The 57,671-nt window shown below is 68.9% G+C and carries 49 protein-coding genes (1 of these 49 running past the window's edge); 30 read left to right on the top strand and 19 right to left on the bottom strand.

Features of this window, described 5'->3' with window-relative positions; translation table 11 throughout:
- Both AB0J58_RS22640 and AB0J58_RS22635 read left to right on the top strand, forming a co-directional pair.
- A protein-coding gene (locus tag AB0J58_RS22640) for an amino acid adenylation domain-containing protein (RefSeq protein ID WP_364218447.1) crosses the window boundary here: on the top strand, positions 1-294 show its 3' portion. It extends 2,196 nt beyond the left edge of the window; the window shows 294 of its 2,490 coding nt (coding positions 2,197-2,490); its start codon lies beyond the left edge, outside the window; the stop codon is at positions 292-294.
- Positions 258-3,701 carry a condensation domain-containing protein gene (locus AB0J58_RS22635; protein WP_364218445.1) on the top strand — a complete coding sequence of 1,148 codons (3,444 nt, stop codon included), beginning with the start codon at positions 258-260 and terminating at the stop codon, positions 3,699-3,701. Before AB0J58_RS22640 ends, AB0J58_RS22635 begins: the two co-directional genes overlap by 37 nt.
- Positions 3,702-3,723: 22 nt before the next feature.
- On the opposite strand, the gene AB0J58_RS22630 is transcribed toward AB0J58_RS22635, so the two are convergent.
- On the bottom strand, positions 3,724-4,506 hold the full coding sequence (locus AB0J58_RS22630; protein ID WP_364218443.1) for an IclR family transcriptional regulator: 783 nt from the start codon (positions 4,504-4,506) through the stop codon (positions 3,724-3,726).
- Between the two features lie 100 nt (positions 4,507-4,606).
- Here AB0J58_RS22630 and AB0J58_RS22625 point away from each other — a divergent pair, with 100 nt between their 5' ends.
- The 5 genes from AB0J58_RS22625 to AB0J58_RS22605 all read left to right on the top strand — a co-directional run bounded on the left by AB0J58_RS22625 (position 4,607) and on the right by AB0J58_RS22605 (position 9,978).
- Positions 4,607-5,755, top strand: coding sequence for a cupin domain-containing protein (locus AB0J58_RS22625; protein WP_364218441.1), 1,149 nt, complete (start codon positions 4,607-4,609; stop codon positions 5,753-5,755).
- Positions 5,752-6,588 carry a fumarylacetoacetate hydrolase family protein gene (locus AB0J58_RS22620; protein WP_364218440.1) on the top strand — a complete coding sequence of 279 codons (837 nt, stop codon included), beginning with the start codon at positions 5,752-5,754 and terminating at the stop codon, positions 6,586-6,588. The genes AB0J58_RS22625 and AB0J58_RS22620 overlap by 4 nt, the downstream gene beginning before the upstream one ends.
- On the top strand, positions 6,588-7,310 hold the full coding sequence (locus AB0J58_RS22615) for a maleylpyruvate isomerase family mycothiol-dependent enzyme (RefSeq protein WP_364218438.1): 723 nt from the start codon (positions 6,588-6,590) through the stop codon (positions 7,308-7,310). Before AB0J58_RS22620 ends, AB0J58_RS22615 begins: the two co-directional genes overlap by 1 nt.
- A gap of 32 nt (positions 7,311-7,342) precedes the next feature.
- Positions 7,343-8,626: an FAD-dependent monooxygenase gene (locus tag AB0J58_RS22610; protein WP_364218436.1), complete on the top strand. Its 1,284-nt coding sequence runs from the start codon at positions 7,343-7,345 to the stop codon at positions 8,624-8,626.
- 233 nt (positions 8,627-8,859) lie between these two features.
- Positions 8,860-9,978, top strand: a complete 1,119-nt coding sequence (locus AB0J58_RS22605; protein WP_364218435.1) for a maleylacetate reductase — start codon at positions 8,860-8,862, stop codon at positions 9,976-9,978.
- Between the two features lie 102 nt (positions 9,979-10,080).
- Here the strand turns inward: AB0J58_RS22605 and AB0J58_RS22600 are convergent, their stop codons facing one another.
- Positions 10,081-10,392, bottom strand: a complete 312-nt coding sequence (locus tag AB0J58_RS22600; protein ID WP_364218434.1) for a hypothetical protein — start codon at positions 10,390-10,392, stop codon at positions 10,081-10,083.
- Between the two features lie 536 nt (positions 10,393-10,928).
- On the opposite strand from AB0J58_RS22600, the gene bla reads away from it, so the two are divergent.
- From bla to AB0J58_RS22525, 15 genes are all read left to right on the top strand, one after another.
- On the top strand, positions 10,929-11,864 hold the full coding sequence (gene bla, locus AB0J58_RS22595; protein WP_364218432.1) for a class A beta-lactamase: 936 nt from the start codon (positions 10,929-10,931) through the stop codon (positions 11,862-11,864).
- Positions 11,865-12,079: 215 nt separating this feature from the next.
- A complete protein-coding gene (argG, locus tag AB0J58_RS22590) occupies positions 12,080-13,528 on the top strand; it encodes an argininosuccinate synthase (protein ID WP_364218430.1) in 1,449 nt (482 codons plus the stop codon).
- Between the two features lie 241 nt (positions 13,529-13,769).
- Positions 13,770-14,735 carry an adenosine deaminase gene (gene add / locus AB0J58_RS22585; protein WP_364218428.1) on the top strand — a complete coding sequence of 322 codons (966 nt, stop codon included), beginning with the start codon at positions 13,770-13,772 and terminating at the stop codon, positions 14,733-14,735.
- A gap of 229 nt (positions 14,736-14,964) precedes the next feature.
- Complete coding sequence (locus AB0J58_RS22580; protein ID WP_364218426.1) at positions 14,965-15,450, top strand: hypothetical protein; 486 nt, start codon at positions 14,965-14,967, stop codon at positions 15,448-15,450.
- Entirely contained in the window at positions 15,447-15,755 is a 309-nt protein-coding gene (locus AB0J58_RS22575; protein WP_364218424.1) for a transcriptional regulator, read from the top strand. The genes AB0J58_RS22580 and AB0J58_RS22575 overlap by 4 nt, the downstream gene beginning before the upstream one ends.
- Positions 15,756-16,349: 594 nt before the next feature.
- Complete coding sequence (locus AB0J58_RS22570) at positions 16,350-17,324, top strand: glycoside hydrolase family 11 protein (protein WP_364218422.1); 975 nt, start codon at positions 16,350-16,352, stop codon at positions 17,322-17,324.
- A 949-nt stretch (positions 17,325-18,273) separates the two neighbouring features.
- Entirely contained in the window at positions 18,274-19,725 is a 1,452-nt protein-coding gene (locus tag AB0J58_RS22565; RefSeq protein WP_364218421.1) for a pyridoxal-dependent decarboxylase, read from the top strand.
- Positions 19,722-21,263 carry a hypothetical protein gene (locus tag AB0J58_RS22560; RefSeq protein WP_364218419.1) on the top strand — a complete coding sequence of 514 codons (1,542 nt, stop codon included), beginning with the start codon at positions 19,722-19,724 and terminating at the stop codon, positions 21,261-21,263. Before AB0J58_RS22565 ends, AB0J58_RS22560 begins: the two co-directional genes overlap by 4 nt.
- A 48-nt stretch (positions 21,264-21,311) precedes the next feature.
- Positions 21,312-21,812 carry a hypothetical protein gene (locus AB0J58_RS22555; protein ID WP_364218417.1) on the top strand — a complete coding sequence of 167 codons (501 nt, stop codon included), beginning with the start codon at positions 21,312-21,314 and terminating at the stop codon, positions 21,810-21,812.
- Positions 21,813-21,837: 25 nt separating this feature from the next.
- Positions 21,838-22,620 (top strand): hypothetical protein, encoded by a 783-nt coding sequence (locus AB0J58_RS22550; protein ID WP_364218415.1) that lies wholly within the window; start codon positions 21,838-21,840, stop codon positions 22,618-22,620.
- Between the two features lie 39 nt (positions 22,621-22,659).
- A complete protein-coding gene (locus tag AB0J58_RS22545; RefSeq protein ID WP_364218413.1) occupies positions 22,660-23,127 on the top strand; it encodes a hypothetical protein in 468 nt (155 codons plus the stop codon).
- Positions 23,124-23,672: a hypothetical protein gene (locus AB0J58_RS22540; protein ID WP_364218412.1), complete on the top strand. Its 549-nt coding sequence runs from the start codon at positions 23,124-23,126 to the stop codon at positions 23,670-23,672. The genes AB0J58_RS22545 and AB0J58_RS22540 overlap by 4 nt, the downstream gene beginning before the upstream one ends.
- Positions 23,673-23,874: 202 nt before the next feature.
- Positions 23,875-24,642, top strand: a complete 768-nt coding sequence (locus AB0J58_RS22535) for an MBL fold metallo-hydrolase (RefSeq protein WP_364218410.1) — start codon at positions 23,875-23,877, stop codon at positions 24,640-24,642.
- A gap of 142 nt (positions 24,643-24,784) precedes the next feature.
- Entirely contained in the window at positions 24,785-25,798 is a 1,014-nt protein-coding gene (locus AB0J58_RS22530) for a nitronate monooxygenase (protein WP_364218408.1), read from the top strand.
- A gap of 191 nt (positions 25,799-25,989) precedes the next feature.
- On the top strand, positions 25,990-26,142 hold the full coding sequence (locus AB0J58_RS22525; protein WP_364218406.1) for a hypothetical protein: 153 nt from the start codon (positions 25,990-25,992) through the stop codon (positions 26,140-26,142).
- Between the two features lie 35 nt (positions 26,143-26,177).
- Here the strand turns inward: AB0J58_RS22525 and AB0J58_RS22520 are convergent, their stop codons facing one another.
- A complete protein-coding gene (locus AB0J58_RS22520) occupies positions 26,178-26,735 on the bottom strand; it encodes a hypothetical protein (RefSeq protein ID WP_364218404.1) in 558 nt (185 codons plus the stop codon).
- A gap of 582 nt (positions 26,736-27,317) precedes the next feature.
- On the opposite strand from AB0J58_RS22520, the gene AB0J58_RS22515 reads away from it, so the two are divergent.
- Positions 27,318-27,539 (top strand): hypothetical protein, encoded by a 222-nt coding sequence (locus AB0J58_RS22515; RefSeq protein WP_364218402.1) that lies wholly within the window; start codon positions 27,318-27,320, stop codon positions 27,537-27,539.
- Positions 27,536-27,931 carry a hypothetical protein gene (locus AB0J58_RS22510; RefSeq protein ID WP_364218400.1) on the top strand — a complete coding sequence of 132 codons (396 nt, stop codon included), beginning with the start codon at positions 27,536-27,538 and terminating at the stop codon, positions 27,929-27,931. The genes AB0J58_RS22515 and AB0J58_RS22510 overlap by 4 nt, the downstream gene beginning before the upstream one ends.
- Positions 27,932-28,075: 144 nt before the next feature.
- Here the strand turns inward: AB0J58_RS22510 and AB0J58_RS22505 are convergent, their stop codons facing one another.
- From AB0J58_RS22505 to AB0J58_RS22485, 5 genes are all read right to left on the bottom strand, one after another.
- A complete protein-coding gene (locus AB0J58_RS22505; RefSeq protein ID WP_364218399.1) occupies positions 28,076-28,717 on the bottom strand; it encodes an ATP-binding protein in 642 nt (213 codons plus the stop codon).
- 423 nt (positions 28,718-29,140) lie between these two features.
- Positions 29,141-29,884: a hypothetical protein gene (locus AB0J58_RS22500; RefSeq protein ID WP_364218397.1), complete on the bottom strand. Its 744-nt coding sequence runs from the start codon at positions 29,882-29,884 to the stop codon at positions 29,141-29,143.
- Positions 29,885-31,198: 1,314 nt separating this feature from the next.
- A complete protein-coding gene (locus AB0J58_RS22495) occupies positions 31,199-32,344 on the bottom strand; it encodes a DUF6596 domain-containing protein (protein ID WP_364218395.1) in 1,146 nt (381 codons plus the stop codon).
- Between the two features lie 7 nt (positions 32,345-32,351).
- On the bottom strand, positions 32,352-32,759 hold the full coding sequence (locus AB0J58_RS22490; protein ID WP_364218393.1) for a YciI family protein: 408 nt from the start codon (positions 32,757-32,759) through the stop codon (positions 32,352-32,354).
- Between the two features lie 334 nt (positions 32,760-33,093).
- Positions 33,094-39,588 (bottom strand): PKD domain-containing protein, encoded by a 6,495-nt coding sequence (locus AB0J58_RS22485; protein ID WP_364218391.1) that lies wholly within the window; start codon positions 39,586-39,588, stop codon positions 33,094-33,096.
- Between the two features lie 816 nt (positions 39,589-40,404).
- Between AB0J58_RS22485 and AB0J58_RS22480 the strand changes: the two genes are divergently transcribed.
- A complete protein-coding gene (locus tag AB0J58_RS22480) occupies positions 40,405-40,584 on the top strand; it encodes a hypothetical protein (RefSeq protein WP_364218389.1) in 180 nt (59 codons plus the stop codon).
- A gap of 287 nt (positions 40,585-40,871) precedes the next feature.
- On the opposite strand, the gene AB0J58_RS22475 is transcribed toward AB0J58_RS22480, so the two are convergent.
- From AB0J58_RS22475 to AB0J58_RS22465, 3 genes are read right to left on the bottom strand one after another with little or no spacing between them, the layout of a single operon-like run.
- Positions 40,872-40,964: a hypothetical protein gene (locus AB0J58_RS22475; protein ID WP_364218473.1), complete on the bottom strand. Its 93-nt coding sequence runs from the start codon at positions 40,962-40,964 to the stop codon at positions 40,872-40,874.
- Positions 40,924-41,202 carry a type II toxin-antitoxin system PemK/MazF family toxin gene (locus tag AB0J58_RS22470; RefSeq protein ID WP_364218387.1) on the bottom strand — a complete coding sequence of 93 codons (279 nt, stop codon included), beginning with the start codon at positions 41,200-41,202 and terminating at the stop codon, positions 40,924-40,926. Before AB0J58_RS22470 ends, AB0J58_RS22475 begins: the two co-directional genes overlap by 41 nt.
- Positions 41,183-41,407 carry a hypothetical protein gene (locus tag AB0J58_RS22465; RefSeq protein ID WP_364218385.1) on the bottom strand — a complete coding sequence of 75 codons (225 nt, stop codon included), beginning with the start codon at positions 41,405-41,407 and terminating at the stop codon, positions 41,183-41,185. Before AB0J58_RS22465 ends, AB0J58_RS22470 begins: the two co-directional genes overlap by 20 nt.
- A gap of 293 nt (positions 41,408-41,700) precedes the next feature.
- Here AB0J58_RS22465 and AB0J58_RS22460 point away from each other — a divergent pair, with 293 nt between their 5' ends.
- Positions 41,701-42,678 carry a pyridoxal-phosphate dependent enzyme gene (locus AB0J58_RS22460; protein ID WP_364218383.1) on the top strand — a complete coding sequence of 326 codons (978 nt, stop codon included), beginning with the start codon at positions 41,701-41,703 and terminating at the stop codon, positions 42,676-42,678.
- A gap of 52 nt (positions 42,679-42,730) precedes the next feature.
- On the opposite strand, the gene AB0J58_RS22455 is transcribed toward AB0J58_RS22460, so the two are convergent.
- From AB0J58_RS22455 to AB0J58_RS22445, 3 genes are all read right to left on the bottom strand, one after another.
- The gene (locus AB0J58_RS22455) at positions 42,731-44,089 is read right to left on the bottom strand and encodes a tetratricopeptide repeat protein (RefSeq protein WP_364218381.1); all 1,359 of its coding nucleotides are present in this window, start codon (positions 44,087-44,089) and stop codon (positions 42,731-42,733) included.
- Between the two features lie 461 nt (positions 44,090-44,550).
- The gene (locus AB0J58_RS22450; RefSeq protein WP_364218379.1) at positions 44,551-45,111 is read right to left on the bottom strand and encodes a hypothetical protein; all 561 of its coding nucleotides are present in this window, start codon (positions 45,109-45,111) and stop codon (positions 44,551-44,553) included.
- The gene (locus tag AB0J58_RS22445; RefSeq protein WP_364218377.1) at positions 45,068-45,979 is read right to left on the bottom strand and encodes a hypothetical protein; all 912 of its coding nucleotides are present in this window, start codon (positions 45,977-45,979) and stop codon (positions 45,068-45,070) included. The genes AB0J58_RS22450 and AB0J58_RS22445 overlap by 44 nt, the downstream gene beginning before the upstream one ends.
- Before the next feature lie 387 nt (positions 45,980-46,366).
- Here AB0J58_RS22445 and AB0J58_RS22440 point away from each other — a divergent pair, with 387 nt between their 5' ends.
- A complete protein-coding gene (locus tag AB0J58_RS22440) occupies positions 46,367-47,896 on the top strand; it encodes a carboxylesterase family protein (RefSeq protein WP_364218375.1) in 1,530 nt (509 codons plus the stop codon).
- A gap of 129 nt (positions 47,897-48,025) precedes the next feature.
- On the opposite strand, the gene AB0J58_RS22435 is transcribed toward AB0J58_RS22440, so the two are convergent.
- Positions 48,026-49,180 carry a transposase gene (locus tag AB0J58_RS22435; protein ID WP_364218374.1) on the bottom strand — a complete coding sequence of 385 codons (1,155 nt, stop codon included), beginning with the start codon at positions 49,178-49,180 and terminating at the stop codon, positions 48,026-48,028.
- On the opposite strand from AB0J58_RS22435, the gene tnpA reads away from it, so the two are divergent.
- The 3 genes from tnpA to AB0J58_RS22420 all read left to right on the top strand — a co-directional run bounded on the left by tnpA (position 49,089) and on the right by AB0J58_RS22420 (position 54,085).
- Positions 49,089-49,754: an IS200/IS605 family transposase gene (tnpA, locus tag AB0J58_RS22430; RefSeq protein ID WP_364218372.1), complete on the top strand. Its 666-nt coding sequence runs from the start codon at positions 49,089-49,091 to the stop codon at positions 49,752-49,754. The two genes, AB0J58_RS22435 and tnpA, sit on opposite strands and share 92 nt — an antisense overlap.
- Positions 49,745-50,707 (top strand): LysR family transcriptional regulator, encoded by a 963-nt coding sequence (locus tag AB0J58_RS22425; RefSeq protein ID WP_364218370.1) that lies wholly within the window; start codon positions 49,745-49,747, stop codon positions 50,705-50,707. The genes tnpA and AB0J58_RS22425 overlap by 10 nt, the downstream gene beginning before the upstream one ends.
- A gap of 138 nt (positions 50,708-50,845) precedes the next feature.
- The gene (locus AB0J58_RS22420) at positions 50,846-54,085 is read left to right on the top strand and encodes a M28 family peptidase (protein WP_364218368.1); all 3,240 of its coding nucleotides are present in this window, start codon (positions 50,846-50,848) and stop codon (positions 54,083-54,085) included.
- A 114-nt stretch (positions 54,086-54,199) separates the two neighbouring features.
- On the opposite strand, the gene AB0J58_RS22415 is transcribed toward AB0J58_RS22420, so the two are convergent.
- The 4 genes from AB0J58_RS22415 to AB0J58_RS22400 all read right to left on the bottom strand — a co-directional run bounded on the left by AB0J58_RS22415 (position 54,200) and on the right by AB0J58_RS22400 (position 57,410).
- Positions 54,200-54,520, bottom strand: coding sequence for a helix-turn-helix domain-containing protein (locus AB0J58_RS22415; protein WP_364218366.1), 321 nt, complete (start codon positions 54,518-54,520; stop codon positions 54,200-54,202).
- A 187-nt stretch (positions 54,521-54,707) separates the two neighbouring features.
- Positions 54,708-55,658, bottom strand: a complete 951-nt coding sequence (locus tag AB0J58_RS22410) for a serine hydrolase (RefSeq protein ID WP_364218364.1) — start codon at positions 55,656-55,658, stop codon at positions 54,708-54,710.
- A gap of 225 nt (positions 55,659-55,883) precedes the next feature.
- Positions 55,884-56,639 (bottom strand): VOC family protein, encoded by a 756-nt coding sequence (locus tag AB0J58_RS22405; RefSeq protein WP_364218362.1) that lies wholly within the window; start codon positions 56,637-56,639, stop codon positions 55,884-55,886.
- A 204-nt stretch (positions 56,640-56,843) separates the two neighbouring features.
- Complete coding sequence (locus AB0J58_RS22400; protein ID WP_364218361.1) at positions 56,844-57,410, bottom strand: PadR family transcriptional regulator; 567 nt, start codon at positions 57,408-57,410, stop codon at positions 56,844-56,846.
- Positions 57,411-57,671 lie beyond the last annotated feature (261 nt).

Below are 57,671 nucleotides of genomic sequence, written 5' to 3'. Positions count from 1 at the left end.
CTCACCCACCTGCCGCGCGAGGAACTGCCCGGCCTGCTGGGCGGCATCGCCCGCTGGCTGAAGCCGGGCGGTCTGCTGCTCGCCACCCTGATGACCGAGGACATCCCCGGCGCGATCGAGGAGTGGTTCGGCTCGACCATGTTCTTCTCCGGCTTCCCCACCGAGGAGAACCTTCGGCTGCTGCGCGCGGCGGGCCTGGTACCCGAGCGCGAGGAGGTCGTGGCGCAGCGGACACCGCTCGGGGAGTCGCGCTTCCTGTGGGTGATCGCCAGGAGGACGGAGACAGCGCCGTGACCGGCCTGCCCGACCGCACCGCCCCGCTCTCCTACCTGCAGGAGCAGCTCTGGTTCGTCGAGCAGGACGATCCCGGCAACGGCTCCTACAACGAGCTGAAGGTACTCGTCTTGGACGGCACACTGGACGCCGCCCGGCTGGGCCGGGCGCTGGACGAGGTGGTGGCCCGGCACGACGTGCTGCGCACCACCTTCGTCTACCAGGGAAGCGAACCGGTCCAGGCGATCTGGGCACGGGGTCCCGTACTGCGCGAGGCGTCCGTCGGCGGCGAGCAGGCGCTCATGGAGTACGCCCGGGAGGTCGCCGAGGCCCCCTACGACCTGGCCGCCGGGCCGCTGCTGCGCGCCTCGCTCGTCACGCTCGGCTCGGAGCGGCAGGCGCTCGTGCTCGGGGTGCACCACATCATCAGCGACGGATTCTCGATGAACCTGCTGCTCGACGAGCTGGACGCGGCCTACCGGGGCGAGCCGGCCAACGGTGCGCCCGCCCAGTACGGCGACTTCGCCCGCTGGCAGCGCGAGCGGCTCGCCGGCGGCCGCCTGGCCGCCGACGTCGACCATTGGCGGCGGACGCTCGACGGCGCGCCCACCGTGCTGGAGCTGCCCGCGGACCGGCCCCGGCCGCGCCGGCGGGCCGGCACCGGCAGGCGCGAGCGATTCCCGCTCGACCCCGGCCTGACCGGCCCGCTCGGCGAGGTCGCCGAGCGGGTCGGCGGCACCCTCTTCACCGTGCTGCTCTCCGCCTTCGCCACCACCCTCTACCGCTACACCGGACGCGGCGACATGGTGCTGGGCACCGGCGCCCCCGGCCGCCCCGGGCGCGAGTTCGACGGCACGCTCGGTTTCTTCGCCAACATCGTGCCGGTACGGCTGCGCCCCGCGGGCGAGATCCCTTTCACCGAGCTGGCCGACGCGGTCAGCGAGGCCGCCTTCGACGCCTTCGACCACCAGTACGTACCGTTCGAGAAGCTCGTGGAGTTCCTGCAGCCCGAGCGCGACGCCGGGCACACCCCGCTGGTGCAGGTCGTCTTCACCATGTGGGACGCGGGCGCGGCCGAGCGCTCCATCGGCGGTGTGCCCGCCGCAGAGGTCGAGGTGACGCGCGGTAGGTCCCGCTTCGACGTGGCGGTCGAGGCGGTACGGCGGGGCGAGCGGGTCGACTTCTTCGTCGAGTACGACGACGCCCTCTTCGACGAGGTCACGATCGCCCGCCTGATGCGTCATCACGAGCGGGTGCTGCGGGCGGTCGCAGCAGACCCCGCTCAGCCCCTGTCGGAGATCCCGATGATCTCCCCGCAGGAGTGGGCCACCCTCACCCAGGGCGACGTGACCGTGCTCGACCCGGACGGCAACGTGCTGCCCGCCGGGGCCGTCGGCCAGCTGGTCCGCCACTCCGGCGGGCACGGACCCACCGGCCGTCTGGCCGTCCGCAGGCCCGACGGGCGGGTGGTCGAGCGCGGGCGCGAGGACCGGCTGGTCGGTTTCGGCCCCTTCCAGGTGCAGCTGGAGGACGTCGAGGAGGTCCTGCGCGCCCACCCCGCCGTACGCGACGCCGCGGTCATCGCGGTCGAGGGCGGCGCGGGACGCGAGCTGGTCGGCTACGCCGTCGCCGGGCAACCGCCCGACGCGTTGCGCGCCACGCTCGTCGAGCGGCTGCCGAACTACATGGTGCCCGCCGTCATCGTGGCGGTGGAGGAGATCCCGCGCGACGAGGAGGGCCGGGTCAGGACCGCCCTGCTGCCCGAGGCGGCCGAACTCGGCGAGCGGAGCGAGCTGCCCGCTCTGGAGGCCGCGCTCTGCGCCATCTGGGCGCGCGTCATGAACCTCGACGTGGTGGAACCCGACGACGACTTCTTCGCGCTGGGCGGCCACTCGATGCTGGCGGCCCGGCTGGTACGCGAGATCGCCTCGGTGCTCGCCGTGCGTGTTCCGCTGACGGCCCTCTTCGAGCACTGCGTCCCCGCCGACCTGGCCGACTACCTGGCCGCCAGGCACCCCGCGCTGGAGCACACGCTCGCCGGCGCGAGCCGCGCCGATCGCGCGGGGCGGCCCGAGCCGGAGCCCGAACGGGCGCCCGCCGGGCAGGCCGTACCGGACGGCACGGAGCCGGACGGCTGCGCGCTGTCCACCGCGCAGCTGCAGATCTGGATCAACGAGCAGCTCGCGGGCGGCGACGCCCGGGACTTCATCGCCGCCGTAACCTACCGGATACGCGGCCCGATCGACGTGGACGCCCTGCGCGGCGCGTTCGACGCGCTCGTCGCCCGGCACGAGAACCTGCGCGCCCGGGTGGCGCTGGTGGGCGACGTGCCGGTGCTGCGTTTCGACGCCGACGCCCGCGTCGAGCTGCCCGTCGAGGACCTCACCGGCCTGCCCGAGGCGGGGCGGGCGGCGGAGGCGGCCCGCCGTACGGCCCGCGACGCCGAGCGCGGCTTCGACCTGTCCGTCGCCCCCCTGGTGCGGGCCGGCCTCTACCGCCTCGGCGACGGTGACCACGTCCTCGCGCTGGTCCAGCACCACCTGGTCACCGACGGCGTCTCGATGGGCCTGCTGATCGGCGAGCTCGGCCGCCTGTACTCCGACCGCGACACCGCGCCCGCCGCACCGCACCTGCGCTTCTCCGACTACGTGGCCTGGGAGCGGGCCTGGCTCGGCGGCCCCGAGGCCGCCGCCTCGGAGCGTTTCTGGCGGGAACGACTGCGCGGGGCCCCCGAACTGGTCCTGCCCAGGACGCGCGACGGGCGGCGGCAGAGTCGCGACACCGAGATGATCGCCCATCATCTGCCGCCCGCGGACTCGCGCCGGCTGCTCGCGCTGGCCAGGCGGAGCAGGACCACGCCCTACATGCTGGTGACCGCCGCCTTCGCGGCGATGCTGGCCCAGTGGAGCGGCCAGGACGACGTGGTGATCGGCACCACCGCGGACAACCGCCCGCTGCCCGGTCTGGAGGGCGTGGTCGGCTGCTTCGTCAACATGGTGGCGCTCCGCCTCGACTGCGGCGGCGACCCCACCTTCACCGAGCTGGCCGGGCGGGTACGCCGGACCGTCCTGGAGGCGTACGCGCACCAGAGCACCCCGTTCAACGAGGTGGTACGGGCACTGAGGATCCACCCCGACCCGCGCAGGATGCCGCTCTTCCAGGTCACCTCCGACTGGGCGGGCGACGGCCCCGCGGTGCCGGAACTGGCCGGATGCGAGGTCGGCTTCGACTACGTGCACACCAGGGCCAACCGCTACGAGCTGGAGATGTACGCCGGGATGGCGGGGGAGCGGGTGGTGCTCGACCTGGAGTACGCCGTCGAACTCTGGGACCGGGAGGAGGCCGAGGACCGCCTGGCCCGAGTGGCCGCGCTGCTCACCCGTGTCGTGCTGGCCCCGGACACGAAGCTCTCGGCACTGCTCAGCTGACCGGCGGTCCGCGGCGCGGAACTCACGAGCGGGTGCTGGGGAGATCGGCACCTCGCATCTCCTCTTCGATGTCGCGGGTGGTCAGGGCCAGGGCGCTGACCAGGTCCGAGAGGCGATCCCGGGAGAAGCGGCTGGTGGGCATCGACACCGAGACGGCTGCCTGAGCGCGGCCGTCCTCGCCGCGCACGGCCCGGCCGATGGCGGTGACGCCCCTTTCGGTCCTGCCGGCGTTGATGGCGAAACCCCGCTCGCGGACGGTCCGCAGCTCGCGACGGAGTGTCGCGAGGTTGGGGCGCTGGTCCAGGCGACCAGCCCATTTCGCCTCGCTGTACAGTGCGTCGAGCCGTTCGGGCGGCAGGTCGGCGAGCATGACCTTGCCACCGGAGGCCAGATGCGCGGGGAAGACCATGCCCTCGCGGTTGCCGACCCGCAGCGCCTGGGTGCATTCCACCGATCCGATGAACCGTACGTGGTCACCGGCCAGGATCTGCAGGTTGGCGCTCTCCCGGATCCGCTCGACCAGGCCGGCCAGGTGCGGCATGGCGACCGAGCGCAGCAGCGCGGTACGTGACTGGGAGCTCCCGCCCAGCGAGAGGACCGGTCCGGCCGCGTACCGGTGGTCTTCGCGCCGGATCGCGAAGTCCCGGTAGACGAGCATGGCCAGCAGCCGGTGGGCGGTGGAGGGCGCCACCCCGAGACGCTCGGCGGCCTCGCCCACGCCGAATGGACCCTCGACCTGGAGCATGACCGCGAGCTGGAGCGCGTGGTCGACGCTTCGCACGGAGTAGTTCGGCGGATTCTTCATAGCAGAATCTCCTGTTCTTCTCTGGTGCTCAGGATACAAGCTGGCAACACGGCGAGGCCGGCGATCACCGCTGTGTCACGCCACGTCGAAGGAGCCAGAGATGACCGAGACCGCGAACTCCCCGGTTCGCCTCGCCGTGGTCGACTCGCCGGACCAGCCGACGCCGTCGGTGGCGTTGGAGGAGTTGTACCGCGGCTTCGAGAAGGAGCTGCTGGTCCCGCTGTGGACCGAGATCGGCGACCTGATGCCGCTACACCCGCGATCCAAGGCGACACCGCACCTGTGGCGGTGGGAGAGCCTGCTGGCCCTGGCGGACCGGGCCGGGCATCTGGTGCCGGTCGGGCGGGGCGGGGAGCGGCGGGCGATCGCGCTGGCGAACCCGGCGCTGGGCGGCCGGCCGTTCGCGACGCCGACGCTGTGGGCGGCGATCCAGTACCTCATGCCGGGTGAGGACGCCCCGGAGCACCGGCACACCCAGCACGCGTTCCGCTTCGTCGTCGAGGGCGAGGGGGTGTGGACCGTGGTCGGCCGTGATCCGGTGCCGATGCGTCGCGGGGACTTCCTGCCCCAGGCGGGCTGGAACTGGCACGCCCACCACAACGCGGCCGACAGGCCGATGGCCTGGATCGACGGCCTGGACATCCCGTTCCAGTACGTCACCGAGTCGCAGTTCTTCGAGTTCGGCCGTGACGAGATCAGCGCGGCCGAACGCACCACCCCCGAACGTTCCCGCTCGGAGCGGCTGTGGGGGCACCCCGGCCTGCGCCCGGTTTCGGCCCCCGGCTCTCAGCCCGGCACCCCGTTGCTGGCCTACCGGTGGGTCGACACCGACCGCGCGCTGGCGGACCAGCTCGATCTCGAGGCCGAGGGCCATGCCGGGACGGTCGAGCCCGGCCACGCGGCGGTGCGTTACACCAACCCCACCACCGGAGGCGATGTGCTGCCGACCATCCGGGCGGAGATGCACCGGATCCGCAGCGGCGCCGAGACCTCGCCCCGCCGGGAGGCCGGCTCCTCGGTGTACCAGGTCTTCGACGGTGGCGGCCGGGTCACGGTCGGCGACGCCTCCTGGTCGGTCACCCGCGGTGACCTGTTCGTCGTCCCGTCCTGGGTGCCGTTCTCGGCGAGGTCGGAGGCCTCGGCGTCCGACTCCGACTCGGCCGCCCTTGATCTCTTCAAATTCGGTGACGGACCGATTTTCGAGGCGCTGCACCTGGACCGCGCCCACGTGGAAGGACGAAACGCATGAAGCTCGCCACCATCCGCACCGCCGACGGTGCCACCCGGGCCGTACGTGTGGAGGGGGAGACCCTGGTCGACCTCGGTCTCGCCGACGTCGGTGAGCTGCTGGCCCAGCCGGACTGGGCCGAGTACGCGGCCCGGACCCAGGGAGGTGCGGTGGCGGGCGTCGGCTACGCGCCGGTCGTCCCCCGCCCCGGCAAGATCATCTGTGTGGGCCTGAACTACCGCAACCACATCCTTGAAATGGGGCGGGAGCTGCCGCGGTACCCGACGTTGTTCGCCAAGTACCCCGAGGCGCTCGTCGGGGCCTATGACGAGATCCAGCTCCCGCCGGAGTCCGAGCAGGTGGACTGGGAGGCCGAGCTCGCGATCGTCATCGGCAGGACCGTGCGGCGGGCCACCGAGGCCGACGCCGCCGAGGCCATCGCCGGGTTCGCCGTCCTCAACGACGTTACCGCGCGCGACTGGCAGTACCGCTCCCCGATGTGGCTGCAGGGCAAGACCTGGGAGGGCAGCACGCCGTTCGGCCCCTACCTGGTCACCCCGGACGAGCTGCCCGGCGGCACCCGGCCCTCGCTCACCCTGACCGGATCCGTCGACGGCGAGGTGGTGCAGCGGGCCGACACCTCGGATCTCGTGTTCGACCCGGTCGCCCTGGTGCGGTACATCTCCACGATCCTCACGCTCAGCCCGGGCGACGTCATCGCCTCCGGTACCCCCGGCGGGGTGGGTCACGCCCGCAAGCCCGCCCGGTACCTCGCCGACGGCGGCGTCCTGACCACCGAGATCACCGGCCTGGGCCGGTCCGAGGCCAAGGCCGTCGCCGAGTCGGTCGCCTGATGGCGGCCGACAGGAGCCGCGCCGACACCCTGCGCTGGATGGCCCAGGGCACCAGGACCTTCTTCGACGCCCTGATCACGCTGCCGGACGACCGGCTGGCCCGGCCCACGGCGCTCGACGGCTGGACCGGCAGGCACCTGCTGGCCCACGTCGCCGCCAACGCCGACGCGCTGGTCAACCTGGCACATTGGGCGCGCACCGGCGAGGAGACACCGATGTACTCCTCGCCGGCGCGGCGCGACGCCGACATCGAGGCCGGTGCCGCGCGGCCGGCGGCCGAGCTGCGCGCCTGGGCCGCGCGGGCCGCCGAGACCCTGGAGGCACGGCTCGCCGAGCTGGACGAGCGGCAGTGGGCCCGCCAGGTCCGCACCGCCCAGGGCCGCCAGGTCCCCGCCGAGGAGATCCCCTGGATGCGCGCCCGCGAGGTCATGGTGCACGCCGTCGACCTCGGCGCCGGAGTGGGCTTCGACGATCTCCCGGCCGACTTCCTCGTCGCCCTGATCGACGACATCACCGCCAAACGGTCCGGCAGCGGCGCCGGGCCCGCGCTCACCCTCACGGCCACCGGCCACAACGGCACATGGACCGTCTCCGGCACCGGAGACCCCGCTCCGGTGACCGGCACCCTGGCCGGCCTCACGGCCTACCTCTCCGGCCGCCGGACGGACGACGTCACCGGCGCGGAAGGCCGGCCTGCACCCGAACTCCCGCACTGGCTCTAGGCAGGCGCGGGGTGACGAAAGGAACGACAGACATGGCTGAAGACGGCGACGGTGTCGACGTCGTGGTGGTGGGCGGAGGCATCGGCGGTCTGGCCAACGCCCTCGCGCTCACCCGGAAGGGCCTGCGGGTGCGGGTGCTGGAGCAGGCCTCCCGGTTCGGCGAGGTCGGCGCCGGTCTGCAGATCGCGCCCAACTGCACCCGCATCCTGAGCCACTGGGGTCTGCTCGACGAGATCAAGTCGCTCGGTGTGCTCCCCGAGAGCATCGTCATGAAGGACGCCGTCGACGCCGAGGTCATCACCAGGCTCGACCTGCACGACGTGGAGCGGCGCTACGGCTTTCCGTACATGGTGATCCATCGCAGCGATCTGCACGGCACGCTGCTGCGCGCCTGCCGGCGGGCGGGGGTGGATCTCGTCAACGACGTCGCGGTGACCGGGTACGAGCAGGCCGAGGGGGGCGCTGTCGCCGTTCACGAGGGAGGGCGCGAGTTCGGCGAGGTCGTGCTCGCCGCCGACGGTCTGCACTCCGTGGCCCGCGGGATCCTGAGCGATGACCGGCCGGTCAGCTCCGCGTACGTCGCCTACCGGGGCGCCATGCCGATCGACAGGGTCGCCGACCTCGACGTGCACCTCAAGGACGTGGTCGTCTACGTCGGCCCCAGGTGCCATTTCGTCCAGTACTCGCTGCGCCACGGCGAGATGTTCAACCAGGTCGCGGTGTTCGAGTCGCCGAAGGCGCTGGCCGGAGAGGAGGACTGGGGCACGCCCGACGAGCTGGACGGAGCCTTCGAGGCCACCTGCGCCCAGGTGCGGGCCGGTCTGCCGCTGATGTGGCGCGATCGCTGGTGGCGGATGTTCGACCGCGAGCCGATCATGGACTGGGTGCGGGGCCGGATCGCCCTCTCCGGGGACGCCGCCCACCCGCCGCTGCAGTACCTCGCGCAGGGCGCGGTGATGGCCATCGAGGACGCGTGGGTGCTGGCCGAGCACGTGGGCGCGCAGGGCGTGACGGGCTCCGCGGCCGCGGGGACCACGACGGGCGTCGACTGGGACGCCGCCCTGGCGGCCTACAACGCCGTCCGCCCGGAGCACTGCCGTCGCGTGCTGACCACGGCGCGGGCCTGGGGAAACCTGTGGCACCACGACGGGGAGAAGCGGAGGTGGCGCAACGAGGTGCTCCGTGACCGCGACGTCTACGACTACGACTACGTGGACTGGCTCTTCGGGCCGACCGCTCTCACGCCCGGGCAGCTGCCGCCGATGTTCCCGGCGCACGACGCCGGCGGCACGGCCCGGGACCGGCCGCGGGGGTGACACCGCCGGGGCCATGTCCGGCGCCACCCGGCACGGCTCCTCGGCCGGTAGGACTTCCCGGCTCGGAGTGTGCTCGCCTCGCGCTTGCTCGGAGCGGCTACGAGACGTCACCCACCCAGGTGATCGAACTCGCCGGGGGCTCTCCGGTACGTTCCCCGGGAACCCTCGGTGGGGGTTCTTCGAGCTCGTCCAACCCGGCTCCGCCGCCGGAGACGATACGAGGGGGCAGACCGATGTCCGGTCACAAATTGGCGTTCACCCACGAGACGCTCGGCCAGCGCGTCATTCTGGACGCCGGCGGCGCGCGTCGGCACCTGGCCGAGGAGGTCGAGCGGCTCGGCGCCTCGCGGGTGATGCTGATCGCGGGCGACGGCGAGGCGCGGATCGCGGACGAGGTGTCGGCCGGACTGCCGGTCGCGCTGCGCTGGCGCGAGGTCGTCCAGCACGTGCCGGTCGAGGTCGCCGAGCGGGCCAGGTCGGCCGCCGCGGAGGCCGGGGCCGACCTCCTCGTGTCGGTCGGCGGCGGTTCGACGACGGGCTTGGCGAAGGCCGTCGCCATGACCACGCACCTGCCCATCGTGGCCGTGCCGACCACGTACGCCGGGTCGGAGGCCACGAGGATGTGGGGCCTGACCGGGAACCGGGAGAAGACGACGGGGCTGGACCCGGCGGTCCTGCCCGTCACGGTGATCTACGACTCGGTGCTGACCCTGTCCCTGCCCGTCGCGCTTTCGGTCGCGTCCGGTTTCAACGGGCTCGCCCACTGCGTGGACTCGATGTGGGCTCCGGGCACGGACCCGATCAACCAGGCGCTCGCGCTCGAAGGCATCCGGGCCCTGACCGCGGGGCTGCCGAAAGTGGTCGCCGAGCCGGAGGGCATCGACGGACGTGACCGGTGCCTGTACGGCGCGTACCTGTCCGCGGTGTCCTTCGCGTCGGCGGGCTCGGGCCTGCACCACAAGATCTGCCATGTGCTCGGCGGCGCCTACGACCTGCCGCACGCGCAGACCCATGCGATCGTCCTGCCGCACGTGCTCGCCTACAACGCGCCCGCCGTCCCGGACGCCGCCCGCCGGATCGCGCGGGCGTTCGGCGCCCGGCCCGGCCAGAAGGACGATCCGGCCGAGGCGGCCGTGACCGCGTTGGAGCGCCTCCGCGGCGAGGTCGGCGCACCGCGCGCGTTGAAGGACGTCGGCATGGCGGAGTTCGACATCCCCGGCGCGGCGGCCCGGGTCATGAAGGTCGTGCCGCCGTCCAATCCCGCACCCGTTTCCCGGGAGTCCGTCGAGATCCTGCTTCGCGCGGCGTGGGCGGGCCGCACACCGGGCCGCACATCGGGGAGTCGGTCATGAGCGACCATTCGCCGACCACGACCGAGATGCGGCGATCGTGGGGCTGTACCGAAGGAATGCCTCGTCAAGGCCGGAACAAGCCCTGCCGGCGCGAAGCGCCCCTTATCCGCGAAGGCCTCTGATTATGCGCGCGAGCCAGCCCCCGGTCGCCACCCAGCCGATTCCGGCCAGCACGAGAAAGGTCGGAGGGGTGATCCAAAGATGGTTCGGGCCGGATGTCTCAAATGGCAGGCCGCTAACCAGAACAGTCCAGCCGGAAACCACGAGACCGAACGCGGCGTCAACCATCCAGCGACCTGACTTGGATTTTCTGCGAAGTCCATACAGCCACAGCAGCGCGTAGGGCAGCACGAACATAAATCCAGCTATCAGGCTTACCGGCATCCCATCGTCGATCGCGACGATTATTCCCACGGGAATGCCCCAGATGGTGGCCAGGCGGGGAGCGCCAAGGCTCAGCCTCTCGGCCAGGGTATTCCCGGAAGGGGGCAGAGCATGACCAATGCGCAGAGGTGCAGACTCGCGACGAGGGCCGTCATGGGGCCGTGAGGATCGTTCTTCCACCCACACCCAGATCGAGAATCCAAGAGCCGCGACCCCGGCGATCCCTCCCACTGCTCCGGACAGTCTATTCGCGCTCTCCGCGCTGGTCGCGGCGAGGGCTACACCGAGTGCCGCTACTACCAGACCGGTGATCACAAGTATCCATCGAGAGCCATTCATGTCGGGATTATCCGATGAGAGCATCCGCTGAATCAAAGGTTCGGGAGAACCTCTCATCACAATTCGAAAAGCTGATCCAGGGCTCACCCGGTCGCATTTATGCGATCTTGATTGACGTGGCCGGGACCGGCCTCTGACGCAGGAGGTTGCCGGCCGTCAGGCCCCGTACCCGCTCGGCCACGCCAGGGTTGATCGAAGACGTAGTCCGCAAACCGAAAGGCATCACCATGCGTCTGCGACACGCCGCACTCTCGGTGCTGGCATCACTCACGCTCGTCCCGCTGACGGGCGTCACCGCGGCAGGCCACGCGTCCACCGCGTCCGCCGCTTCACCGGCGGCCCAGGTGGTGTCGGACGAGGCCCGGGTCAGGAAGGAGCTGCGCACGCTGGAGGCGTCCTTCAAGGGCCGCATCGGCGCGTACGCCGTCGACACCGCCACCGGTAAGACGGTCACCTATCGTGCGGGCGAGAGTTTCCCGATGCTCTCCACCTTCAAGGCGATCGCCGCCGCGGCCGTACTGCACAGGGCCCGCACCTCGGAGCCCGGCCTGATGGACAAGGTCGTGCGCTGGACGGACGCCGAGGTGAAGGAGCACTCCCCGGTCACCAAGGATCACGTCAAGGACGGGATGACCGTCGCGCAGCTGTGCGAGGCGGCCATCACCCGGAGTGACAACACCGCGGGCAACATGCTGCTCAGGCAGCTCGGCGGCCCGGCCGGCCTGACCGGCTACCTCCGGACGCTGAAGGACCCGATCTCCCGGCTGGACCGGTGGGAGACCGAGCTCAACGACTGGAACCCCAAGGAGAGGCGCGACACCACGACGCCCGCGGCCATGGGCCGTGACCTGCGCGCGGTCACGGCGGGGACAGCCCTCGACGCCAAGGACCGGGCGCGGCTGAACAACTGGCTGATCGCGAACCAGACCGGCGACGCCCGCATCCGCGCGGGCCTGCCCAAGACCTGGAAGGTCGGCGACAAGACCGGCACGAACTCGCGGTACGCGGCCGCGAACGACGTCGCGATCGTCTGGCCCGGCACGTCGGCCGCGCCCGTCATCATGTCGATCTACACCAACGGCAGGGCCGCGGACGCCGTCCTCGACAACAAGGTGATCGCGGACACCGCGACGATCCTCGCCCGGGGCCTCGGCAAGCTCTGAGACGCCTGGTCCTCGCCGCTCCCGGAACCCTCCGAGCCGGCGGACGGGCGCCCGCCGGCCGGCGCCTGCTCGGCTCGCGCCGGGCGGGGAGTGCGTACGCCCGCGGGTGGGCGGTGTTCGGTGAACAGCGCGGATGGCCGCGGCCTCCGCGCGAGATCGCGAACCGCAGGTCGAGAGTTTGCATGACCATGCAGCGCAGTGCATACTCTTGTTCTATGTCCAAGGTTCTCACCTCCCTGCCCGCCGGCGAGCGCGTCGGCATCGCCTTCTCCGGCGGCCTCGACACCTCGGTCGCCGTCGCGTGGATGCGCGACAAGGGTGCCGTTCCGTGCACCTACACCGCCGACATCGGCCAGTACGACGAGCCCGACATCGCCTCGGTGCCCGGCCGCGCGGTGGCGTACGGTGCCGAGATCGCACGCCTGGTCGACTGCCGTGCGGCGCTGGTCGAGGAGGGCCTGGCCGCGCTCACCTGCGGTGCGTTCCACATCCGCTCGGGCGGGCGCGCCTACTTCAACACCACGCCGCTCGGTCGTGCCGTCACAGGGACCCTGCTGGTCCGGGCGATGATCGAGGACGACGTGCAGATCTGGGGCGACGGCTCGACGTTCAAGGGCAACGACATCGAGCGGTTCTACCGGTACGGCCTGCTCGCCAATCCCCACCTGCGCATCTACAAGCCCTGGCTGGACGCGGACTTCGTCTCCGAACTCGGCGGCCGCAAGGAGATGTCGGAGTGGCTGCTCGCCCACGACCTGCCCTACCGCGACAGCACCGAGAAGGCCTACTCGACCGACGCCAACATCTGGGGCGCCACCCACGAGGCCAAGACCCTGGAGCACCTTGACAACGGCATCGAGACCGTGGACCCGATCATGGGCGTGCGGTTCTGGGATCCCGCGGTCGAGATCGCAGCCGAGGACGTGACCATCGGCTTCGACCAGGGCCGCCCCGTGACGATCAACGGCAAGGAGTTCGCCACCCCGGTCGACCTGGTGATGGAGGCGAACATGATCGGCGGGCGGCACGGCCTGGGCATGTCGGACCAGATCGAGAACCGGGTGATCGAGGCCAAGAGCCGGGGCATCTACGAGGCGCCTGGGATGGCGTTGCTGCACGCGGCGTACGAACGGCTGGTAAACGCCATCCACAACGAGGACACCCTGGCGAGCTACCACACCGAGGGACGGCGGCTCGGCCGGTTGATGTACGAGGGCCGCTGGCTCGACCCGCAGGCGCTGATGCTGCGAGAGTCGCTGCAGCGCTGGGTCGGCACGGCGGTCATCGGTGAGGTGACGCTGCGGCTGCGGCGCGGTGAGGACTACTCGATTCTGGACACCACGGGCCCGTCCTTCAGCTACCACCCGGACAAGCTGTCGATGGAGCGCACTGAGGACTCGGCGTTCGGCCCGGTGGACCGGATCGGCCAGCTCACCATGCGCAACCTCGACATCGCCGACTCGCGCGCCAGGCTGGAGCAGTACGCCAGTCTCGGCATGGTCGGCACCACCCATCCCGCGCTCGTGGGCGCCGCCCAGGCGGCCTCGACCGGACTGATCGGCGCGATGCCGCAGGGCGGTGCCGAGGCCATCGCCTCACGCGGCGAGGTCTCCGGCGACGACGAGATGCTCGACCGCGCCGCGATGGAGTTCGGCACCGACTGAGCGGCTCTTCGAGTGGGAGGTCATGGATTCGGGTTCCCGGCGGACGGCCGCGACACTCCGGCAGGAGACTGCCCGAGGTCACGGGCCGCTCGCGCGCCCTCCCGCTTCCTTCGGCACCGGCAGCCCCCGATCGGCCTCAGGGCCACCGGGGGCCGGCTCACCACATGCCGTCGGACAGCTCGCCGAGGGCCCAGGGTCCGATCTACCTGCTTTGAGGAACGTCGCACTAGCATGCCCTGACGTGAGAGATCTCCGCCTGCTGCCCAAGGCACACCTGCACGTCCACCTGGAGAGCACCGTACGTCCCGGAACCGTGCGGGAGCTGGGTGGCCCGCCGGAGCCCGAGGGCCCGTTCGCGAACTTCCGCGCGTTCGCCGACCAGCGGGCCAAAGTGCGCGAGTCGCTGCGCACACCCGAGCACTTCCGCCGGATCGCGGTGGAGTTCTGCGAGGACGAGGCCGCTCAGGGCACTCGTTACGTCGAGGTGACCTTCACCGCAGCCGCACACGGGGAGCGACTCGGAGCGCCCGAGATGCCGCTGGAGGCGGTGCTCGACGGGCTGGCCGAAGGCCGCGCCAGGTTCGGGATCCGGAGCCGGGTGCTGCTCGACCACTCCAGGCGGCGGTCGGTGGAGCGGTTGTGGCGGACGTACGAGCTGGCCGCCCGCTACGACGAGGTGATCGGCATAGGGCTGGCGGGCGACGAGAGCCATCCGCTGACGCCTTTCGCCGAGGTGCTCGACGCGGCCAGGGAGGCCGGGCTGCACCTGGTGCACCACGCGGGGGAGGCGGCCGGCCCGGCCAGCATCCGCGAGGCACTGGACGTCGGGCACACCGAGCGGCTCGGGCACGGCATCCGGGTGCTCGACGACGACGCGCTGGTGACGCGGGTGCGCGAGAGCGGAATCCCGTTGGAGGTCTGCCCCACCTCCAACGTCCTGCTCGGGCTCGTTCCTTCGCTGGCCGAACACCCGCTGCCCCGGCTGCGCGCGGCCGGGCTGGCGGTCACGGTCAACACCGACGGCGAGACGGCACTGGCCGACGAGTACGCGCGGTTGCGCGAGGTCCTCGGATACGGCGACGACATCATGGCCGAGTTGGCTCGCGCTTCGATCGAGGCCTCGTTCGCCTCCCGGGAGCTCAAGGCGGCGCTTCTGGCCGAGGTCGACGCCTGGCTGGCCACGGCATCGCCGGCCGCGGGGGACTGACCCGGGGTGGACCAGGAAGTGCCGGGCGACCGGCCGGTTTCGCGTTCTCGCTGCCAGGCGGTGATCCTCGCTGATCGCATCCGCGCGGGTGAGCCCGTCTGCGGCATCTCCCCGGCCGATGAGACCGGGTGCTTGGCGGGGTGAGCCGTTCTGGTCAGCATTGGAAAGTACTTGACGACATGGAAACCAGAAAGTACTTTCCAGACAGGAAAGAGCGAGGGAGCAGCCCATGGACATCACCCCGGAAGAAGCCGCGCGGTCGCTGGCTCAGGTCCGCGAGACGCAGCACAGGGTCCTGCGCGCCGCACCGCCGATGTTCCCCGCCTGGTACCCGGTGGCGGTCTGGACCTTCATCACCGGAATGCAGTTCGTCACCGAGATCACACCCGCCTGGTGGTTCTGGATCGCCGTGGCGGCCCTGTCGGTCGGCCTGGTCGTCGCCGTCCTCAAGTTCGTGAGCGACATCAGGAACGCGAACCTGCGCCCGCACTCCTCCATGACGGATCCATGGGCATGGGTCGGCTTCACCGCCTGGCTGGTCACCACCGGTCTCGCGGGCTCCGTGCTGGCGTTGTGGTTCAAGGAACTCGGCGTCGCCTATCCGCGCACCGTGACGGGCGTGACCATGATCGTGGTCGTGGCGGTCACCGCGCCGCTCCTGGCCCGGTGGATGTCCGCGCGGACCGCTCGGCGGGCGGAGACGCCGAAGCGATGACGTCCCGACTCGACCCGGCGATCCACGCGCCGACCCGGCTGCAGATCGTCTCCCTGCTGGCCGCCGCCGAGGAGGCCGAGTTCGCCTTCGTACGCGACAACCTGGGCATCAGTGACTCGGTGCTGTCCAAACACGCGAGTGCCCTGGAGGCGGCCGGCTATGTGAGGATCCGCAAGGGATACGTCGGCAAGCGACCCAGGACGTGGTTCAGCCTCACCCGCGAAGGACGCGCGGCCTACACCGGCCACGTCGCCGCGCTCCAGGCCATCGTCGCCCGGTCCGGGCTCTCGGTCCTCCCCGACTGAGCGGGAACTCGACCGGTGAGCAGACCCTCGCGCGGATGATCTGTTGACCGCGGACCGGGGCTTTCGCCGTGGCCGGCGCGATGCCGCGTGGGGCGAGCTCGCCGCGGTCGGCCACAAGCAACCGACGCGCGAGGCCGTGGCCGACCGGGCCGACATGAGAGCCGTGTCCATACCTCCCTGCCGTCGCCCGGATATGCCGAATTATTCGGAAAGTCTCCGAAAATTTCACCGGCCGATCTCGAACTCGATCGGCCGGGATGGGGTCCATGAGCAGGCACGATGTTTGCTCAAGAAGTCCTTGGCCGAGATCAAGCCTTCGTAGGCCCTCAGGATTTGTTGACAGCTTGCAGAGCCAGGCCGACACTTTCGTCATCAAGGCGATACTTTCATCATCGTTGGGCCTCAGTCACCGTCGATCCGAGTCACCCGCCGCGACCTGCTCCTCCGGTCGTCGACCGCACGACGACCGGCCGATTTCCCACGTGTACGACGCCGACGCGCGGCGGCCGCCGTCCCCCTGGTCGCCGGCAGCCCCGCCGGTCGTATCCACGCTGCCCGGCCCTCCGGCCGACCTCACGAGGAGGAAGCACGCGCATGAACGACGCCCCCGCCCGCCCGAGGAGTCGCGGCCGCACCAGGCTGCTCATCGGCCGCGCCTGCGCCGCGGCGCTGGCCGTAGTCGTGGCGATGTCGCCCGGCACCGCCCACGCGGCCGTCACCACCAATCAGACCGGCACCAGCAACGGCTACTTCTATTCGTTCTGGACCGACAGCCAGGGTACGGTCTCCATGGAACTGGGGTCCGGCGGCAATTACAGCACCTCATGGAGCAACACCGGGAATTTCGTCGCCGGCAAGGGCTGGAGCACCGGCGGACGCAGGACCGTGAACTACTCGGGCAGCTTCAATCCGTCCGGCAACGCGTATCTGACGCTCTACGGGTGGACGAGAAACCCACTCGTGGAGTATTACATCGTCGACAACTGGGGCACTTACCGGCCCACCGGGACCTACAAGGGCACGGTCACCAGCGATGGCGGCACGTACGACATCTACCAGACGACGCGAACCAACGCCCCCTCCATCGAAGGCATCAGAACCTTCAATCAGTACTGGAGCGTCCGGCAGTCAAAGAAAACGGGCGGAACCATAACCAGCGGCAACCACTTCGACGCATGGGCCCGCTCTGGCATGAGTCTTGGCAGCCATGACTACATGATCCTCGCAACAGAGGGATATCAGAGCAGCGGGAACTCCAATATCACGGTGGACGGCTCCTCCTCCGGTGGCGGTGGTGGTGGCGGCGGCTGCACCGCGTCGCTGTCCGCGGGCCAGCAGTGGAGTGACCGGTACAACCTCAACGTCTCGGTCGGCGGTTCGAGTAACTGGACCGTGACGATGAACGTCCCGTCCCCGGCGAAGATCATCGCCTCCTGGAACATCAGTGCGAGCTACCCCGGCGCCCAGGTGCTGACCGCCAGGCCCAACGGCAACGGCAACAACTGGGGTGTGACGATCCAGCGCAACGGCAACTCGACCTGGCCGACGGTCTCCTGCAGCGCGAACTGACCTCCGAACCCCCGAGACACCGCACCTGTGGCGCGGCGGCCCATGGCCGCCGCGCCACACCGCTGCCGGCGCGCGGCGGCTCGATCGGATGGCCCTTTAGTGCCGACGTACCGGGAAAGACCGACATATCGCCTTGTAAAGTCCTCCGATGCATTTTTGAGGATATAGATACATGTAATAAGAATGTCATGTCAATGGGCTCGCCTGCCGGGGTGGCGGTCTCGAATTCCGGGGGCGCTCCAAGTTTACGAGAAAAACTCATAAGCCCCAAAACGGTTGAGAACCGCCGAAAATCCTCTGTCTCGATCACCGTGCGCAAGTAACTGTGGCCGGAATCTGTCACTCCACCTGCATTCGAGGTCTTGCGCCTCCCTGGCATCAATGGTTAGCTCACTTACATGACAGGCGCGCCAACGTATACGGCGGATGAAATTCAGGTCGAATTAATCGCTATTCGTCCACGCTAGGTCTCCTTCAGGTCCTGATCGCCGGCGACATCACCGCCGAACCGATCCGAACTGCTTGAACAAGGCGTGAACAGGGGGCAACGAGGCCCTCTCATGCCATCTCCCACCATCGTCGGTCGACATTCTCCCTTGAAGTTGGACCGTTCCAACCTGTCAGAACGGCTCAGCAGCGCACGTATGCCGCCCCGTGCCCCCGCATGCCGAGGATCTCTTTCCCGCTCGACGCATCACCGCAGATCACGCGTTTATTCGCGAGAACCTTCATGTGATCTCCTGGGAATTCAACGCACCGTGTTCGAATTCTCGTCCGGGCGCGACCACATGGGCGTTCTCGACGCCGGATCATTGGAGTCTGCTCCATGACGAGTTCACTTTCCGATGTCCAGAGTTCCCATCCAGAGCCGAAGACCGGCGAAGGCTCCCGGTCACCCACGCCGGGTCTCGCCGCGGCCTTCGACCCCGAACGTTTCCACCATGGCGCCGTGGACATCGTCGGTCGCCTGACGACGTATCTGGGCGACCGGTCGGTCCGGGGGCTCGACCTCCTCGATCCGGCGGTGCTGCTGAAGGCCGCCCGGGAACTGATGACCCCGGAACGGCAGCGCATCGCCGACTTCGACGCCGACCGGGTGAACCAGATAGTCGACCTGTACACGGGGACCGGCATCCCGGTCTACTCACCCGGCTACATGGGGCGGCAATTCTCCGGCGTGGTGCCGCTGGCCAGCCTTATCGACCTGGTCGGCTCGGTGGTCAACCAGCCCTCCTCCTTCTACGAGGCCGGGCAGCTCCCCAGCGTCGCCGAGCGGCTCATGGCCGAGGAGCTCAACCGTTTCATCGGCTGGGACCGCGACCGGTTCGCCATGGTGACGACCTCGGGGGGCTCCCTGGCCAACCTGACCGCGCTGCTGGCCGCCCGTAACCGCGCCTTCCCGCAGATCTGGGCGCGCGGAGCCGGCGGCATGCCGGATCCCCCGGCCATAGCGGTCAGCGAGGAGGCCCACTACAGCGTGACCCGGGCGGCCGGGGTGCTCGGCATCGGGGAACGGCAGATCGTCCGGCTCCCGGTCGACCGGGCAGGGCGGATCCGCCCAGATCTGGCCGGCCCGGTACTGGACGAGGCGCACCGGCGTGGCCTGCGACCGTTCTGCCTGGTGGCCTCGGCCGGGACCACGTCGATGGGCGCCTTCGACCCGCTGGAGGAACTCGCGGCCGTGGCGCGCCGGTACGGGCTCTGGCTCCATGTGGACGGGGCGCACGGGGCGAGCCTGCTGCTGTCGGACCGGCACCGGGACAGGCTGCGCGGCATCGAGCAGGCCGACTCACTGACCTGGGACGCCCACAAGATGCTGTTCATGCCGGCGCCGTGCACGCTGCTCTTCTACCGCGACGGCGCGGCGGCGCGCGGTGCGTTCCGGCAGCGCGCCAGCTACGTCTTCGACGAGGAACCGGACGTCTACAGCGCCTACGACAGCGCGGACAAGAACCTCGAGTGCACGAAGCGCCCGATGATCATGCCGCTCTGGACGGTCTGGTCGGTCTACGGCCCGGCGCTGTTCGCACAGAAGGTCGACCGGCTGTGCGCGGTGACCCTGCAGGCGTACCGGATGCTCGCCGCCGAGCCGGACTTCGCCGTGGCGCACGAGCCGGAGTCCAACATCCTGTGCTTCCGGTACCGGCCGGACGGCCTGGAACCGGCGACCGTGCACCGGCTGCAGCTGGAGATCCGCAACCGGATCCGGGGCGGCGGGCGCTTCTTCATCTCCAAGGTCGACATCGACGGGGTGGCGGCGCTGCGCGTGGTGGTGATGAACCACCTGATCGACGCCGACCACCTGGCCATGCTCATCGCCGAGATCAGAGACATCGGGCAACGGGTACTGCGCGCGAGCGCCGCGGCCCGGCGCGACCAGCGGAACGGGAGTCATTCATGACCATGACGGATTTGGACATCGCCGCCTCGGCGGAGCTGGCGGCACGGCTGATCCCCGAGGAGGAACTGCGGCCCCGCTCGGTGGACGACGTCACCCGGCTGCCGTCGTTCGCGGGGAAACTGGAGGAGTGCGGGCGGCTCACCGGAGTCCCGTACTGCGAGTCTCCGCTCGACCTGCAGAACGCGCTGGTGTTCCGCCGGCTTCAGCAGCTCGTCGGCGTCGCCCTGCTCAACCCGCTGTGGCGCGAGCGGCTGCACTACTTCGGGATCCGCGACGCCCCCGCCGACATGTCCGAGTGGGAGCGGATCCCGCTCTCGGACAAGACCGTGCAGCGGGACATGTTCATGGGCGCGCGGGCCGGGATGGTCGTGCCGCTCGAGTTCGGCGGGTTCGAGGTGGTGGCCAGCGGCGGCACCGGTGACGGCATGCCCCTGGAGATCGTGTACTCCCTGCGAGAACTGCGCGACACCTACCGCATCTCCGGGGCGTTCATGGGCGCCTACCAGCTCGGCCGCTACCTGCGCGGCCCCGCGCCGCGCTGGCTGTTCACCACCCTGGCCGACTACCAGATGTGGAGCAGCGGGACCATGGTCGGCGGAGTCCTGTCCCACGTCCCGGGGGTCAACTACATCGGCGCGGGACCGGTGAGCGCGCCGGTGCTGGAGCACATGTTCTCCTACCCGGGCCACAAGGCGCTGATGGGCATCACCGCCGGCATCGCGCTCCTGCCCGAGCTGGGCGCGGGCCTGCCCTCGCACGCCAGGGCGAGCTTCCGGGTCGCCATGTACGGCAGCGGCTCCCTGCCGCAGCGCAAGCGCGACGAGCTGCAGGCGTTCTTCCCCAACGTGTCGATCCTCAGCTACTTCGCCGCGACCCAGGCCGAATGCGTCGGTCTCCAGCTCGACCACACCTCGCCGGCGCTCTCCGCGGTGCCGGGGCTGCACCTGGTGGAGATCGTGGACGAGCACGGCCGCGCCGTCGCCGAAGGCGAGGAGGGCGAGCTGGTCGTCACCCGGCTGCACGCCGACGAGACGCCGCTGCTCCGGCTCAAGCTCGGCGATCGGATGATCCGCCGCCCCGCCCTGAACGGGCCCGGGCTGCGCACCGAGCGATTCGAGTTCGCCGGGCGCACCGCCGACGTGCTGCACCTCAACGACAGCCAGTATTCGGCGACGCTGGCCTACGCGGCCCTGCGCGGGCGGCTGCGCTCGACGGCCGGCCTCGACCTGGACCTGGTCGCGCACGAGGTCCAGTTCCACAACCACCGTGAGGACCGGACCCTCACCCTGCTGGCGGCGGTGGACGACGCCGAGGGCACGGCCGCGGCCGTCGAGCACGCCCTCGGCCCGAGCGGGACGCGGCAGCTGTTCACCCAGGCACTGCCGAGCTCCCTGTCGCTCTTCAACGACCGGGAGGCCAACGCGGCGGCCATCGAGCAGACCGGATACGGGTTCCGGCTGGTGTTCGTGCCACCCTCCTCACCCCAGATCGAGCGGACCACCGTCGGCAAGACGCCGCTGGTCAGGGACCGGGGCTGAGCACGTGGTGGCCCGTACGCCCGAATGACATCCGACAAGGGAGGATCGATGAAAGACAGGATCAGCATCGTCGTGATGGTCGACGCCGTCGGGGCGTTGTCCGACCGGACGCTGCACAACGGCAACCTCTCACTGGTCGACGACAGTTCGGCGGGGAGCAGGCACCAGGGGACCCCGGAACTCATCACGGCGGTGGTCCCGGGACAGGTCGTCCAGTGGACGCCCATCCATGTGGACGTGCAGACTCCGGTCGAGATCAAGGCCATCGAGTTCCTGTCCGGCGCGACCGCCTCGCCCCCGGCCGACCAGGCCGCGCCGCCGCACCCGGTGGAGCCCTCCACCGTTCCGGCACCCGCCGCCGTGTCCGGGACGGGGGCCGACGCCACCGATTCCAACGGGCACGAGAACTACGACCTCCTGGTGTGGGAGGGCGTCGTGCCCTACGACATGACGCCCGGTGTCCCGTACCGGTACCGAATCTCCCTCAAGATCCACGAAGGACCCAACAGCGTGCTGCACATCGACTCGCCCGCGCTGCTGCGCGTGTGAGCCACGTTCTGCGAAAGGCGGTTTCATGGCCCAGCAACACGGGATCATCGTGCTCTTCGACGTCGAGAACGCGCTCCGGACGCGGTCGCTCGAAGGCAACACGTACTGGTTCGACAACATGAAGTTGCTCGGCTCGGTCGGGGTGGGCACCGAGCAGCTGGTGACGATCGTGCCAGGCACCCACTTCCTCGACGGGTCGCAGGCGACCGAGCAGGTGCTGAACTGGCTGCCCGCGGCGCTGGGGGCGATCCCCCCGACGGTGCCGCGCAACTACCTGGCCGAGCAGGAACGCGCCGACGACCGGCGCACCCTGGAGGAACTGGCCGCGCTCGGCAGCGAGGGCGGTGTGAGCGACGCCGATCTCAAGCAACTGCAGCGGCGGGTCGGCAAGCACGCCCGCAAGTCGGGCGGCGGGCGCGGCCTCACCGAGGCCAAGCTGCTGGACGTCACCGGCAGGACCACGGGCAGCCCCGGCGCGTACAACTACCCGGCCCCGGTGATCACCGATATCACCGGTCAGGCCGTCACCGAGAAGATCATGTACCCGGCCCAGTACGGTTCGCCCGACATGATCTACGACGGCTGGTACTGGGCCGCGACCGTGGACACGAGCCGGCCCGGGGTCTACCCGTACACGATGCACGTCCAGCTGCACGAGCTGATCGAGCAGGACGACGAACTGGTCTGGCAGTCCGTGGACCTGACCTGCGAGTCCAGCCTCAAGATCATCAACGACCCGAAGCGCAACGGGTTCACCGGCGCCGGACTGGGCGTACTTCCCCTCCCGCCCGTCCCGGCTGCCGGCTGACCCGGTCCGAGCCGGAGCATCTTCGACCGAAGGAGCCGCATGCCCCCGAGGAACAGACAGTCCGAACGCCGGCCCACCCGGCCCGTCCGGCCCGTGACGATCACCGCGGTGGTCGACCCCGTGGCCGCGCTGGCCTCGGAGAACCTGGACGACAACCTCTATTTCTACGACACCAACGGGGCCGCGGGGTCCACCGGGTTCGGCACCCCCGAGCTGCACAGCCGGGTACGCAAGGGCGACACCCTGCTGTGGAACGTGATCCCGCTGGAGTGCGAGACCTACGTGGCCCTCGCCGACATCGAGATCGACCCGCGGATCGCCGAGCCCACGCGGAAGGTGTATCCCGGCACCGACATCGTGTTCTGGACCGCCGAGGTCAAGCAGGACCTCACCGAACCGGTCCCGTACCGGCTCTCGTTCCTGCTCGGCACCGTCGGCACGCCGTTCACCCCCACCGCCCGGCCGGCCCTGGCCGGTCCCGCCAACGAGGGAAAGGGAGGCCGATGACCCAGGAATACGCGGCCGCGGACTTCGCCGATCGAGGCCAGCTCAACTCCGTCCAGCTGAACGTGGTGACCCTCGTCGACATGGAGAAGGCCGCCGCGACGAAGTCCCTGGACGGCTGCCTCTACATGATGGACAACAGCGTCGGCGGGGTCGGGCAGGGCAGCGACCACCTGGAGACCATCTGCAAGCAGGGGCAGGTGATCAACTGGATCATCCGCCCGATCGACATGCACCGCCGTACGGACGGCACCTGGCCTCCGATGCCGAAGATCAACAACCTGGTCTTCCTCGACATCGAGAAGGGGGACGAGGACGACGTCGCCGAACGCCGGATCATGACCGAGCTCAAGGTCTACGGCGCTCCCGACCGGATGCGCGACCAGTACACCGCCGTCTACTACTACTGGGCCGGGGCGGTGATGAGCGACGCCCGGCCGGGGCTCTACCGCTATCGGTTCGTCCTGGAACTGGAGAAGGAGCACGGCACCGACAAGCTGTACCTGAACTCGGCCCGCTATCCCGCCCTGCGGGTGACGCCCGTCTGACGGTCCTCCCGACCGGGGACTCCCCGGTCAGCGCTCGGCGTGGGACCACCGGCCCCACGCCGAGCGTGCCAGGTCGTTGCGGGTCGGCGGATGTATCTGATCTACTACTGCGAGTGATCATCCCGGGTCGATCGGGTCACGTGCGGAAGACGGGTCCAGATGATCCGGACGATGCCCGACCGCGCAGCGAACGGAGCCGTCCATGACGACCACCATCACCGTGATCGGCGGCCCGACGGCCCTGCTGGAGCTCGGCGGGCTGCGCATCCTCACCGATCCGACCTTCGATCCGCCGGGAGATCACCCCGCCGGGCCGCTCACGCTCACCAAGACCACCGGCCCGGCCCTTTCCCCTACCGACGTCGGCCCGGTGGACCTGGTACTGCTCAGCCACGACCAGCACCCCGACAACCTGGACAGCCTGGGGCGCCAGATGATGTCCGCCGCGCCGCTGACCCTGAGCACGCCCGAGGCCGCCGCGCGCATCGGGGTCACCCCGCTGCACCCCTGGCAGCACCACGACGTCGGCCGGGTTCGCGTCACCGCCGTTCCCGCCCTGCACGGCCCGCCGGGATGCGAGCCCGTCGTCGGCCAGGTCACCGGCTTCGTGCTCACCGGCGACGGGCTGCCCACCGTCTACGTCAGCGGGGACAACGCCTCGCTGGAGTACGTGGAGCTCATCGCCGGGCGGTTCCCGGTCGTCGACATCGCGCTGCTGTTCGGCGGCGCCGTCCGCACGCCCATGATCGACGGGCGGCTCACCCTGAACGCCACCGAGATGATGATCGCCGCGCGCCTGCTGAAAGCCCGGCAGGTCGTGCCGCTCCATGTCGAGGGCTGGACCCACTTCACCGAGGACCAGACGGACGTGCACGCCGCCTTCTCCGAAGCAGGCCTCGACCACCTGCTCGTTCCCTTCACCCCAGGACGACCGGTCTCCCTCGGGCCTGCACAGTCAGGTGTCCGATGACGTCGCCCTTGTCCGTGCGGGCCGCGTAGCGCGAACGGTGTTCAACCGGTGTCGGCTGGAGTCGGGTGGTGTAGGCGTCCGGTCCCGTTCACCGTCGTGGCGCTTACGGTGAGGCCACAGGGTGTTGAGGGAGGAGGTGTCGATGTCCGATCCGGTGCCGTGGCCGTTCAGGCTGCCGGTCGTGCAGGCTCCCATGGCCGGCGGGGCGTCCACGCCCGAACTGGCCGCCGCCGTGTCCGAAGCCGGTGGTCTGGGGTTTCTCGCGGCCGGCTACAAGACGGCCACGCAGATGCGCCAGGAGATCAAGCGGGCGCGCGAGCTCACCTCCCGTCCGTTCGGGGTGAATGTGTTCATGCCTACGGCCGATGAAGTCGATCAGGCTGAGATCGACGGCTATGCGCGGGTCATCGAGCGGGAGGCGCAGCGGCTGAGCACCACTTTGGGAGTCCCGCGCGGAGGCGATGACGATTTCACGGCCAAGGTCGCGGATCTGCTGACGGATCCGCCCGCGCTGGTGGGGTTCACGTTCGGTTGTCCGGAGGACGAACTGATCCAGGCGTTCCGCCGCAGGGGGACCACTGTGGTGGTCACGGTGACGTCGGCGGCCGAGGCGCTGCTGGCTTCGGCGGCCGATGTGCTGTGCGTCCAAGGTGAGGAGGCGGGTGGCCACCGCGGCTCGTTCACCAACGCGGACGTCGAGGCGATGAGCCTGGAGCGCTTGCTGTCCCGGGTACGGGAGGTGTCACGGCTTCCGCTCATCGCGGCCGGCGGTGTCGCCTCGGCCGCCGACGTCTCCCGGGTCCTGTCCGCGGGAGCGGTCGCGGCTGTGGCGGGCACCGCTTTCCTGCTCTGTCCCGAGAGCGGCACCAGCGTGGTCCACCGTGCGGCGCTGACCGATCCCTGCTTCACCCGCACCGCCGTTACCAGAGCCTTCACCGGACGTCCGGCGCGCGGCCTGGTCAACCGATTCATGACGGAGTACTCCAGCCGGGCACCTGCGGCCTATCCGCAGGTCCACCACCTGACGGCACCGCTGCGGCGCGCCGCAGCGGTCCGCGGGGACGCCGAGACGCTGCACCTGTGGGCCGGGACCTCCTGGAACCGGGCACGGAACACGCCGGCGGCGAACATCACCGCGGACCTGGCCGCGATCTGAAAACGGCCCCCGAAGACTACGACCCACCTGAAGATCCGAACTTAGTGTGATCGCTTTCTGACGCTACTAAGTGGGGCCGTCGTCTACGCGGTGAGCGGCGGTCGGTGCCGATTTCGCTTCGCGGGACGGATGCGGGGGACCTCGGAGCCTGGCCGGGCGGCCTTGTCTCCCATCTCCGTGTCGCAGAACGGATGGCGGGGGTCGTGTCCGCAGCCGGGGCAGGCGGTGCCGTCGGCGATGTCGGCGGCCAGCTTTCTGAGCACGTCGTCGAAGCGGCGCAGATGCTCGTAGTCGCCGAAGGCGGGATCGCCGACGAACTTGGCGCAGTAGTCGGCGACGGCTAGCGGGGAGTGCTGGGTAAGGGCCTCGGAGATCCTTTTCAGCAGCCGGGAGCGCAGCCAGGCCGGGGCGCGGCGCCCGGCCCCCTACGGTCCGCAGGCTCGCCTACGGCGAGAAGAGGGGGATTTTCGCTGATCTTCTCGGGCTTCTGGTCTTCTTGCTTTGCTGGTCTTCTTATGCGGGTGGGTTTCCCCGCGTTGGTTTTCCCGGCGTAGGTCGCGGCCTGGGGTTTTAGGGTGTTCGTGCTGGTCGGGGCCAGTGGCGGGTTTTCCGGTGTGGGCTCGTCGAGGGCGGGTCGTAGTGACCAGGGGTCGCAGATGATGTAGGTGACGCCGCCGAGTCTGCCGTCGTGGCCCCGCTCGCGTTCGCGTACCAGGTAGCCGTACGTCTCCAGTTCCGCGATGGCGGTCCGGGCCGCGTCCCGGCCGTCCGGGGCGGCACAGACGATGGTCTTCTCCGAGACGCGGAAGCCGGTCGCGTGTGAGGTCAGCCAGGCCAGCAGGCCGCGTGCCTTCCAGGACAGCCGCAGGTCACGGAGCCAGAGGTTGGATATCCGGGTGAACCGGTCGGAGGGCGGCTGCGCCTGCCGGATGCTCATCGCCCGCCCTCCGAGACCGAGAAGACGGTCGCCTGGCGGGAGAGGGTGTTTGATACGGGCGCGGGCGCGCGGGTACAGTCGAGCATGGATCTTTCTCCTGGTGTAGCAGGGTGAATGGATCAAGGCCCTGAGGCGGTGTTGGTAGCACCGGCTTGGGGCCGTCTTTCTTTCTCCGGGTGACCGGCTCTGGGCGCCGTGGCATGGCCTGTCGTGCCGGCGCGCTTGCTCACCCGGGTTTGCCGATCTCTCGGAAATCCCTCATGAGCTGGGCCGACGCGCCTTTTCTAGCACACACCGCCCTGAGGTTTCCGCTGCTCTTGGAACATCTCCGAATGGTTGCTCCGGCACCCGCCGTCCAGCGCTGGGGAGGGGTGTTCAGCTGCCGAGGGTCGTGCCTGCAGTTGGCGATGTCGGCGGCCGGCTTTCTGAGCACGTGGTCGAACCGGCGCAGGCGCTCGTAGTCGCCGAACGCCGGATCCGTCGTATTTGGGATCTAGCTGGATATTTAGGCAAGCCGGTTGCCTTGGTGCTGGCAACCGCATTGACTGCGCTGAATGAAACGAAAACGAGCTGCTTGGCCGGATGGCTCGCCTGGCCAAGTGGTACGGCTTCGAGTTCTCGAAGACGCCTGACGTGCATGGTGGCGGTCACGACAAGTGGTACGTCCGAGGAGATGCGGTCATCGTGCCGCGTCATGCTGAAGTCAACGAGTTGACGGCCAAAGGCATTCTCAAGGAGTGGGACGCACTACTCGCCGAAGCTCAACAGGACATGAGCCAGGATGACGAGGAGGAGGCCAGGTGAACGAGTTTCGGGTCACGGCCCAGCGGGTTGGTGGCTGGTGGGCGCTGGAGATCGAAGGGCCGGGATTGCGGCGTCCAGCGCATACTCAAGTGCGACGGCTCGATCAAGCCGAGGAGACGGTGCGCGATCTACTGGCCCTTCGCTTCGACGTCGACGACCCGGCCGTGACCGCTTGGCAGATCACGGTGGTTCCCGTACTGGGGGAGGAGCTCGCCGCGGAGGTCGCGCGGACCAGAGAGATCCGCCGGGAAGCGGACCGGTTGCGTGATGACGCGGTCAGTCGTTCACGCGAGGCCGCGCGCCGCCTGCACGAGCAGGGGCTTCCCCATCGGGACATCGGCCTGCTACTTGGAGTCTCCCACCAGGCGGTCAGCAAGCTCCTCGCTGGTTAGGTCGACACTCACCGGTCAAAACCGACGGGTACCTTCCGGTGTTCGACAGGGTGACGGGGAGGAAGCCAGGGGAGCGGGTTCCGGGTCACAACGGCGCCCGCTGCCCGGTTGACGCTGGGGGTGGGTTGAGATCGACCGGGGCGTTCAACTGTTCTCGGCTGGAGTCCGCCCGCCCATGGGCGGGTGGTGTTCGGTCCACTCGCGCAGGTGGGCCAGGCCGGGGTGGAGGTCGGGGAGGGGTGGGAAGGCCAGGCGGGTGCCCGAGGGGGTGGGCAGGGCGAAGGCGACGGCCTTGCCGGGGGTGGCGGTGGTGTAGGTCGTGGTGGCGTGGACGTGACAGTGACCGTGTGAGAGCCGGTGGACCAGCAGCAGGCCGCGGCCGTTCCCGGCGAGGAGCGGCAGGCCGATCTCCGTCACCGAGTTCAGCAGGCCGAGGATGATGACGATCTCGTGCGGGTCGGGGTCGCCGTCGACGATCTCGCACCAGATGGGGACGCCGTCCAGGTGGTGGATCCGTAGTTCGTACGGCGGACGGGCGTGTTTTTCGGCGTTGGCGGCCAGTTCGGCCACGATGAGCTCGGCGGAGTCGATGTCGTCGCCGGGCAGGCCCGCGTCCTGGAGCACCTCCCGGATGACGGCGCGGGCGCGGCGCGAGACGGAGCCAGGTGGCAGGACCTTCACCGGCGTGCGGACGTCTCCGTCGCCGTGTCCGTGGTCCGCCGATGAGGCCGGGTCTTTGGCGGGGTGGCCGCCGGCACTCAGGGGGATGCCGCCGAATGGCCGCATGGGCACGCTCCGTTCACTGTTGACGACCGTGAGCGGTAGAGAACACGACAGAGGGCGGGAGATGGAATCCGTTCCGCCCTCGTTTGGTGTGACGGCCGAAGATCGTGGCCGCACTGGTCGGCGCCTGGTCGTTTCTCGGGGTCCTCGGTGTCATGGCGAACCTCGCATCCTCCTGTACGGCCTGCGCGTCCGGACCCGTCAGCTCCGCACATAGGCAGGAAGGGGTCGCTGCTCCTGCCGATGTCTTCGCCGCTGGTCGCGTCGTCTTGTGCGAAGTTCTTCATGGGCACGCCACCGGTCAAAAAATCGAAGCCGTCATGGCGAGCGAGGTCATCGCTCGCCATGACGGCTTGCATGAACAGGACCAATGTGGGCGGTTCACCTGCCCGTCCGGCTCAATGGACAGATCGTGTCACATTGAACTCACCCTGAAAAACCATGGCCTTTGAGGCGCGCGATTAGGTCGTCCATGCTTTTGGGCTCCGCCCACCCCGAGCGAGTGCCCGCGACGTCCAGCGGTTCGATCCCGCCCACGAGAGTCTGGCCACCCGAGTTTTTCTGCTGGACAAGTGTCTGATCTTCGAATACGAGGCCCTGGGGCGGAGGAGTGGTGAGAATCGCATCGGCGGGAACGGCGGCTCCAGGCTTTACGACTTCCCCTTCGTAGGGAATGTGCTCGGCTGCGAACACCATGGTCTTAGTGCCGGTGGGGATGGATTTCTCGAAGTCTTCCATAGACTTCTTGGGAGCCCACTCTTCGGGTTTCTTTGAATCGTCTCGGATCACGGCTCCTCGGAACAGCTCAACAAATATCATTGAATCGCTGTCCGTATTTCTCTCTTTGATCCCTTTCAGGGGTTGGGTGACCTTGATCCTGAGGATGACACGATGTTCGAGCGGTCCGTTGGGATAGGTGGCCAGAGCCGGACCTTCCTGCCAGCCATCGACCACGCCTGCGGCGACGATCGGCTGGACCTTCGCCAGAGCCTCCGGTGAGGGCAGGGCCTGGAAGTCGGATTCCGCGACCCGGAGAATCGAGACGTCGAGCGCTTCGTGATTCCCTTGGGAAATCTGGGCCGTAGCAGGGGTGCCGAATGTCCCACCGCCTGTGCACCCGCTCAGGGCAAGCGCCGAAACAAGGGTGAGAGAAGCGATAGGCCGCTTCATCGACGGGCTCCTTTCTGTTTTAGGGCCACCAAGAGTTCGCATGACTGAGGTGATGACTGTTGTATTGCCATATCCATGAACCGGCGGGATCGTCGGCGTATGAGACATTTCCGCTCACCATGCAGTCCAGTACGCCTCCTGGCGGAATGGCGGGAGGGCTAGCGAATCCAGCATAATGGTCGAAGCCCGCAGTATGCCCTAGTTCATGGCATACTGTCTTAATGTATTGATGGTGTGGATAGTCCGAGCTTTCAATATTGTTAACGCCTATGGTGATCTGCCGCTGGTCACAGTGAGTGCTGTTGGAAGCTGTTTCTACGAAGCAGGGAGCGGTGCCGAACTGTCCGTTCAGATTCCCTTGTTTCCATACGACATCGGTTGCGGGATCGCCATCTTGATTTGAATTCTGTGTATCGCATGTAGCGTGCTGAGGGATGCCAGGTATGGTAGTGGAGTTGTATAGGTAGTTCATCGCCCCTGGGATGTAGCTCCTGAGCGTCGACCCTGCCGTGCTGTGATAACACCAGCTGTGTGTGCTCTTGTCTGGGTACCATCCGTCGAATGGCCAGGGGTCGGCCATGACTGATGCCGGTGCCACGGTTACAGCTATCGTGGTCACGATGGTGGAAAGTGTGGCGACGATAATGAGTCGCCATTTACCGATAATCATTTTCGCCTTTCCTGTGCTGGTCGACGAGGAGGCCCTCTTTTCTTGTCGCTCTCTGCTCCACCTTGGTCGATCATGAACTGTGACTGCTCAGTTTTTCAAGTGTTGACATTCATGTAAATTATTAACATAGGCCACTTGTGATTGATTTGCTACCTTTGGTTAATTTCGAATTTTCGTCCCTCGGATAAGTCGCTTCGGAGTGGACAACTCAGTGCAAGGGGTTCTTCCGCTTCTACCCTGGCCAAGGGCTCTGAGGATGGGGAGGCCCCAGCCGGGTGGGGTCTGCGTATCCGCTGCTTCCGCTTCGCGGGACGGATGCGGGGGACCTCGGAGCCTGGCCGGGCGGCCTTGTCTCCCATCTCCGTGTCGCAGAACGGATGGCGGGGGTCGTGTCCGCAGCCGGGGCAGGCGGTGCCGTCGGCGATGTCGGCGGCCAGCTTTCTGAGCACGTCGTCGAAGCGGCGCAGATGCTCGTAGTCGCCGAAGGCGGGATTACCGACGAACTTGGCGCGGTAGTCGGCGATGGCCGACGGGGAGTGCCGTAGAAGGGCCTCGGAGATGTTTTTCAGCAGCCGAGAGCGCAGCACGACCGCTCTGGCCGCGAGGCCGCTCCAAGTGCTGCGGGAGAATCCGAGCGCGACCCGTCAGCGACACCGGCGGGCGTTGAGCCGGGCGGCCTGGCGCGTCAGGTGGTCGCGCTCGGCGAGGTTGGGTGCCTTGTGGGCCGCCTCGGCGTACAGACGTGCCGCCGTCGCCAGGTCGCCGTCGCGCTCGTGGAGGTACGCCGCCACCGCGGTGTGGCGGGGCAGTGAGTCGTCCAGCGCCGCGAGCGCCGCCAGGCCGGCGCGCGGTCCGTCGGCCTCCCCGACGGCCACCGCGCGGTTGAGCCGGACGACCGGGCTGTCGGTCAGGCGCGCGAGTTCGTCGTACCACTCGACGATCTGCACCCAGTCGGTCTCCTCGGCGGTAAGTGCGTCAGCATGGAGTGCCGCGATGGCGGCCTGGGCCTGGAACTCGCCCAGCCGGTCGCGGGCGAGGGCCGCCTGCAGGATCCCGACGCCCTCGGCGATCAACGCGGTGTCCCACCGGCCGCGGTCCTGTTCGGCGAGCGGCACCAGACTGCCGTCGGGCGCGGTCCGGGCGGCATACCGGGCGTGGTGGAGCAGCATGAGGGCGAGCAGCCCCGCCACCTCGGGGTGGTCGATCGCGGCCGCGAGCCGCCGGGTGAGCCGGATGGCCTCGGCGGCGAGGTCGACGTCGCCGGAGTAGCCCTCGTTGAAGACCAGGTAGAGGACGCGCAGCACGGTGGCGACATCGCCGGGCTGGTCGAACCGCACGCCGGAGACGGTGCGCTTGGCCCGGCTGATCCGCTGCGCCATGGTCGCCTCGGGCACCAGGTAGGCCTGGGCGATCTGGCGGGTGGTCAGCCCGCCGACGGCGCGCAGCGTGAGCGCGACCGCGGACGACGGCGTCAGCGACGGGTGGGCGCACAGGAAGTAGAGCTGGAGCGTGTCGTCCACCGCGGGCGCGGGCCCGGGCGCCGGCTCCTCGTCGACGAGGTCCTCACGCCGGCGGCGGGCGGCGTCCGCCCGGGTCGCGTCGAGGAACTTGCGCCAGGCCACGGTGACCAGCCAGCCCTTCGGGTCCCGCGGTGGGTCGGCCGGCCAGACGCGGATCGCCTCGACCAGCGCGTCCTGCACGGCGTCCTCGGCCGCCGCGAAGTCTGCTCCGCGGCGGACGAGGATTCCGAGCACGCTCGGGGTGAGGCTCCTCAGCAGGGCCTCGTTCATGATGAGGTCATTCCGTGATGGTGGGCGGCGCGGTCAGGAACGGGCGCACCTCGAGCCACTCGTGGATCGGCTTCCCGCCCGCCCCAGGGGCGGCCGACAGCTCCCCGGCCAGCTCGACGGCGCGCTCGTAGCTGTCGACGTCGATCACCATCCAGCCGGCGATGAGGTCCTTGGTCTCGGCGAACGGCCCGTCGGTGACCGGCGGGCGCCCCTCGCCGTCGTAGCGGACCCACGCCCCCTCGGGGGCGAGCGCCCGACTGTCGACGAACTCGCCGGTCTCCTCAAGCCGGGCCGCGAAGTCGTGCATGTACTGCACGTGGGCCGAGATCTCCTCCGGCGTCCACTGGTCCATGCGCACGTCGTTGACCGAAGCCGGGGCGCCGCGGTAGTGCTTGAGCAGTAGATATTTGGCCATCGTGGTTCTCCTCGGTGCTGGTGCGACCCATTGTGGTCGCGTTCATAGCGGGGACGGAACCGGCCACGAATTCTCGACATCGCCGTCCGAATCTTTTTTGGTCTCGTAGCTGACCCCGGGTGAGTCGTCTCGTGGTGTCCGGGTCCACGCCGTGGCGCGAGGGCGAGACGGAGCGAGACATTCCAAGCCGCAGGTAACGTGTCGGCCGGTGGGAAACGCGGCGATCGTTGCCGAAGGGCATGGACAGGTCGGCCCGTGGTCGTCCGGCGGATTCGAGGATAGCCGGATGCCCGTGGCCCCAGCCGAGGGGCCGAGGACTACGGACGTGTCGGTCTCAGCCGCTGACGCGGATGACGCCGCTCACCGGTGAGGGCGAGGTGCTGTTGTCGTAGATGAGCTCTCCGTTCTTCTTCCAGACTCTGACCAGCAGTTTGTCGGTGCGGTCGGCCGGTTTGCCGGAGTCGACCGCGGTGATCTCGTAGGTGACGTCGACGGTCTTGTTGACCTTTCCCTCTCCGCGCAGGGTCGCGGTGCCGCCGGAGGCGACGAGCACGGTGTAGGCGGTGTCCCGCAGGTCGAACCCGGGAGCCTTGTAGTGCAGCACACCACTGGGGACGGTGTCCTTGTGGCGGTAGCGGGCGGTGACGGTGAAGGTCGCCTTGCCCTCCTTCGCGCACTCGCCGCCGAGCTTGCACGCCCCGGTGGGAGAGACCGTCTGACCGGCCCCGACCAGCGACCCCGCCGGGCCGTAGACCAGCACGTACGCCACCTTGCCGCCGATGGAGTCGGCGGTGGCCGCACCGCCGTCGTCGTCGGTCACGGTCACCGCGATCGGGTAGCGCCCGGCCTTGGTGAACACGTGTGACCCGCTGACGGTGCCCGTGCCGCCGTGTTCGGCCACCGCACCGGTCACCTGCCGCCCGCCGACGGTCCAGGTGGCGGTGTGGGTGTCGGCGGCGCCGGGGTCGGTGAACGACGCGCTGAGCGGCACCGCCTTGCCCACCGGCACGACCTTCTCCACCGCCGGTTCCTTCAGGGTCACCTGCGGCGCGGCGTTGGTCACCTGGAGTTTCAGCGTCGCGGTGCCGGTCGCGCCCTTGTCGTCGGTCACCGACACCGTGACGGTGCGCTCACCGTCGTCGGCTGCGGTGTGCTCCAGCTTCAGCCGCTTGCCCTCCAGCGTCAGTTCTCTGGGCCCGGTGCCGTCGCCGTAGTCCACCGTCGCCGTCCAGGAGGTGGAGTCGCCGTCGTCGAACGATCCCTCCGCCCGCCACGCCGAGCCCTCCGCGATGGTGTCCGGCCCGGTCAAGCTCACCACGGGGGGCTGGTTCGGGGTCTCCACCGCCTTGACCACGGCCTGGAAGGTGGCTGCGGTTTCCAGGCCGCCGTCGTCGGTGATCTTCACCGTGACCGGATAGGTCCCGGGGGTGGCCCACTGATGCTCCAGCGTGACCTGCTTGGCGGCGGTGGGCGTCACCGGCTGGGGGCCGGACCCGTCGCCGTAGTCCACCGTGACCGCCCAGGAGGTGGAGTCGGGGTCGGTGAAGGTCACGGTGCGCCGCAGCGTCTCGCCCACCGTGAGCTCGACATCGGATTCTCCGTCGAGCACCCTCGGCGGCTGGTTGGGGGCCGTTTCCTCGATCACATAAGGCACGTCGGCCGTGCCGGTCTTGCCGCTGCCATCGGTGACCATCACCAGGGCGATGCCGCCGGCCGGGGTGGTGAACGTCCGAGTCACCCGGACGACGCCCCCACCAGGCCGCTGGGTCACCTCCGCCGGCACCGGCGGCCCGTCACCCCAAACGACCCGGGCGGTATGAGTCTCCGCGGCATCGGAATCAGAATCGGTGAAGGAAACCTCCAAAGTGAACGGCTTGCCCACCTGACCCCGCACCGGCTCGGCCGGCACCTGCACCACCGGCGCGCTGCCCGCCTTGGCACCCTGACCGGTCAACGGCACGGTGAACGCCGGCTGCGCATCATCAGCGGTGGTGAAAGTCAGCGCCCCACTGGCCGCTCCCTCCACACTGGGAGCAAACACGAGCTCCACCGCACACACCTGACCGACCTCCAACTCCACCGGACAGGCGTTGGTCTGCGTGAACGGCCCACTGACCGCGATCACCTTCAACGGGATCGGGTCGTTCAGCCGGTTGGTCAACTTCACCACATAAGAATGGCTGACCTGACCCACCTGCACCGGCTCCGGCCAGTTGACCCCCACGGTGTTCAACAGCGGACGAACCTTCGAGACGACCTCCGCCCCATTGTTGTCGATCTCGGGGTCGGACACCGCCAAACTGGCCGCCATCACCTTCGTCTTCAACTCGGTGCCCTCAGCGGCACCGTCCGGGACGGTCGCGCTCACCTCGACAGTGGCCGACCACCCCGGCTCCAGCACCTTGACCGCGTTACGGAAGCCGCCATTGATCGGCACGCACGTACCCCGCCAGGTCTCACAGGCCGCACCGGTGACCCCCTGCGAAACGAACACATCCAGCCGGACATCGGTCGCGCTGTCATCCCCCTTGTTGGTCACCGTGGCCGTCCAGGTCACCGTCGAGGTCGGCCCCGGCTCACCGGCCGACACCGTCGCGCTCACCTCCAGATCCGCCCGCGCCGTCGTCGGGGTCAGCAGGAACGACCGCGGGGACTGGACAAACCCCTCCTGCGAGGCCGAACGGTCACGGACGAAACCCTGCGCCACGATCTGCCCCGAGGAATTGACGTCGTACAACCACGACAAGCCCACACACGGCACCTTCGTGTCGGCCTCCTCCTGCGGGCACAACGGCCGAGGCAACAGATCCGCCAACGGGAACTTGGCGTCCTCCAACCACACCACCGGCTCATAGACCGTCCTGAACGGAGTGGAGACGTCCGGATCGATCGCACGACCGACCACCAGACCACTGTCGCTGACCGCGCTCGCATCCCCCGCGCCCAGATCGGTCGCCTGACCGTCCCGCCACACATAAGCGTGCTGCTGGGTGTGAACGACGCACATCATCGCACCCACCGCGACACCGGCGTTGTTGATGTCGTACGCGACGCCGTGGTTGTGCGGGCAATCCGAGGTCTGCGGCGCCAGTTTGGTGGTGACCCCGTCTTGGTAGACCGCCGGACTCCAGCCAACGGGATCCCCGAAGACACCCGTCTCATACACATACGCACCGGCCACAGCGCCACGCGCGTTGATCCGCGGCAGCGACGGGCTGGGATAACCCGGAACGTTACGGTAAACGTTGTCGTAGAACGGCGGGGTGGCCGGCAGCCGAACCGCGGTCCCCCTGTCCCACATCACCAGCTCACCGTCCTTGGCACCGAACACCTGACCGTTGTCGTTCACATCCACGGCCACACCGGACCCGGACCCGGACCGCTGCAGGTCGGTGACCTGCCCATCCTTGCCGAACAGCACGGCGCGCTGCACCTTGTCCTCACCCACCGAGGTGACCGCGAAGCCCGAGACGTCCCCGGCCTCGTTGATCCCCGTGGCCTCCGCATGACACTGATCGGAAGGAGAGGAGCCATCGGTGCACGGCAGACCACCCAGTTCGGTGAACTCACCCCCCTGCCAGCGCACCGCACGACTCTTTTGCGCATGCGCCCCGTACATCACCGTGGCCGCGACCTGACCACGATCGTTCAACGCCACCGCGCGTGTGTCCCACGCCCTCGCGCCACCGGCGCCGCCCAGCTCGGTCACCGTATAGGACCCAAACCGTGCCACCACCGTATGCGGGCCGTCCATCACCAGCTTCAACGTCCCGGCAGGGCGCTCTTCACCATCAACGATCCATCCCAGCGGCATCCGCCCCGCATCCGCCGTCGCGCTGATCGTCACCTCGCTCCCGGACCGGTGGACATCCCGCGCCGGCGACGCCGACACCGAACCCCCCGGCTGCGCCGACAACGTCAGCTCGAACTCCCGCAGGTCCGGCTTCTTCACCTCGACCACACCACGCGCACTCCGCAACCCCGCCGCGGTGTCGGCCCTGACGGTGATGCCGTACACGCCGTCGCCCAGGGGTTCGGACGTACCGCCGTACACGCCGTCGTCGTTGTTCCCGTCGTCCTCCAACGCCACCTCATGGCGCGTGCCGTCCATCCCGAGCAGGATGGCCTTCACCGGCGCACCGGTGATCGGCGTACCGGCGTCGGTCACACCGGCGATCACCCGCACCCGGCCCTCGTCAGAGGACTGCTCGGCCTTCACCACCGACACTTTCACCGGGTTGCCCGTGATCCAGGCTCCCAGGGTGGCCGTGACCGGCTCGGCCGCGGAGTTCGTGACCTCCAGCTTCCACGTGCCCGCCTGCGGGGCGGCCACGCTCAACCCCTGAATCGGCTGCGTGGCCTGCTCGCTGCCCGCCGCGTACTGCGCGGCCGGCCTGCCGGACGGATCACGCAACACCAGTCCCACCGTCGACGGCAACACCCCCGTCACGCCGAACGCCGTGCCCTGCGGAACGTTCAACGGCACGCTCACCGTCTGGCCCGGCTCCACCGCGGTGGACGGCGTGGCGAACGTCGACATCGCATCCGCATCACCGGTGGCCTTGGCCGCGGTTTCCGCGCCGGGCTTCGCGGTCGATTCCATGCCGGACTCGAAGGTGGCGTCGTTCTTCGGTCCCGGGCCGGTCGGCCCCGCGGTGCCGGTCGTGCCCGGCGCCATGGCGAGCCGCGGCTTGATGTAGGACAGGAAGTCCGGCTCCGAGGAGGTCATCGACGTGTGCGCCGTGTCGGTCCTGGGGGTGTCCGGGTAGATGAACCGTGAACTGAACACCGGAACGATTCCGTCACCGTCAGGGGGAGTCAGGCCACAGAGCACCGCCCTGCCCACGCCCACCAGGTTGGAGGGCCGCACGTCTTTGAGATCCAGATACCTGCGGTTGAACACACCGTCCATGTAATCCGTGGTGAGCTCGTACGTGGCCGGGAAGTACGGAACGGGGGCGCCCCACAGGTTGGCCGCCTCCACGAGTATGTCCGCGAGGCAACTTCCCATGTTGGGGGTGCCCATCTGCAGCAACCGGTTCACCGCGGGCCGGCCGGTCGTGAAGGATGGCGTACCTCCCACGCGCGGCATCTTGGTCTGGATGTACTGCCGGGCGATCAGTCCGCCCATCGAATGAGCGATGACATCGACCTGGAACGCACCCGTCCGCTTGCGCACGTTCTCGATGTACTTTGCCATCTCGTCGACGTTCTCCCAGAGCATTTTGGTACGCCGGAACGGCTCCGAGTCTGTGCCGGTGTCGAGCGTGCCGCCGTGCTCGTCGAACTGGCCGTCACCGATCGCGAACACCCCCATTTGGGGATGTATCTTTTTGAGGATCTCGCCGGTGTCGCCCCAGGCGGCCTGGGCGTCACTCTTCCAGCCGTGCACCAGGACCGCCGGCTTCGGTATGACGTCGAAATGTTTTTCGACGTAGAACTTCTCGACGCCGCCGACGAGGAGCTGTATTTTCACGTAGCGGCGTGAGACCGGCTCGCCCTTTTCCCAGGCGATTCCAGAGGTCTTCTTCGGTGACCATTTCAAATACGTGTCCCGTGAACCCAGTGGCGGGATGGATTCTTCCTGTGGTTCATCCAGTATGGGCGTTCCCAGGTTGTCGTGCCCGGGATCAGGAGAATGATATGCCTGCAGTTGTACGGTCACGGGGTGTGGACTTGCGTTCTTGAGGGCGATGCCGATGCGCATCGCGTTGCCGTCGACAACTGCGCCGTTGACTTCCGAATAATCGCTTTCATTTGGATATCTCGCGCTTTGGATATCTATCCACTTGACTTCTGGGAAGGGAGCTCCCAGATCGAGCAGGAAAGCATGGGCGACGTTGTCGGAATCCTTCGCGATGCCGGTGATCTGGTTGGCGTCGTTGATTCCGGTCGCCGCCGTCAATGTCAATCTGGTATTTCCCCTAACGAAAGTGTTCAGGTCGATGCCGCGCCCCTCCGTGTATATCGCGGCCGTCAATGTGCGATTTTGTTCGTACATCCTTCCGACCCCGATGCCCGCGTTGTTGATCGCATCCACCATGCCGCCCCAGCTTGTCTGTTGCACCTCGGGTGTGCCGTTCGCATCCCAGATCAGCGGGACGTAGCCATCGTCCATGTCCGTCCCGTAGCCTGCGACCTGTCCTTTGTCGTTGATGTCGAACGCGATCGTGCTTCCCATGTACTCCAGGCGGTCTCGTATGGGGTTGACCGGCTCGCCGGGTCTGGTGCGGAAGGCCCGGTAGTCCACCACTCTCGGGTCGGGGTTCATGTCCGCGCCACCGACCACGGAGCCGGAGTTGTTCAGCGAAGAGGCCTCGATGCGCTGATTTTTCCAGGACTGAAGTCTCAGCACGGAGCCGTCGGCGTCCCGTATCCATCCCGGGCCCACGACTTGCCCCTTGTTGTTGATGGCCGTCGCCAGCGGCGGGTCCATGCGCGTTACCGCACCGTCTTTGAAGACGAAGGACTGCGAATGGGCGCCATAGGTGCCGACCACGGTGCCGTCGTCATTGACGTCCCGGGCGCGACTGTAACCGACGTCGCCAAGGCCCGCGTGAATGTCTGTGAAAGAGCCCCCGGAGAACAGCACGGCTCCGAGCTTCGCCTCTATCGGGTTCGACGTGCGGTTGATCGCCGAAGCGACCTGCCCCTTGTTGTTGATGCCTCCGACCAGGCCCTGGATCGTTTTGAGGCTGCCGAGATCGATGAATGGGCTGTTGGAGGCGGAGGCTGCCACCTCCTTGCCCGGAGACGGTTTCGGTGGGGATGCGGCGATCGCGTGCGCGGGCGGGGCGAGAGCGCCGACCATCGCAGTGGCCAGCGGCAACGCCGCCCATCGTGCGAAGGTACGCCTGATAAGTCTCTTCAAGAGAAATTCCTCATTCCAGGCCGTGCAGTCGGTGCGGTTCGGTGGTGTGTAGTAGGATTTACGCCGGGCTTCAGGCCCTTAGGCGGGAAAACAGATGTCAAGACGGTTCGCGCTCGGTCCTTTTGCCACCGTGTTTCACGTGGCCGCCGGGGATCGCTCCTGACGGGTTGACCCCATTTCGCGCCCTCCTCGGGTAACAGGCTCGACCTGATAGGAGGGCGGCGACCGTCTTCGGTAAGACCGGACTGTGCGCTCGCGCCATCCTCGTCCGGTGAGATAGCTCCTTCCTGTCCCGGCAGGGCGGGAAGGAGTTGACGCCTGTTCAGTGGCGAAGCAGCATGCTCCTTCATAAGGAATGTCCGAAATGCCGGATTGGTCACCGATGGTGATTGTTCACCCTTGTGGCGCACTTGGCCTCACTTGTGATGGTTTTGTCGAGGACTCGTAGGCCTCTGCGGCATGACGGGTCGCGACTGCTCACGGCGTAGTCCAGTGCGACTGCCGAGGAGAGTCCGGTCGGCCATGTCGGCACCTGGGTGCAGGTGATCGCATAGCGCTGCTCCCGACAAAGACCCCGGTGTCCCGCATGTCCGTCGACGGCGTTCGCTTGCGCCCGTGCAGCGAGGTCATCTCAACGGCGGGTCACTGCTGGAGCATGCTCGGCGAGTACCGGCGAGCAGTAGGTCTTGCGGAAGCAGCCGTGACCGAGTACCGCGAACGCATCCCCGAACCGCCCAGTTCAACCAGATCCACGCTGCCGAGGGCTACCTCGGCATGGGTGAGCTGGAGCAGGCCATCGACATGGCTCGGGCCGCGATTCCGATGACGAAGGCGCTGATCTCCGCCCGCGCGGCCGAACTCACCCAGAAATTCGCCGACGAGTTGGACCCGTACAGCGGCAGCATCATGGTCCGCCAGTTCCGCGACCAACTGCACAGCGAACTCGCCGCCTGAGCACATGCGGTCTGTCTGCGCAGCCTCCTCCGCGACCGTTGTCAGCGCAGACAGACCGCTTGTCACCTGTTGTGCTTCGCTGTGAGGTCGCCACTCCCACCTCTGTGCCGTGCCGGAATTGCTGTTCGGTCCATTGCCGAATCGAGGTGAGACCGGGGCGGGAAGATCGGATGATTGCCTGAGCGGAGGGCGGGGCGGCGCTTTTGCCGGGCCGACGGTGAGGGGTGCGGCGGGCCGGTGGTGGTTGTTTTCGGCGGGGGCCAAGGCTGCCCCGATGTTGCGCTTCGTTATGGGGAGAGAGCGAAGACCAGGCGAAGAGCCTTACTGACCTTGTCCAGCTCATAGTGAGAAAGCCGCCCGGCGAAGTCTCCAAGGCGGATCGGGTCGATCGCCACGGTCTGTTCGACCATCACCCCGGGTCGTGGTGCCGTCGAGTTCGATCTCCGGGCGGAAGATGCTCGGTGCCGCACTCGTCGATGTGGGAGCGACCAGCATCGTGGAGATGTGTGCGAGCCGATCCGGCGGGAGGAGGATGGCGAAGCGTTCGCCGCGTTGCTCGTGTCCTACCGTGTTCTTCGGCGCTCGCAGCCGGTACACGTCACCACGCGCGTAGGTCATCCATGTCTTGCATGATCGCCTGGGCTTCGGCGCGGTCGGCGGGGTCGCCTGCCAGCCTCTCGGCGTCGCGCTGGGCCTGCTGTTCCTGTCGGCGCCATGCGGCCTGACGGATGGCATCGCGGACCACGTCCGCGAGAGATCTGCCGTCGGAGGTGAGTTCGGCCAGAGCGTCCTCTGTCTCCGTATCGATCTGCACGGTAAGCATGCCCATATCCTCACTGTACGACGATCGCACAAATCAGTGAGAGATCGGACGCGGAGCGTAACCGGTTCTTCGTGGCCTGGCCGGAGGTGAGCCAAGGACAGATCGGAGTGGTCGTACGCCGTGCCCTGCCTGGCTACGGCGGTGTTCCATCCTGCGTCGTTTACTGTTTATCCGCACCCGGGCTGATCGGGCAACCGCGACGGTCACCTCAGGGGAAACGTGCGGATTCCCTGACCGGCTCGCTCGTGGCGAACGGACGCGATCTTTCGGGCGGCGCCTGACATGGTGGAACGGTGAACTGGCACACGCGAGCGCTCGACGTGCTGGCGGTGGGCGAGCCCACCCCGCTGATCGACTTCCCGGTATCGGCGCCCGGGATCAGGCTGCTGCTGAAGGACGAGTCCGTGCAGCCGACCGGGAGCCTGCGGCACCGGCACGCCAGGGCACTGTTCCGCCGGGCCGTGCTCGACGGGTCGATCGCCGAGGGTATGACCGTGGTGGAGGCGACCGGCGGCAACGCGGCCGTGGCGCAGGCATGGTTCGCGCGGCGGCTCGGCCTGCCGTACATCGTGGTCATGCCGGGTGAGCGCAGCCAGGCGCGGGCGCGGCCGGTGGAGGAACTGGGCGGGGAGTGCCGGTTCGTGACGCCGCCGCTGGCGATCTACAACGCCGCACGGGAGATCGACGGGCACTTCCTGGACCAGTTCGGGCGGGCCGCGCCGCACGACCTGGCGGAGGAGCTGTTCGGGCAGGTGCGGCCGGACTGGGTGGTGACGGGCGCGGGTACCGGAGCGACCTCGGCCACCCTCGGTCAGTGGATCCAGTCCCACGGTGAGAGCTGCCGGGTCGCGGTGGCGGATCCCGAGAATTCGGCCTATTTCCCGGGATGGACCCTCGACGTGCCCGACTACGGCACCGGGATGCCCTCGCGGATCGAGGGCATCGGACGGCCACGCGTCGAGCCCGGCTTCCGGCCCGACCTCGTGAACCTGGTCGTCCCCGTGCCCGACGCGGCCAGTGTGGCGGCGGCCCGGCATATCCGCGAGGTCACCGGGCTGCCGGTTGGCGCCTCGTCGGGCACCGCGTTGTGGGCGGCGCTGGAGCTGGTCGACCGCATGCGGGCCAGGGGCGAGACCGGCACGGTGGTGTCGCTGATCGGCGACGCGGCCGACCGACATCTGGCGACCTGTCACGATGACGGGTGGGCCACCGGGAAAGGGCTGGACATCGGGCAGTACACGGACACTCTGCGGCAGCGCACCAGCTTGTAGCCGGCGTACGGCTTGTGGTGGCGAGACGAAAGGTCCGAAGTCCGTACAGGCCCTAGAGGCGCCTGGCCTCACGCTCTGCGGCGCGGGCCTCGCGGTCGCGACCAAGGTGCCTGAGCTGCTTGCCGAGCCAGGTCAGCGCGTCCGCGAGGCTGGCGCGATGAGCGCCGGGGTCGGAGGCGGCCAGCGGGCGCAGCAGGTCGATGGCTTCCTCGGCCGCGGTCACGGCCTCGCGGTGGCGCCGGAGGTGCCCCAACCCGACGCCGAGGTTGTAGAGGCTGCGTGCGTGCCCGTCGGGCGATTCGACGTGCCGGCGGTAGAGAGCGACGGCCTCGTTCAGGGGGACCAGGGCATCCTCGAACCGGCTGAGCGCCAGGAGGAGCCAGCCGAGGTTGTTCAGGGACGAGGCGAGCTGCGGCAGGCGCCTGGCATCGGATGTCGCCAGGGCGCGGTGGATGTGCACGGCACGGTCGAGAGGGCCGAGGGCTTCGCCGTATCGGCCGAGCTTCGTCAGCACGAGAGCGAGGTTGTGCAGCGGATATGCCATCGCGGCGGCGGCCGATTCTCCGTTCGGGACGTCGATCACTTGCTGGAGGAGAACGAGGGCGTCGTCGAGGCGTCCCGCCCGCATCAGCCGCATGCCCTCCTCGTTCTGCTCGTGCAGGCGGACGAGCAAGTCCCGGCTCGGCGTGCCCGCCGCTCCGTGACCGGGGTTGCGGCGGAAGCCGGTCGCGGTCACGGAGTAGCCGTGCTCGTTCAGCAGCTCGTCGAGGAATGCGATGAAGTCCGGCTGCGTCGCCGCTATGCGGCGGTGGTAGCGGGCGGCCATCTGCTGGTACGGCTGCGCCTCGCCATCGCGGCCCATTTCGTGCAACTGGTGGATGAGGGCGACCAGCCCGGTCCAGTGGTCGATGGCGTGCTCCGTCCTCCCCGTTTCGATGAGCGGCCGGCGCAAGTCCATTGCCTCGTTGAGGGCGTCGAGCGCCTCGTCATGGCGACCCATCTCGCCCAGTTTGATGCCGATGAATTCCAGTGACGAGACCAGTTCCGGGCTGGCCGAGGTGAGATGGCGACACAACTCGACGGCTTCTCGCATGGGAACGAGAGCGTGGTGGTGATGGCCGAGCTCGGCCAACTGGTTGCCGAGGTTGATCAGCGACGAGGCGAAGGCCGAGGCGTATTCGCCGGGCTTCCTTCTGGTCAGGTCACGGTAGAGGTCGACGGCCTCCTGGGCGACCGGCACCGCGTCCTCCCGACGGGCCGACAAGCCGAGGAGAAGGGCATGGGCGTCCAACGCGCTCGCCAGGCCGGGAGAGTGGCGGTCGTGATCGGCCTCGACGAGCCGCCGGTAGAGGCGCACCTGCTGCTCCGCCTCGGCCAGCGCTCGCGCTAACCCCTCGTGCGGGTGTGACACTCGCTGACACCACCTCTCCGAACCAGCCGACCACCAGAGCAACACGCGGCCGTCGCGGAGGAAACCGCCGCTTGCTGCCCGAACATCTTCACCACCGTGATGCCTTCGACAAGGCCCTCCGCTTCCGAAGCCGTCCCAGCCCCAAAGCAGCCGGGTGAGTGCTCAGATTACGGTTCGTGATCGTTACGGGTGGGTGAACGGGGCTGGTTGGTCGGGGCTTCTGCCTGATCGTGTTCGGGTTGGAGACGGTCGTCAATTCAGCCTCCAAATCAGCCGTCCGGAGCGTCGCTTGTTCGCCGATGTCCGGTTTCCCAGGCCGCCGAGGGGTCCCTTGGCGGGGATGTCGGGAAATCTTCTGATCCCGACACCCTCAGGCACCCAGGCTGAAGCCGACGGATCGGCTACCTGGCGGCTGGAGTCACGTTCGGGAGCGGAGGGCCGGCTTACTTGGCCTGCCCCCTCTATCGGTAGACCACCGGCTTCTTCTGCTCGCCGGGGAACACCATGATCAGAAGCTCCACGGCGCCGTCAGGCGGGTCCGGCACCTGGTAGACGAGCCTGCGCCCGCGCAGGTGCACCCGCACCCGGTACGCCCCGGGCCCCGCGGCCGTCAGGCCGGTCAGGCTCTTTCCGTTGCCGTCGGACAGAGTCAGAGCACCGCCGGGGCTGTCGTAGCCGACCTGTACCACCTCGTCCCATCCCTTGATCTCCAGCGGCGGTTGTCGGCGGTAGGACTCGACGGTGACGCACGCGTGGCCGATCTCGTCGGACGCCCAGATCGCCAGCCCGCCGCGCTCGCTGCCGACCAGCTCCTCGACCAGCTCCGGGACAGTGCCCTCGTATCCCTCCTCCCATCCGTGGATGGTCCAGAACTCGGTCCACATGGTGGCGCGGCCCTGCCGTACCGGCTTGATCTTCGGGCGGTGCGGGCGATGCCGACCGCAGGCCTTTTCCTTGGCCGCGTGGTACGCCGCCTCCTCAGCCTGCCTGCGCGCGCCCTCCTGCTCCTGCCACCGGGCCACCGCGGGGCACAGCGGGCCGAGCGCGTGCGCCAGTGGCCCGTGCGGCGCGTCCCGCACGGCCGGTGCGCCGGTATCGCCGCCATACCGGGTGGCCACACCACACAGGTGGTGTCCTTGCGTCACAACCACCCGGTCGGGAGCGTCCTGCCAGCCTTCGATGCCACCGTCGCCGTAGAAGCTGTGGTAGCCGCGGACCTCGCACAGGAACGTCTTCTCCACCTCGCTCAGCCCCCCTGACCGTGCCATCGCCGAAACCGGCGCAGTCCAGCTCGCCCTCGGTGCTCACCTTGCCGGAGGGGGCCGCCTGAGCCGTGACGAGCAGGGTCGCCGTCACGGTCAGGAGCATGGCGGTCGTGCGCGCGAGGCGGCCGCGCCGGACGAACGCCCGCCGCGGGAGCTGTATCGCGAGCAGGACCAGGGCCGGAGGCAGCAAGTGGTAGAGGTCCCAGCCCGCTTGCGCGTTCATCAGCTCCGGCGGCCCCCAGGAGTTCAGGCATTGTGGGCCGAGCGCCCCGTCGAGCGAGAGCAGCAGCAGATCGGGCAGGCGCCGGAGGAGCAGAACCGCGGCCGCGCAGCGGGCGACGACCCTGCCGAGCCGGTCCCGCCCGGTCCGTACGCCCACGTACCAGCCGGCCAGCGCCAGGACAAGCAGCGGTGCGCTGCCGTAGCCGAAGAGCGGAAGTCGCGAGATCAGGTACTCCGGGATCAGTGAGTGGATCTGAGCGCCCGTGCACCGCCCCGAGAACATGTACGCGTAGTACCGGGTGCCGTCGTCTCCGGACAGCAGCGACGAGACCCAGAAGTAAAGGCTGGGAGCGAGCGCGGTCAGCATGGCTGCGGCCCAGAGCATCCATGATCGTCGGAACACGAGAAGGAAGACTAAAGGAACGGCCGAAAGCGAGAAAGGCCCTTGTCCACCGGCCGGGAAACGGCCGACGTCGGCCGCGAGCACGGAGAAGGGAGGCCGCATGCCTGACCTGCGACGCCCTGTCGTTCGAGCCGTTCACCCCGATCTCCTATCTCGACCGGGCGGCCACTCGCCTTCACCTTCGCAAGACGAACGACCAGGACGAGAGACCTTCGGAATCCTCGAAGTCTCGTCAACGTTCGCAGAAGCCGGAGCACCAGCCGATAGACCCAGGTCCCGGGGCCAGAGAGGTCATAGAAGCCCAGCGCTAAGAGGCCTAAACGGTTTGCCCGCGGACGGCGCGCATTGGGATGCTCGGCCTAGCCGGACCGGAGAGGAAACCGCAGAATGGCCGTCACCGCATCCAGCAGGCCGTCCGAGTCCGAGCCGGAAGTCCATACGGCGGCCGGCGTCCTCCGCGGTGGCCGGGAGGCGGGCCTGGCGGTCTTCCGCGGCATCCCGTTCGCCGAGCCGCCGGTCGGCGCCCTCCGGTTCGCCGCGCCTCAGCCGGTGCGCAGCTGGGACGGTGTGCGCCCGGCGGTCGCGTACGGCCCGCCGCCCCCGCAGTCCGGCGTGCTCAGGGTGTCTCAGGACACCGCCGGCGACGACTGGTTGACGGTCAACGTCTGGACACCGGAACCGGATCCGGCGGCGGGGCTCCCGGTGATGGTGTGGATCCCCGGCGGCGGTTACGCCTTGGGCGACTCCAGCCTCCCGGAATACGACGCCGGGCACCTGGCCGGGAGCGGAGCCGTGGTCGTGACCCTCAACTACCGTCTCGGTATTGAGGGTTTCGCGCAGATCGGCGGAGCCCCGGCCAACCGGGGACTGCTCGACCAGGTCGCGGCCTTGCAGTGGGTGCGGGACAACATCCGGATGTTCGGCGGCGATCCGGGCCGGGTCACGGTCTTCGGCCAGTCGGCGGGTGGCGGATCGATCGCCGCGCTGCTCGCCATGCCGCGTGCCGCCGGGCTCTTTCGCCGGGCGGTGGCGCAGAGCGTGCCGGGGACGTTCTTCTCCCCCGAGCTGGCCGCCGACATCGCCGCCGCCTGCGCCGCCGAGCTGGGGGTACGGCCCACGGTGTCTGGCCTGTCGGCGGTGGCCCCGGCCCGGCTGCCCGCCGCGGGCGACGCGGTCTTCGCCAAGATGGTCCAGTGGCGAGAGCGCTGGGGGCAGATCACACACCGGCCGATCCCGTTCGCACCGGTTGTCGACGGTGACGTCCTGCCGGCGCCCCCTTGGCAGGCGCTGGCTGACGGCGCCGCCCGGGACGTCGGACTTCTCGTCGGGCACACTCGTGACGAGCACCGGTTGTTCAGCCTGATCGACGGCGTGCTCGGCCAGGTCACGCCCGAGCAGACCGAGACCGCTCTGCACATGCTCGCCCCCGGCCCGGACGGTGCACGCCGGTACCGGGAGGCATTCCCGGCCGCGGCCGATGAGGAGCTGTACGAGCTGGTCAACGCGGACTGGTTGTTCCGCATGCCGAGCCTCCACCTTGCCGACGCGCAGATCGCCGGCGGCGGCCAGGCCCACCTCTACGAACTGACCTGGTCCGCCCCGGGACTGGGTGGTGCCCTCGGCGCCTGCCACGGCCTGGACGTGCCGCTCGTCTTCGGCAACCTGAGCAGCGGACAGCCCGCCATGTTGATCGGTGACCCGCCCTTCCCGGTGGCGGAGGAGCTGTCCGCGCAGATCCGCGGGGCGTGGACGGCGTTCGCCGCTCACGGCGACCCGGGCTGGCCCGCGTACGACGCCGGCCACCGCCTCGCACGGCTCTTCGGCACGCCGTCGATGGTCACCGCCTACCCGGAAGAGACCTCGCGGCTGCTGTGGCAGGACCACGCCTTCCCGGCGCTCCCGCTGCTCGCGCGGTAAAGAGGCGGTCTGCTCACCGGCGCCGCGGCCGGCGATCTCGGCGGCCAGGAACGCATGCGTGCCGCATGTCTGCTTCTCGGCCGTAAACGACCGAGCGTGCAGCTCCTCGCCGTCGATGGGTTCGACGGTTCAGGCCGCGTCGTCGGCAGCGTGACTCACTGCCCAGCCCGCCACCCCGCGCGAGGCGATGTTGCGGGCCGCGTTGACGTCGGCGTGCTCAGCGAAGCCGCACGACGTGCAGGAGAAGGTCGCCTGGTCGGGCCGGTTCTTCTTGTCCGCGTGCCCGCAGGATGAGCAGGCCTGCGAGGTGTAGGCCGGATCGACGTGCACAACGGCGACGCCCTGGCGGGCGGCCTTGTAGGCGATGAAGGAGCCGAGCTGGTGGAAGCTCCATGAGTGCAGGGTGGCCCGCTGGGGCTTGCGGAGCCGTACCCGGTCGCGGATGCCCTGGAGGTCTTCCAGGGCGATGCCTTGCCCGGTGCGTGCAGCCTCGGTCACGATCTGCTTGGCGATGATGTGGTTGGTGTTCGCGGCGAACCGGGCCTCGGCCCGGCGGCGCCGCTTCAGCAGCCGTTTGGCGGATTTGGTCTGCTTGGCCTGCAGGCGGCGGCGCAACTCCCGGTGGCGGTGGCGGACCGCGTTCAGGGCCTTGCCGCTGTGGCGAACCCCGCCACTGGTGGTCGCGATGTTGACGATCCCCAGATCCACCCCCAGGAATCCATCCGGGGCGGCGACCGGCCGGTCGGGAATGTCGCAGGTGGCGATGAGAAACCACATACCGTCGCGGTACAGCAGGTCCGATTCGCCCTTGCGGTAGGCGGCCAACGTCTGGAGTTGCTCGGCCGAGGCGGTGAACGCCACGTTCTTCATCCGCCCGCGCGTGGTCCAGATGCTCACTGTCCGCGCCTCCATCTGCCAAGACAGGCAGCGGTCGTCGAACGGCTGGGCCGCTCCGGGGCGAAAGACGATCGGCGTGGCCAAGACCCGCTCACGCCGGATGGAGCCAGGTTTGCCCAGGTTGCCGTTGCGGAGATTGGCGTGCAGCGTGGCGTAGGCGTCGGTGACCTTCTTGATGACATGCTGCGCGGCCTGGGCCGCCAGCCGGTAGTCGTCCTTGATCTGCCCGTAGGCGTGCCGGCGCAGGTCGTGGTTGCGAAATACCCGCCGGTGGTGGGCGAGCGCCGCCACCCAGGTGGCCGCGGCGTTGACCGCGCACAAGGTCGCCTCCAGCGCCGCCGCCTGCTCGGGCGTCGGCAGGAGTCTCACCTGCACCACCAGCTTCACAGCGCCCAAACTATCCTTTGGCCCATGTCACCGTGATAGGAATCCGACCTGCGCCGGGGCCGAACCGTTGTCCGCACGCTGCACGCGCATTCGGTCTTCACACCCGGGCATCGGTGCGGGGTCTTCACCGGCGAACCGCCGCGCCGCCGCGCCGCTGCGAAGAAATCATGATCGAGGTGTGCGGCTTGTTGAGTTCAACGGCGAACGCGACCATGTCCGCCTGCTCGTCGGCTGCCCGCCCAAGGTCGTCCTTGCGGCCCTGGTCGATTCCCTCAAGGGCATCTCGGCCCGCCTGCTGCGCAAGGAGTATCCCGCTGTCCACAGGTATCTGCGGGGCGGCCGCTTGCGGTCTCCGTCCTACGTCGCCGCCTCCTGCGGCGGCGCCCTTTTGAGCCTTATCAAAAAATACATCGAAAACCAGGAGCGCCCGGACCAACGACCGGATGTTCACAACTCCAGGACCGGGAAGCGTTTCCTCCCGGGCGTGAACGCCCGGGGTTCCTTGCTAGATAACGCTGAAACTTGGGTCTTACCGGAAAGATTCTTTACTATTAAGCTCCCGGCGTGGACCTAGAGGTGCGTCACCTACGAGCAATCTGTGCGATCGCCGATTCGGGCAGCATTTCCAAGGCGGCCGTCGCACTCAAGATGTCGCAGCCCGCGCTCGCCACGCAGTTGCGGCGCATCGAGCGGATGTTCGGCGGGCCGTTGTTCGAGCGAGGCCGGGAGGGGGCGCGGCCCACCGATCTCGGCGCATGGGTGCTGATCAGGGCACGGTCGCTGCTGCCGGCGTTCGACGAGTTACGGCGGGACGGCATGCGCTACGCCGAGCAGCCCCCGGAGAAAATCAGGATTCGCCTGGGCTGCATGTCCAGCCATCTAGCGATAAACGTCATCGGGTGCCTTGGTGAACTGCTGGACGGTGCCGACGTCATCGTCCGTACCGAGGAGGCGATGGACCTGCTGCCCGGGCTCCTGGAGTCCGGGCGCCTGGAGCTCGCCACCCTCGGCGACTATCCGGGACACGAGCTCCTCCCGCCTCCGGGAGTGGTCTACGCGGGCGTGGCCGTCGAGCCGATCTTCGTCGGGGTGGCCGCCTCCCACCTGCTCGCCCGGCAGGAGGAGATCGAGCTGCGTGATCTCGCCGGTGAGGACTGGGTCATGCACGCACTGGTCGAGGCCGGGCACCGCGAACACTTCTGGTCCGCCTGCGCCCGGCAGGGCTTCACCCCGAAGGTCGCCTACTCCGCCGACCTCAGCCTTGCCGTCGACCTCATCTCCTCGGCCCGGTGTGTCGGCATGTTCCAGGCCACCAGCAAGGGCCACCCGGGAATCGCCATCCGGCCACTCGCCGGGACCCCGCTGCGCTTCCGGCACATGATCGGGTGGACCGAGCAAGGACCGGTCGCCCGGTGCGGACACGAACTGGTCCAGGCCGTCACCAGGACCTACTGGGCCGAGGTGCGGCGCGCCCCCGTCTACACGTCATGGCTGAGGCGCCACGTGCCGCTTTCTACACCTGTTTAGCCGTCTATATCGCGAAGTTATGCAATTTCGTAGGGTACTCGTCCCGCGCTCACGGTGTCAGCTTTGGTCCAGCCCAAAACGCCAGGGCTCCTTGCATCCCTCCAACCCCCCAAGGGACACCGAGAGGAGTCACCCCGAGTGAATCCCAAGGTCAAACTGGGCGCGGTCGCCGTACTGGCCGCCGTCGCCATGACCACGACCTCGGTGGTGAGCGCCGCCGGCGCCGCCACAGCCCCCGCGGGCATCGCCGCCCGCACCATGTCCGCAGATCCGCCGGCGTTCGCGCCGCCGGATCCAGAATCCCGCAGGCGCGCGGTCTCCAGCGCCGGCGGCGCCCTCGCCGCCAGGTCCGAGGCCCTGTTCAAGACGGCGCAGGACGAGTTCACGCTCACGAACACCATCGTGGGAACCCGCGGCCTGCAGTACCTGACCTACTCCCGTACCCACCGCGGGCTGCCCGTCTACGGCGGTGACGTGATCGTCACCACCGACAGGACGGGCCAGGAGGTCGGGTCCGTGGCCTCGGGCCAGCGAGCCAGGATCGAGGTAGGCGTCAAGAGCAGGATCGACGCCGCCAGCGCGGCCGTCACCGCCCGCGGCGAGCTGCCCACCGTGGAGAGCGTGAGCACCCCCCGGCTGGTCGTGCACGCGGCCGGCAGGCAGCCCAGGCTGGCGTGGGAGGTGGTCGTCACCGGCGCCACCAAGGAGGCCCCGAGTGTCCTGCACGTCTTCGTGGACGCCCTCGACGGGTCGATCGCGGACTCCTACGACGACGTCCGCGCCGGCACCGGAAACGGCTTCTACAACGGCAGCCCGCTGGCCATCCAGACCTCGGGTTCCGGCAGTTCGTACTCGATGACCGACGCCACCCGTCCCGGCCTGCGCTGCGGCGGCCAGAACGGCTCGGCCTACACCGGGACCGACGACGCCTGGGGCAACGGCCAGGGCACCAGCCTGGAGACCGCCTGCGTCGATGCCATGTACGCGGCGCAGAAGGAATGGGACATGCTGCGCGACTGGCTGGGCCGTAACGGGTTCACCGGCTCCGGCGGCGCCTTCCCCTCCCGCGTCGGCCTGAACGAGGTCAACGCCTACTGGAACGGGTCCTACACCAACTTCGGCCACAACCAGGCCAGCAACCAGCAGGCCACCCCGATGGACGTGGTCGGCCACGAGTACGGCCACGCGATCTTCCAGTTCTCCGGCTCCGGCGGGGCGGGCAGCGGCAACGAGGCCGGCGGCCTGAACGAGTCGACCGGCGACATCTTCGGCGCGCTGACCGAGCACTTCGCCGCCAACGCCGCCGACCCGCCGGACTACCTGGTCGGCGAGGAGGTCAACCTGGTCGGCCAGGGGCCGATTCGCAACATGTACAACCCCGGTGCGCTCGGCGACCCCAACTGCTACAGCTCCTCGATCCCCAACACCGAGGTGCACGCGGCGGCCGGACCGCAGAACCACTGGTTCTACCTGCTCGCCGAGGGCACCAACCCGCCCGGCAAGCCCGCCAGCACCGTCTGCTCCGGACCGGCCGGCCTGACCGGCATCGGCCTGCAGAAGGCCGGTCAGATCTTCATGGGCGGCCTGAACAGCAAGACCGCTCCGTGGACGCACGCCAAGGCGCGCCTGACCACCGTGGCCGCGGCCAAGCAGCTCTTCCCGAACAGCTGCGTCGAGGTCAACGCGACCAAGGCCGCGTGGGCCGCCGTCAACGTCCCGGCGCAGAACGGCGAGGCGACCTGCACGGTGAACCCGCCCGGCAACGACTTCTCGGTCTCCCTCAGCCCGACCTCGGGCAGTGTGCAGGCCGGCCGGTCCACCACCGCCACAGTGGGGACCACGGTGACCGGCGGCAGCGCCCAGTCCATCACGCTGCGGGCCTCCGGCCTGCCCTCCGGCGCGACCGCGTCCTTCAGCCCGGCCACCATCACGGCGGGCCAGACCTCGACGCTGACGCTGGCCACCTCGGGGAGCACGCCCAGCGGCACCTCCTCGGTGACGGTCACCGCCGACGGCGCCGACGTGGACCGGACGGCGGGTTACTCCCTGACCGTCACCGGCGGCAACCCGCCCGACCCGACCGGCCCGGACATCCCGGTGGCCAACGTGACGGCGCACCTGAACCAGCTGCAGTCCATCGCCTCCGGCAACGGCGGCAACCGGGCCTCGGCCACCTCCGGCTACACCGCCTCGCTGAACTACATCAAGGGCAGGCTCGACGCGGCCGGCTACAGCACGACGGTGCAGAACTTCACCTACAACGGCCAGACCCACGCCAACCTGATCGCCAACTGGCCCGCCGGTCCCACCGGCCCGACGGTCATGCTGGGCAGCCACCTGGACAGCGTCACGGCCGGTCCCGGTATCAACGACAACGGTTCGGGTTCGGCGACCCTGCTGGAGGTCGCGCTGACGCTGGCCGACCGCAACCCCACGCTGACCAAGCACGTCCGCTTCGCCTGGTGGGGCGCCGAGGAGCTCGGCCTGCGCGGCTCGACCCACTACGTCCAGAACGGCGGCGCGAGCGGGGTCGACACCTACCTCAACTTCGACATGACCGCCTCACCGAACCCGGGCTACTTCGTCTACGACGACGACCCGGCCATCGAGAAGATCTTCAAGGACTACTACGCCACGCTCAACGTCCCGACCGAGATCGAGACCGAGGGTGACGGCCGCAGCGACCACGCCCCGTTCAAGAACGCGGGCGTCAGGGTGGGCGGCGTCTTCACCGGCGCTTCCAGCGTGAAGAGCTCGGCTCAGGCCGCCAAGTGGGGCGGCACCGCGGGCCAGGCCTTCGACCGCTGCTACCACTCCGCCTGCGACACCACCTCCAACATCAACGCCACCGCGCTGGACCGCAACGCGGACGGCGCCGCCAACGCCCTGTGGAAGCTCGCCGTGGGGGACACCCCTCCCCCGGCCAACGACTACTCGGTCTCGGTGAGCCCGTCCTCGGCCTCGGTCCAGCCCGGCCAGTCGGCAAGCGCGACGCTCAGCACCCAGGTGACCTCCGGTAACGCGCAGGCCATCGCGCTGAGCGCCTCCGGCCTGCCCTCCGGCGCGACCGCGTCCTTCAGCCCGGCGAACATCGACTCCGGCCAGTCCTCCGCGGTCACGATCGCCACCTCGGCGAGCACCCCCGCGGGGACCTACACGATCAACCTCAACGCCGACGGCGCGAGCGCCGACCGCTCGGCCACCTTCAGTCTCACCGTCGGCGGTGGGCAGGGCGGTGGCACCTGGCAGACCTGGACCTCGTACGCGGTGGGGGACACCGTGACCTACGGCGGCGTCGGCTACCGGTGCCTGCAGGGTCACATCTCACTGCCCGGCTGGGAACCGCCGAACGTTCCCGCCCTGTGGCAGCGGCTCTGATCTGACCGAGTGCGGCGGGCGGTCGATGACCGTCCGCCGCACTCGTCTTCCGGCATCCGGCAAGACCGGGGGAGCGGGGTGCCGGCGTGGCAGGTCTCGGGTGCCCACCGAACCTCAGCCGGGAAGATCGTGAGGTTTCGCCGGGGCGCCGGGGCGCTCGGCCACGTCGATCGCGGCGGCGGCCAGGGCCAGCACGGGGAAGATCGCGTGTGGCGGCACCCGGTAGACCCCTCGCTCGGGCTGTTCGACCAGCCCGGCCGAGGTCAGTGTCTTGAGGTGGTGGTACAGCTGGCCGGGGGAGGAGAGGGCCAGTTCGGCCTGCAGGTCGGCGACCGGCTTGGGGCCGACGACCAGCGACTGCAGGATCTCGAAGCGCGCCGGGTGTCCGGCGGCGGCCAGTACGGCGGCCAGCGGCCCGGTCGGTTGCTGAAGCAACCAGCCGGGGCTGCGGGCTATCTCCCACAGCCACTGGTAGCCGCCGAGCCTGGCCTGGCCGCCGTAGGTGAACAGGCCGGTGTCGTCGTCGGCCGCCGGTGGCTCAGGAGCGGTGAGGGCGGCCTCAAGGGCGGCGACCCGCGCCTCGAGATCCTGAATCCGGTCGTTGTCGCTGGTCAGGGCTTCCTCACTTCAATGCTGTGCGAACTTTCGCGAAGAAGACGGGATCGGTCGCCATCCGCACAATGAACTGCTGGTGAGCATAGCTCTGCATTCCGGAGAACCAGGTCGCCTCGGGCAGCCGCCGCAGTGCGAAGACGGTCTCGCGCGGCTTCTCACCTGGCCGGACGGTGTACATGGCCTCGCTGATCACGCCGGGCAGCGCGCCACCCTTGGTGCCGATGAGGAGCGTGCGGGGGTCGGCGCCGGGCTGGCGCATCGGCCACTCCAGGTGCTTGCTCGCCGTCCTGTCCTTCCTGAGTCCGGCGAGCACTCCGCGCAGCACGCCAGGCTCGACGCGGGTCACGGTCTCGGCCCAGGTGGCCTGCTGGGCGAAGCCGGGGAGCGTGGGCCGAACCTGCTTGCCGGCCTTGACGTAGTTCTTCAGGCAGACGTCGGCGGGCAGCGTGCAGCCGCCGAAGGCGCGCAGCATCTCGCCGTTGACGGTCCCGACGCGAGTTTGCGCGATCCTGCGCAGCGCGCCGGGGCCGAGGCGGTCGCGCAGCAGGTCGGCGGCGGCGTTGTCGCTCTCCTCGATCATGGCGGAGACGAGCTGGTCGAGCGTGACGCTCGCACCGGGCTTGAGTCGTTCGAGCGCCGCTTCGTGGGCGCCGCCGTCGGTGCCGGGCAGGTGGTAGGCGTTCCACAGGGCCACGGGGACGTGTTCGCCCGGCTTCACCTTTCCCGCGCGGACGGCGTCGGCGTAGGCGGCGAGATGGATGATCTTGATGCTCGACGCCACGGGGGCGAGGCGATCGGCGTTGTGGCTGATGCCCTGGGTCACCAGCGCGACGTCGTCGGGGTGGGCCTGGATGTAGGCGAGCACGGCCTCGGTGTCCTTGAGGTCGGCGGGGGCGGGGGCGGCGGTCATCGGGGCCGCCAGCACTGCGGTCAGGAGCATGCTGAGGATGGATGGCATGCCTCAAGTTAACCATAAATTCGAAATTTCGGAATATCGGAATTGACGGACGGTGTCCTTCGGCTCACGTCTGGTTTCCACCGGAACCACCCTGTGGTCCGCTGCCTCGGCATGGCGGGAAGAGCGTCGCTCGGGTCGATTTCGTCCAGCACGCGGCAGCGAAGTCCTCTTCGTTCGGCGCAGACAGGTCGATGACGACACGGTCGAACGACCGAGGCGCCTCGATTACCGCTCTGAACCGCATCCCGCCTGAGGCTCGGCTCGGCCGGCCGCCAGGATCGCTTCGAGGTCGTCCGCGCCGGCCAGCGACTCGGACAGCCGTTCCCTTGCCGAGGCGTCCAAGGGCATCTCGCGGACGCGCGTCAACAGCTCGCCCGCTCGCTCGCGATCGGAGAGTGCGATGGCCATCTCGGCGCGGTAGAGGAGTGCTTCGACGAGGTCCACGCTCGGCGGGTCCTGCGCTCGGGCCAGGGCGCCGTCGAGGATCTTGGCGGCCTGCTGGTGATCGCCACGGGAGTCGCCCATGACGACGGCATTCCGCAGCGCCGTGGCGAGCCTGCCGGCCGGGGGTTCCTGCTGAATCGCGTCCGTGGACGAAGGAAAGATCCGGAGCCAGTTCCCTCCCGGATCGACGACCGTGAACCCGGCGAGGTTGTCGGCGTTCTTCCGTTTCCTGGGCCTGGTCATCCGGGGGATCCCGGAGATCAGGAGCTTGCCGTACGCGGATCGCATGCCCTCGGCGAAGGCGCGGAAGAGGACTCCGGTGTCGGGGACGGTGATGATGCAGGTGCCGTAGGAGTCCTCCGGGTTGAAGCCCGGCATGGCGAAGAAGTGCAGGTGGATGTCCTCCCGTCGCAGGGCGAGGTACGGGCTCGGGCGAACCTGGCGATAGGTCCTGATGAACCCCAGCGCGGTGTAGAACTCTTCGATCTCGTCGATCGATCGGCAGGGCAGTGCGGGCACGGTCGTCTCGTTGGCCATGTCGCTCCTCTGGATGACCAGTAGTCAAATTTTACTACTGCATGATCCGAGCGTACCGGTGAACGGACGGCGACGCTTTCCGAATTGCCGGGTACCCGCGCGGGAACACCTCCGGCGAACGCGGGTCCGTGACCGGAGGCGTCGCTCACCCGAGCCAGGGGCGGGCCGGTCCGCGCGAGACCCAACGGCACCGAAAACGGCCGCTCAGGAGGCGTGCGCGCCTTTTTCCAGGCGTTCGATCAGGTCGCGGGTCCACTCGGCGCCGCTACCGGAGAAGTGCGTCCAGAGTCGCATGATCTCGGTGATCGGCTCCCCGTCCTGGGAGCCGGCGCTGTCGGGTGTCCAGTGGCGAGCGACCTCCGCCCGCCAGCCCTCAAGTGCCGCCATCCGCTTCTTCAGCAGCGCGATCACCTCCTGGCGGGGCAGGCAGGTGAGGAAACCCACCCCGGCCGTCAGCTCGTCGATTCTCTGGTCATGTCTGGCCAGGGCCGTGCGCAGCAGGCTCAGGAACTCCGTGTCACCTTCGCCGGTGAGTTCGTACTCCGTTCGCGGCGGTCCGCCCGCGGTGCTCGGCGCGATCTCGTGGGCGCGCAGCAGTCCCTGCTTGGCCAGCTGCCTGAGCGCGTGGTAGATCGAGCCGGGTTTGGCCGTGGACCACTCGTGCGCTCCCCAGCTCTCCAGATCGCTGCGCACCTGGTAACCGTGCGCCCGGCCACGTTCACGGATGGCCCCGAGTACCAACAGCCGGATGGCCGACACCTCTGCTCCCACCTCCGAACGATCGGCAACCAGACCTTACCGGCCTCCTGCGGCCGTAAGGACGGCGTCCGCCTCGTACGTGGAGGGTGTCGAGGCGTACCGCGCACCTCCCCCGTCATGTTCAGCGTTTCCCGGCTGAAGGATCGCCCCGCCGCCATCGCAGGAGAGAGGACGCTCTCGCCCTTGCCGGCGGCTCGGACGCGATCAGGGTGAGTTCCAGAAGGTGACGAACCGGCGGTGACGCGAGCGCTGTCCGGTCACGGCGGTCCCGCG

The organism is Streptosporangium sp. NPDC049644, assembly GCF_040675205.1.
GTDB lineage: Bacteria > Actinomycetota > Actinomycetes > Streptosporangiales > Streptosporangiaceae > Streptosporangium > Streptosporangium fukuiense.
Note: the sequence above shows the minus strand (reverse complement) of the source record. Positions and strands in the feature narration are given on the sequence as shown.

What these genes read in the sequence shown, in the direction of transcription:
- AB0J58_RS22630 (WP_364218443.1), bottom strand. Translation starts at nt 4,506, where the DNA reads ATGAAGAATCCGCCGAACTACTCCGTGCGAAGCGTCGACCACGCGCTC.
- AB0J58_RS22570 (WP_364218422.1), top strand. Translation starts at nt 16,350, where the DNA reads ATGAACGACGCCCCCGCCCGCCCGAGGAGTCGCGGCCGCACCAGGCTG.
- AB0J58_RS22505 (WP_364218399.1), bottom strand. Translation starts at nt 28,717, where the DNA reads ATGCGGCCATTCGGCGGCATCCCCCTGAGTGCCGGCGGCCACCCCGCC.
- AB0J58_RS22465 (WP_364218385.1), bottom strand. Translation starts at nt 41,407, where the DNA reads ATGCTTACCGTGCAGATCGATACGGAGACAGAGGACGCTCTGGCCGAA.
- AB0J58_RS22555 (WP_364218417.1), top strand. Translation starts at nt 21,312, where the DNA reads ATGAAAGACAGGATCAGCATCGTCGTGATGGTCGACGCCGTCGGGGCG.
- AB0J58_RS22605 (WP_364218435.1), top strand. Translation starts at nt 8,860, where the DNA reads ATGTCCGGTCACAAATTGGCGTTCACCCACGAGACGCTCGGCCAGCGC.
- AB0J58_RS22620 (WP_364218440.1), top strand. Translation starts at nt 5,752, where the DNA reads ATGAAGCTCGCCACCATCCGCACCGCCGACGGTGCCACCCGGGCCGTA.
- AB0J58_RS22530 (WP_364218408.1), top strand. Translation starts at nt 24,785, where the DNA reads ATGTCCGATCCGGTGCCGTGGCCGTTCAGGCTGCCGGTCGTGCAGGCT.
- AB0J58_RS22550 (WP_364218415.1), top strand. Translation starts at nt 21,838, where the DNA reads ATGGCCCAGCAACACGGGATCATCGTGCTCTTCGACGTCGAGAACGCG.
- AB0J58_RS22535 (WP_364218410.1), top strand. Translation starts at nt 23,875, where the DNA reads ATGACGACCACCATCACCGTGATCGGCGGCCCGACGGCCCTGCTGGAG.
- AB0J58_RS22410 (WP_364218364.1), bottom strand. Translation starts at nt 55,658, where the DNA reads ATGCCATCCATCCTCAGCATGCTCCTGACCGCAGTGCTGGCGGCCCCG.
- AB0J58_RS22490 (WP_364218393.1), bottom strand. Translation starts at nt 32,759, where the DNA reads ATGGCCAAATATCTACTGCTCAAGCACTACCGCGGCGCCCCGGCTTCG.
- AB0J58_RS22515 (WP_364218402.1), top strand. Translation starts at nt 27,318, where the DNA reads ATGGCTCGCCTGGCCAAGTGGTACGGCTTCGAGTTCTCGAAGACGCCT.
- AB0J58_RS22625 (WP_364218441.1), top strand. Translation starts at nt 4,607, where the DNA reads ATGACCGAGACCGCGAACTCCCCGGTTCGCCTCGCCGTGGTCGACTCG.
- AB0J58_RS22520 (WP_364218404.1), bottom strand. Translation starts at nt 26,735, where the DNA reads ATGAGCATCCGGCAGGCGCAGCCGCCCTCCGACCGGTTCACCCGGATA.
- AB0J58_RS22545 (WP_364218413.1), top strand. Translation starts at nt 22,660, where the DNA reads ATGCCCCCGAGGAACAGACAGTCCGAACGCCGGCCCACCCGGCCCGTC.
- AB0J58_RS22525 (WP_364218406.1), top strand. Translation starts at nt 25,990, where the DNA reads ATGGCGGGGGTCGTGTCCGCAGCCGGGGCAGGCGGTGCCGTCGGCGAT.
- AB0J58_RS22470 (WP_364218387.1), bottom strand. Translation starts at nt 41,202, where the DNA reads ATGACCTACGCGCGTGGTGACGTGTACCGGCTGCGAGCGCCGAAGAAC.
- argG (WP_364218430.1), top strand. Translation starts at nt 12,080, where the DNA reads ATGTCCAAGGTTCTCACCTCCCTGCCCGCCGGCGAGCGCGTCGGCATC.
- AB0J58_RS22405 (WP_364218362.1), bottom strand. Translation starts at nt 56,639, where the DNA reads ATGGCCAACGAGACGACCGTGCCCGCACTGCCCTGCCGATCGATCGAC.
- AB0J58_RS22580 (WP_364218426.1), top strand. Translation starts at nt 14,965, where the DNA reads ATGGACATCACCCCGGAAGAAGCCGCGCGGTCGCTGGCTCAGGTCCGC.
- AB0J58_RS22575 (WP_364218424.1), top strand. Translation starts at nt 15,447, where the DNA reads ATGACGTCCCGACTCGACCCGGCGATCCACGCGCCGACCCGGCTGCAG.
- AB0J58_RS22615 (WP_364218438.1), top strand. Translation starts at nt 6,588, where the DNA reads ATGGCGGCCGACAGGAGCCGCGCCGACACCCTGCGCTGGATGGCCCAG.
- AB0J58_RS22500 (WP_364218397.1), bottom strand. Translation starts at nt 29,884, where the DNA reads ATGAAGCGGCCTATCGCTTCTCTCACCCTTGTTTCGGCGCTTGCCCTG.
- AB0J58_RS22540 (WP_364218412.1), top strand. Translation starts at nt 23,124, where the DNA reads ATGACCCAGGAATACGCGGCCGCGGACTTCGCCGATCGAGGCCAGCTC.
- AB0J58_RS22560 (WP_364218419.1), top strand. Translation starts at nt 19,722, where the DNA reads ATGACCATGACGGATTTGGACATCGCCGCCTCGGCGGAGCTGGCGGCA.
- bla (WP_364218432.1), top strand. Translation starts at nt 10,929, where the DNA reads ATGCGTCTGCGACACGCCGCACTCTCGGTGCTGGCATCACTCACGCTC.
- AB0J58_RS22610 (WP_364218436.1), top strand. Translation starts at nt 7,343, where the DNA reads ATGGCTGAAGACGGCGACGGTGTCGACGTCGTGGTGGTGGGCGGAGGC.
- AB0J58_RS22480 (WP_364218389.1), top strand. Translation starts at nt 40,405, where the DNA reads ATGGGTGAGCTGGAGCAGGCCATCGACATGGCTCGGGCCGCGATTCCG.
- AB0J58_RS22440 (WP_364218375.1), top strand. Translation starts at nt 46,367, where the DNA reads ATGGCCGTCACCGCATCCAGCAGGCCGTCCGAGTCCGAGCCGGAAGTC.
- AB0J58_RS22495 (WP_364218395.1), bottom strand. Translation starts at nt 32,344, where the DNA reads ATGAACGAGGCCCTGCTGAGGAGCCTCACCCCGAGCGTGCTCGGAATC.